The sequence below is a fragment of the Shewanella sp. 30m-14 genome, from assembly GCF_052977125.1.
Genome location: NZ_JBRILW010000023.1, coordinates 1 through 57,671 on the forward strand (window position 1 = coordinate 1; position 57,671 = coordinate 57,671).

The 57,671-nt window shown below is 45.5% G+C and carries 46 protein-coding genes; 20 read left to right on the plus strand and 26 right to left on the minus strand.

Translation table 11 applies throughout. The features are described 5' to 3' along the window. The 8 genes from ACVBIU_RS15835 to ACVBIU_RS15870 form a co-directional block, all read right to left on the minus strand. Window positions 1-713 (minus strand): hypothetical protein (locus tag ACVBIU_RS15835; RefSeq protein WP_447164241.1); only part of this gene is annotated, 713 nt, incomplete at its 3' end. A gap of 14 nt (window positions 714-727) precedes the next feature. Beyond that, window positions 728-2,053 (minus strand): HlyD family type I secretion periplasmic adaptor subunit, encoded by a 1,326-nt coding sequence (locus ACVBIU_RS15840; RefSeq protein WP_447161470.1) that lies wholly within the window; start codon window positions 2,051-2,053, stop codon window positions 728-730. Beyond that, entirely contained in the window at window positions 2,046-4,163 is a 2,118-nt protein-coding gene (locus ACVBIU_RS15845; protein ID WP_447161471.1) for a peptidase domain-containing ABC transporter, read from the minus strand. The genes ACVBIU_RS15840 and ACVBIU_RS15845 overlap by 8 nt, the downstream gene beginning before the upstream one ends. Window positions 4,164-4,165: 2 nt before the next feature. After that, the gene (locus tag ACVBIU_RS15850) at window positions 4,166-5,824 is read right to left on the minus strand and encodes an ABC transporter transmembrane domain-containing protein (protein WP_447161472.1); all 1,659 of its coding nucleotides are present in this window, start codon (window positions 5,822-5,824) and stop codon (window positions 4,166-4,168) included. A gap of 300 nt (window positions 5,825-6,124) precedes the next feature. Beyond that, a complete protein-coding gene (locus ACVBIU_RS15855) occupies window positions 6,125-7,522 on the minus strand; it encodes a tetrathionate reductase family octaheme c-type cytochrome (protein ID WP_447164242.1) in 1,398 nt (465 codons plus the stop codon). Between the two features lie 49 nt (window positions 7,523-7,571). Continuing rightward, window positions 7,572-9,284: a DUF3373 domain-containing protein gene (locus ACVBIU_RS15860; protein ID WP_447164243.1), complete on the minus strand. Its 1,713-nt coding sequence runs from the start codon at window positions 9,282-9,284 to the stop codon at window positions 7,572-7,574. A gap of 180 nt (window positions 9,285-9,464) precedes the next feature. After that, window positions 9,465-9,794: a c-type cytochrome gene (locus ACVBIU_RS15865; protein WP_447161475.1), complete on the minus strand. Its 330-nt coding sequence runs from the start codon at window positions 9,792-9,794 to the stop codon at window positions 9,465-9,467. A gap of 395 nt (window positions 9,795-10,189) precedes the next feature. After that, window positions 10,190-10,909 (minus strand): SDR family oxidoreductase, encoded by a 720-nt coding sequence (locus tag ACVBIU_RS15870; protein ID WP_447164244.1) that lies wholly within the window; start codon window positions 10,907-10,909, stop codon window positions 10,190-10,192. A gap of 146 nt (window positions 10,910-11,055) precedes the next feature. Here ACVBIU_RS15870 and ACVBIU_RS15875 point away from each other — a divergent pair, with 146 nt between their 5' ends. Both ACVBIU_RS15875 and ACVBIU_RS15880 read left to right on the plus strand, forming a co-directional pair. Further along, window positions 11,056-11,970 (plus strand): LysR family transcriptional regulator, encoded by a 915-nt coding sequence (locus tag ACVBIU_RS15875; RefSeq protein ID WP_447161477.1) that lies wholly within the window; start codon window positions 11,056-11,058, stop codon window positions 11,968-11,970. 208 nt (window positions 11,971-12,178) lie between these two features. After that, the gene (locus tag ACVBIU_RS15880; RefSeq protein WP_447164245.1) at window positions 12,179-13,372 is read left to right on the plus strand and encodes a conjugal transfer protein TraF; all 1,194 of its coding nucleotides are present in this window, start codon (window positions 12,179-12,181) and stop codon (window positions 13,370-13,372) included. 9 nt (window positions 13,373-13,381) lie between these two features. Here ACVBIU_RS15880 and ACVBIU_RS15885 read toward each other — a convergent pair whose 3' ends face one another. Both ACVBIU_RS15885 and metJ read right to left on the minus strand, forming a co-directional pair. Beyond that, window positions 13,382-14,113: a sulfite exporter TauE/SafE family protein gene (locus tag ACVBIU_RS15885; protein WP_447161479.1), complete on the minus strand. Its 732-nt coding sequence runs from the start codon at window positions 14,111-14,113 to the stop codon at window positions 13,382-13,384. Window positions 14,114-14,296: 183 nt separating this feature from the next. Beyond that, entirely contained in the window at window positions 14,297-14,611 is a 315-nt protein-coding gene (gene metJ / locus ACVBIU_RS15890) for a met regulon transcriptional regulator MetJ (protein ID WP_012153825.1), read from the minus strand. Between the two features lie 210 nt (window positions 14,612-14,821). On the opposite strand from metJ, the gene metB reads away from it, so the two are divergent. The 8 genes from metB to ACVBIU_RS15930 all read left to right on the plus strand — a co-directional run bounded on the left by metB (window position 14,822) and on the right by ACVBIU_RS15930 (window position 23,229). Further along, window positions 14,822-15,982 carry a cystathionine gamma-synthase gene (gene metB / locus ACVBIU_RS15895; RefSeq protein ID WP_447164246.1) on the plus strand — a complete coding sequence of 387 codons (1,161 nt, stop codon included), beginning with the start codon at window positions 14,822-14,824 and terminating at the stop codon, window positions 15,980-15,982. A gap of 15 nt (window positions 15,983-15,997) precedes the next feature. Continuing rightward, window positions 15,998-18,391: a bifunctional aspartate kinase/homoserine dehydrogenase II gene (locus ACVBIU_RS15900; RefSeq protein ID WP_447161481.1), complete on the plus strand. Its 2,394-nt coding sequence runs from the start codon at window positions 15,998-16,000 to the stop codon at window positions 18,389-18,391. 223 nt (window positions 18,392-18,614) lie between these two features. After that, window positions 18,615-19,505 (plus strand): methylenetetrahydrofolate reductase, encoded by an 891-nt coding sequence (gene metF / locus ACVBIU_RS15905; RefSeq protein WP_447161482.1) that lies wholly within the window; start codon window positions 18,615-18,617, stop codon window positions 19,503-19,505. A 318-nt stretch (window positions 19,506-19,823) separates the two neighbouring features. Then, on the plus strand, window positions 19,824-20,399 hold the full coding sequence (locus tag ACVBIU_RS15910) for a c-type cytochrome (protein WP_447164247.1): 576 nt from the start codon (window positions 19,824-19,826) through the stop codon (window positions 20,397-20,399). Window positions 20,400-20,408: 9 nt separating this feature from the next. Continuing rightward, window positions 20,409-21,461: a c-type cytochrome gene (locus ACVBIU_RS15915; protein WP_447164248.1), complete on the plus strand. Its 1,053-nt coding sequence runs from the start codon at window positions 20,409-20,411 to the stop codon at window positions 21,459-21,461. A 69-nt stretch (window positions 21,462-21,530) separates the two neighbouring features. Then, window positions 21,531-21,893, plus strand: coding sequence for a GFA family protein (locus ACVBIU_RS15920; RefSeq protein ID WP_447161485.1), 363 nt, complete (start codon window positions 21,531-21,533; stop codon window positions 21,891-21,893). Between the two features lie 19 nt (window positions 21,894-21,912). Then, entirely contained in the window at window positions 21,913-22,176 is a 264-nt protein-coding gene (locus ACVBIU_RS15925; RefSeq protein ID WP_447161486.1) for a cysteine-rich CWC family protein, read from the plus strand. Between the two features lie 69 nt (window positions 22,177-22,245). Further along, complete coding sequence (locus tag ACVBIU_RS15930; protein ID WP_447164249.1) at window positions 22,246-23,229, plus strand: DMT family transporter; 984 nt, start codon at window positions 22,246-22,248, stop codon at window positions 23,227-23,229. 172 nt (window positions 23,230-23,401) lie between these two features. Here ACVBIU_RS15930 and ACVBIU_RS15935 read toward each other — a convergent pair whose 3' ends face one another. From ACVBIU_RS15935 to uvrA, 4 genes are all read right to left on the minus strand, one after another. Further along, window positions 23,402-25,288: a DEAD/DEAH box helicase gene (locus ACVBIU_RS15935; RefSeq protein WP_447161488.1), complete on the minus strand. Its 1,887-nt coding sequence runs from the start codon at window positions 25,286-25,288 to the stop codon at window positions 23,402-23,404. Between the two features lie 226 nt (window positions 25,289-25,514). Then, on the minus strand, window positions 25,515-26,474 hold the full coding sequence (locus tag ACVBIU_RS15940; protein ID WP_447161489.1) for a M28 family peptidase: 960 nt from the start codon (window positions 26,472-26,474) through the stop codon (window positions 25,515-25,517). Between the two features lie 62 nt (window positions 26,475-26,536). Further along, window positions 26,537-26,851, minus strand: a complete 315-nt coding sequence (locus ACVBIU_RS15945) for a hypothetical protein (RefSeq protein ID WP_447161490.1) — start codon at window positions 26,849-26,851, stop codon at window positions 26,537-26,539. Between the two features lie 18 nt (window positions 26,852-26,869). Beyond that, on the minus strand, window positions 26,870-29,713 hold the full coding sequence (gene uvrA, locus ACVBIU_RS15950; RefSeq protein WP_447164250.1) for an excinuclease ABC subunit UvrA: 2,844 nt from the start codon (window positions 29,711-29,713) through the stop codon (window positions 26,870-26,872). 265 nt (window positions 29,714-29,978) lie between these two features. On the opposite strand from uvrA, the gene ACVBIU_RS15955 reads away from it, so the two are divergent. The 6 genes from ACVBIU_RS15955 to ACVBIU_RS15980 all read left to right on the plus strand — a co-directional run bounded on the left by ACVBIU_RS15955 (window position 29,979) and on the right by ACVBIU_RS15980 (window position 34,946). Beyond that, window positions 29,979-31,346, plus strand: coding sequence for an MFS transporter (locus tag ACVBIU_RS15955; RefSeq protein WP_447164251.1), 1,368 nt, complete (start codon window positions 29,979-29,981; stop codon window positions 31,344-31,346). A 32-nt stretch (window positions 31,347-31,378) separates the two neighbouring features. Next, window positions 31,379-32,053: a single-stranded DNA-binding protein gene (gene ssb, locus ACVBIU_RS15960; RefSeq protein ID WP_447161493.1), complete on the plus strand. Its 675-nt coding sequence runs from the start codon at window positions 31,379-31,381 to the stop codon at window positions 32,051-32,053. A 377-nt stretch (window positions 32,054-32,430) separates the two neighbouring features. Continuing rightward, complete coding sequence (locus ACVBIU_RS15965) at window positions 32,431-32,826, plus strand: curli production assembly/transport protein CsgE (protein ID WP_447161494.1); 396 nt, start codon at window positions 32,431-32,433, stop codon at window positions 32,824-32,826. 10 nt (window positions 32,827-32,836) lie between these two features. Then, window positions 32,837-33,223: a curli assembly protein CsgF gene (locus tag ACVBIU_RS15970; RefSeq protein ID WP_447161495.1), complete on the plus strand. Its 387-nt coding sequence runs from the start codon at window positions 32,837-32,839 to the stop codon at window positions 33,221-33,223. Window positions 33,224-33,226: 3 nt separating this feature from the next. Then, entirely contained in the window at window positions 33,227-33,988 is a 762-nt protein-coding gene (locus ACVBIU_RS15975) for a CsgG/HfaB family protein (RefSeq protein WP_447161496.1), read from the plus strand. A 292-nt stretch (window positions 33,989-34,280) separates the two neighbouring features. Then, window positions 34,281-34,946, plus strand: coding sequence for a response regulator transcription factor (locus ACVBIU_RS15980; protein WP_447161497.1), 666 nt, complete (start codon window positions 34,281-34,283; stop codon window positions 34,944-34,946). Window positions 34,947-35,053: 107 nt separating this feature from the next. Here ACVBIU_RS15980 and ACVBIU_RS15985 read toward each other — a convergent pair whose 3' ends face one another. Together ACVBIU_RS15985 and ACVBIU_RS15990 are read right to left on the minus strand one after the other, a co-directional pair. Continuing rightward, the gene (locus ACVBIU_RS15985; RefSeq protein ID WP_447164252.1) at window positions 35,054-36,565 is read right to left on the minus strand and encodes a curlin; all 1,512 of its coding nucleotides are present in this window, start codon (window positions 36,563-36,565) and stop codon (window positions 35,054-35,056) included. A gap of 14 nt (window positions 36,566-36,579) precedes the next feature. After that, window positions 36,580-37,005, minus strand: coding sequence for a curlin (locus ACVBIU_RS15990; RefSeq protein ID WP_447161499.1), 426 nt, complete (start codon window positions 37,003-37,005; stop codon window positions 36,580-36,582). 450 nt (window positions 37,006-37,455) lie between these two features. On the opposite strand from ACVBIU_RS15990, the gene ACVBIU_RS15995 reads away from it, so the two are divergent. Beyond that, complete coding sequence (locus ACVBIU_RS15995; protein ID WP_447164253.1) at window positions 37,456-39,969, plus strand: S8 family serine peptidase; 2,514 nt, start codon at window positions 37,456-37,458, stop codon at window positions 39,967-39,969. 102 nt (window positions 39,970-40,071) lie between these two features. Here ACVBIU_RS15995 and ACVBIU_RS16000 read toward each other — a convergent pair whose 3' ends face one another. Continuing rightward, complete coding sequence (locus ACVBIU_RS16000) at window positions 40,072-40,803, minus strand: substrate-binding periplasmic protein (RefSeq protein ID WP_447164254.1); 732 nt, start codon at window positions 40,801-40,803, stop codon at window positions 40,072-40,074. A gap of 547 nt (window positions 40,804-41,350) precedes the next feature. Here ACVBIU_RS16000 and ACVBIU_RS16005 point away from each other — a divergent pair. Further along, window positions 41,351-41,767 (plus strand): hypothetical protein, encoded by a 417-nt coding sequence (locus tag ACVBIU_RS16005; RefSeq protein WP_447161502.1) that lies wholly within the window; start codon window positions 41,351-41,353, stop codon window positions 41,765-41,767. 56 nt (window positions 41,768-41,823) lie between these two features. Here ACVBIU_RS16005 and ACVBIU_RS16010 read toward each other — a convergent pair whose 3' ends face one another. The 8 genes from ACVBIU_RS16010 to cutA form a co-directional block, all read right to left on the minus strand. Beyond that, window positions 41,824-42,864 (minus strand): aldose epimerase family protein, encoded by a 1,041-nt coding sequence (locus ACVBIU_RS16010; RefSeq protein ID WP_447161503.1) that lies wholly within the window; start codon window positions 42,862-42,864, stop codon window positions 41,824-41,826. A 24-nt stretch (window positions 42,865-42,888) separates the two neighbouring features. Beyond that, window positions 42,889-44,043 (minus strand): galactokinase, encoded by a 1,155-nt coding sequence (gene galK / locus ACVBIU_RS16015; protein ID WP_447164255.1) that lies wholly within the window; start codon window positions 44,041-44,043, stop codon window positions 42,889-42,891. A gap of 341 nt (window positions 44,044-44,384) precedes the next feature. Beyond that, window positions 44,385-45,806: a solute:sodium symporter family transporter gene (locus tag ACVBIU_RS16020; protein WP_447164256.1), complete on the minus strand. Its 1,422-nt coding sequence runs from the start codon at window positions 45,804-45,806 to the stop codon at window positions 44,385-44,387. Between the two features lie 52 nt (window positions 45,807-45,858). After that, window positions 45,859-49,092 (minus strand): glycoside hydrolase family 2 TIM barrel-domain containing protein, encoded by a 3,234-nt coding sequence (locus tag ACVBIU_RS16025; protein ID WP_447164257.1) that lies wholly within the window; start codon window positions 49,090-49,092, stop codon window positions 45,859-45,861. A 60-nt stretch (window positions 49,093-49,152) separates the two neighbouring features. After that, window positions 49,153-50,103: a TolB family protein gene (locus tag ACVBIU_RS16030; RefSeq protein WP_447164258.1), complete on the minus strand. Its 951-nt coding sequence runs from the start codon at window positions 50,101-50,103 to the stop codon at window positions 49,153-49,155. Window positions 50,104-50,171: 68 nt separating this feature from the next. Further along, window positions 50,172-51,875: a cation:proton antiporter domain-containing protein gene (locus tag ACVBIU_RS16035; protein WP_447164259.1), complete on the minus strand. Its 1,704-nt coding sequence runs from the start codon at window positions 51,873-51,875 to the stop codon at window positions 50,172-50,174. A 205-nt stretch (window positions 51,876-52,080) separates the two neighbouring features. Beyond that, window positions 52,081-53,904 (minus strand): protein-disulfide reductase DsbD, encoded by a 1,824-nt coding sequence (locus tag ACVBIU_RS16040; protein ID WP_447161509.1) that lies wholly within the window; start codon window positions 53,902-53,904, stop codon window positions 52,081-52,083. Further along, complete coding sequence (gene cutA, locus ACVBIU_RS16045; protein ID WP_447161510.1) at window positions 53,901-54,224, minus strand: divalent-cation tolerance protein CutA; 324 nt, start codon at window positions 54,222-54,224, stop codon at window positions 53,901-53,903. The genes ACVBIU_RS16040 and cutA overlap by 4 nt, the downstream gene beginning before the upstream one ends. A 361-nt stretch (window positions 54,225-54,585) precedes the next feature. On the opposite strand from cutA, the gene ACVBIU_RS16050 reads away from it, so the two are divergent. Next, window positions 54,586-55,221 carry an FxsA family protein gene (locus ACVBIU_RS16050; RefSeq protein ID WP_447164260.1) on the plus strand — a complete coding sequence of 212 codons (636 nt, stop codon included), beginning with the start codon at window positions 54,586-54,588 and terminating at the stop codon, window positions 55,219-55,221. A gap of 39 nt (window positions 55,222-55,260) precedes the next feature. Here the strand turns inward: ACVBIU_RS16050 and ACVBIU_RS16055 are convergent, their stop codons facing one another. Further along, a complete protein-coding gene (locus ACVBIU_RS16055) occupies window positions 55,261-57,069 on the minus strand; it encodes a protein kinase domain-containing protein (protein WP_447161512.1) in 1,809 nt (602 codons plus the stop codon). Between the two features lie 247 nt (window positions 57,070-57,316). Between ACVBIU_RS16055 and ACVBIU_RS16060 the strand changes: the two genes are divergently transcribed. Then, window positions 57,317-57,658 (plus strand): hypothetical protein, encoded by a 342-nt coding sequence (locus tag ACVBIU_RS16060; protein ID WP_447161513.1) that lies wholly within the window; start codon window positions 57,317-57,319, stop codon window positions 57,656-57,658. The last annotated feature ends 13 nt before the right edge of the window (window positions 57,659-57,671 follow it).

The window sequence follows — 57,671 nt, forward strand, 5'->3', positions numbered from 1 at the left end:
CCAGTGCCAGTGCCAGTGCCAGTGCCAGTGCCAGTGCCAGTGCCAGTGCCAGTGCCAGTGCCAGTGCCAGTGCCAGTGCCAGTCTCGGTAGTTGTTAAAGTGGGTTTATTTTGCAGGGGACTAACTTGCTGAGCATTAGTATCTGTTGTCACCGCTACCGTAAAGTGAGGCTGATTATGCTCATTTGCGCTAAAGGTCAGCGGTTGTGCAATCGTGCTTAACTCGGGGCTTTTATCAGAAGTGGCATGAAAATGCGCTCCGGCTCTGAAACCTGAGGTTTGGATAGCGCTATGCAAACGTGTTCCTGTTGTTTGTTGATCTTGGCTATCTTGTGATGCTGGAGGGGTAACTTGCTCGTCTTTACTGGGCTGGATAGCTGATGTTTGAGCTTGTACATTGTCATTATTTGAACGTGTCGATGCTAGAGGATCTTCGCTAGGTGTGGCTTCCTTGTTTGAGGGGCTAGTGTCTACACCTGCTATGGGGCTGGCAGCGCTCCAAGATTTATCGGCAACGAGATCTTTATTACCAATGCTTGTCGCTTTCTCGGTATCTCGAAGCTCTTTTGCTTTTAAGCGATCAACATCTTTGTCGAGTTGTTTGGCTTTTAACTTGGATTTTAGATCGCGTTTTTTTTGCTGCGCGTGTTCGCTATCGGTGGCGTGATTAGGTGTTTTAGAGGCTGATGTGTGCTTATTCTCGTCATGACTCATTATTTACATCCTCTTTATCGCTCACCAAAAGCTTCGGTTACGTTAGTAAATACAGGCTTCCATAGATATTGAAATACCGTTTTGTCTCCAGTGACGATGTCTGCTTCACCAGTCATGCCAGGGATTAGATCAAACTGACCCGGTTTATCGGAAAAATAGGGTTTATCGATGGCAATTTGCACCTTGTAAAATACGCCGCCTTTTTCATCGGCATCGGTGCTCGGAGATATCCGTTTGACTATGCCGTCAAGGGCGCCGTAGCGACTGTAGTCAAAGGCATCAATTTTGATCCGTACAGGTTGACCAACACGAACGAAGCCGATATCTCGCGGAGAGAGTTTAGCTTCCATTAAGCCGGTTTTGGTCATAGGTACAATTACGGCAACCGTTCCACCTGGTTGGATAACACTGCCAGATGACGTGGAGGGGATGGATTGAATAATGCCATCGACGGGGGCGGTCATGGTATTTTCAGAGACCAGAGATCCAGATGATTTTAAGCGGGCAATAATACCCAGCAGTTCAGCCTGAGCATCGGTACGTTTTTCCCCAACTTCTTTGAGCAAGGTTGCTTGTTTCTGTTTCAGCTGTTGCTCTAAATTGAGCAAGTTTTTGGCCAGCACTTGTTGCTTACTTTCCATGCTTTTTAGCTCACGGATATAGGCATCAAGCTTTTGCTGCGACTCTAAAATACGTAGCTTAGAAACAGCTTGCACTTCGGTGACCGATTGCATCATCTTAAGTGTCTGCTCTGCGGTTTTAATCTGATCGCTTAACGGTGGAATTTCTGCTTGTAAGCCGTCAATTTCAGCTTGGGATTTAGCAATGTCTGACTCAGAAAGCCTTGCTACAGCAGTGCGCTCCTCATTCATACGCTTAAGTGAGGCGGTATGTAGCTTGACCAGTTGTGGGTACTCAATGGCAAACTCAGTAAAGTCGGCGTCACGCTTATCGATAAAGGCATCGTAACGTTCAATTTTGAGTAGTAAATTAGCGCGTTTACTGGCGAGCTCCTCCTCTGCCGATTGACTGTCAATCGAGACAAAGGTGGCAAGTATATCGCCCTCTTTAACGACATCGCCTTCTTCGACTTCAACAGAAGCAATGGTGCCTCCTGTACGGCTTTGAATAACCTGTCTATGTCCTAGCGGTACCACTTGGCCTTTGGACTTAGAGATCTCTTCAACATGGGTAAAAATAGACCACAGCAGCATGATCAGGATAGAGCCTGTGATAAGCAAAATAATACGCTTGATCAGCTTTCGCTCCGCTGGCGCCTCAATCGCATCGGTAAACTCGTGCTCAGGCCAGACTCGATTTGCTAGTTGTCGATTATCCATTAGAGAGGTTCTCCTGAGATGACGCAGCTGGTGGTTGCTGAGGTGCTTGTTCTGGAATGGGGCCGGCGTAAACCACAGCACCTTTATCTAAAATTACGACTTTGTCGGCTTGCTGGATCAACTCTTGGTCATGACTGGTAAATAGCACCGTTGCCTGTCCTTTAAGTTCACTAAAGGTTTTGAGGAGTTGCGCCTTAGCTATAGGGTTACGGTTAGCAATGGGTTCGTCTAGTACGATAAATCTGGACTGCTTAAGTAAGGCGCGAGCCAGACTAATATAGCTACCTTCAACGGCAGAGAGAAGCGTGTGACCGCGATTAAATAGGTTGATGTTTAAGTCATTTCCAAGTGCATTGAGCAGTGAGTTTGCTCCTGCGTCTTTTAAGGCTTTAGTCAGCTCCGCATCTGTCGCTTCAGGTTTTGCTATGCGCAGGTTCTCGGCTAAGGTGCCAGGAAATAGGTCCGGTTCTGCAGGACAAAAAGCGGCCCACTGTCTAAAAGCTTCAGGATCATATTGCTTAAGATTCTTACTGTTGACTGTGACATAGCCAGCTTGGGCTTCAACAACACCGATCGCCGCCAATAGCATTGAGGTTTTACCGCAAGCATTTGGACCGATAATCGCAACGTTTTCTCCAGGCTCAATATCGACGGTAACACCGGCTAGGGATGGCTCTAAGTCTGCAGAATAGCGTAACGTTACATGTTGAAAGCTGATGCCGGGTGCTTGATGTGTATCGGGTGTATCGAGCCTAAGCTCGTTTTGTTCAGTGCTTGCTTGCATAAAACGATCAAACTGAGTAATTGCAGAGCCCATCATGGTGATTTTTTGGCTGGAGGAAAAAGCCAGTTGAGCCGGCCCCGTGATCCGCCAAATCAGCATGACGCAAGCGATGAGTGCTCCCGGACTGATGCTCTGGTTTAACACCAAGAAAATCCCTGTAAATACGGTGACTAACGCAGTAAGCAGGCTCATTGCATGAGCGACGGCGGCATTAAGGCCATTGCGTTTTGCGTATAAAAAGTTTTGTCGACAGTTCTCTTTGCATTGACGAGCAAATTTAGTATTCCAGCCGTCAGTTTCTCCACTGGTTTTTAATTGTAATAGGTTCTTTGCTAGCTCATTAATCGAGTTTTGATAATCACCACTAATCGTCGGTGAAGCCGATTGTGCATATCTATTAACAGCTTTCATTACGAGGTAAAAAAGCAATAGCATCACAATGGGGACGATGACTAACCAACCACTTAGTAGGGCGATGGTCACAAAGGCGATGAGGGTAAATGGCAGATCGACCAAGCCTGCGCCGCCGGGACCGGCTAACAAAGTTCGTACTTTTTCAGCGTTGCGCATTCTTGCCATATGATTGGAGATCCCCACTCGAGAGAGCACCATCAAAGGCATGCTGAGTAGTCGTCTAAAGGTCAGATCGGAAAGATCTCTGGCGAAACGGTTGCTGGTGGTGGCTAATACATTGGCGCGAGTTAATCGGCTGGCGACTAATATTCCCAATGCGAGCGCTGCGCCGAGTGCAATGCTGGGGAGTACATTGGGAGCTTGCCCACCAATGACTTTATCGTAAACCGCCATGGTAAACAGGGGAACAGCCAGGCCTGTCAGGCTTGAAAGCAAACTAAGCCAAAATACTGGACGATACCATTTAGCCCTTTTGCTCATGTGCGCGGCAAAGGCGCGAATATTTTGTTTACTGCTTGGCAGGTATTCGATAACAAACAGGTGTGCAGGTTTGGGGATGGCACTTTCTTGAATGCTTTGCCATTGATCTGTAGCGATATCGAAAGCTTCAAATAGCTCGTCACGGCGGCGAGCAATAAAGGCGGGCTCAGTTTCGGGTACCACAATAAATGGATGGATCGATTGAGCGATGGCTTGCTGGTGTAACTTGTACACTGAAAAGCCGATATGGTGCTTCTTGAGTAAGCCTGCTAACTGAGAGGTATCAATATCTTGGAACGTTTGGTCATTGATTAAGTTGGTCGCTTGAGCAAAAAGTCCAAGCTGTTGAAATAAACTGATGAGTATGGGTTTTAGCTCTGGCATGTCAGGCTGCTTTTCAGAATGAACACTTACGGGATCTGTCGTCATCATATTCATCCTTGTGCCGGTGATGTTGTTGGCAGTATTTCACACTCGCCATTTGCGCTGACATTGACCCGCAAATCACTTTGACTGTTAAGGGTGTCAAAGTGAGAGGCGCACAATATGGTCATCTTGCCTTGGTACTGTTTAAGTACTGTCAGCAAGCGCACCTGTGAGTCGGTATCTAATGAGATCAATGGCTCATCGAGTAATAAAATAGAAGGTGACTGCACTAACGCCCTTACCAATGCAATGAGCTTAATCGCCCCCTTATTAAGCATTTGACTGTCATTCACGCCGACTTCGGTTTGGTAACCTGCGGGGAGTTTCGCGATACTCACCGTCAAACCTAAAGCTTCGGCTATCTCCATCGCTCTTGATTCTCGCTCCGGTCTAAACATGGTCATATTTTCTAGTAGGCTGCCCGCAAAAAGAGTGGGCCAGGGGGATACATAGGTGACTGATTGGCGATATTCGTTGGCGTTATGCTCTAGCTGTGCAATGCCTGCGATATAAATTGTTCCTTGCTCTAAATGGTGAAATGCGCCAACAACACTCAATAATAAACTGGCGTGGGTTAGTGGATCTGATGTGATAGTCACTAAGCTACCCGAAGGAATATTCAGGTTAAAGTTCGCGAGTTTTGCGCCTACTTGGTGACTTGCTGCAGCTTCAAAGGTAATCGGCCCAAGGGGGAGTTTTTGATGATACTGAGTGTGACCGTTAAAGGATTCTAGAGGTAGCTTGGCTAAATCATCGACATGAGACATGGCTGTTTTAGCTGATACGAGTCGAGATCGTAAACTGATGATTGCGCTAAGAGGAGCGATTGCGCGTCCAGCTAAAATTGAACAAGCGGCTAGGCCACCAGTCGTTAAATCTCCATCTAGCACTTCCAAGCAACCAATCAGTACGATTAATAAGGTCGTACCTTGGGATGCGCCTTGAATAAGTTCTTGTAGCTTGGATGAAAGCCAGTCGACCTGTTGTTGCAGTGCAAGACGGCGGTAATTGATCTCATTGTACGTTGTCGATAGTCGCGTCTCCATTGCTAAGGCTTTTGCCGTGGTTAACCCCGACAATACCAATATCAGCATACGAGAGCGTTCATTATCTGTTAGCGCTAACGCTTCAGTGACTCGGGTTAATTTTTGGCCTATCACTAGCACCAAGGCCCCAATAAGCGCCCAAACGATAATGGGAATAAACACGAGTGGGCCACCTATATAGGCGACGAGTGCTAAAAAGATCAGGACAAATGGAAAATCCATCAAGGCAACTAAGGCTTGGCCTGAATAGAGTTCACGAATGGCAGCAATGCTTGCCAGTCCATTAGAAACCTTACCCGCTCCGAGATTTTCCACATGATGGTAATCAGAACGCATCAGGGCGCTAACAAGGTTAGTGGTCGTTTTGAGCTCAAAGTTAGCCGCGGATGACGCCAACATCCAGCTACGAGCATAGCGTAGTAGTAACTCCAGCAAGATAGCGACTGCAACGGCAGAGACCAGCACACTTGCGGTGCCGTAGCCTTGATTCGGTAAAATACGGTCGTAGATTTGCAGCATGGTAAAGGGGAGGGCAAGTGAGAGCAAATTGATGAAGATTGAGGAAAGAAACAGTTCGGCCCAAGCCCGATTACTGTTTATTAAGCTTAAGTTTTTTCTCATTTGCTGACCTCATCCTAGACGGAGTAAAACAGTGTTTAAATGATAGCCCATAAATGGGTGTTTACAGTAACTTAACTTAAATTTAACAGCATGGATATAGTCAAAAAGAAGCATTAGAAGAGTTTTCTTTATGGGTGCACAAGGGGGAGAGGCGGTTAACTAAAAGGCATAATGAAAAAGAGTCAGCCAGCGGATGTCGATAATGCTGGCTGACGAATCACCTTACTACTGGAGTCTCTGCAAGGTCAGTTGGCAGGATTATGGGTCGTTATTACTGATGATTATCCGTTGCTGTTAATGTTATTTTGCGTGTTTTTGGCCTGCTTTCACTTTCATCGGATCTCCGTCATAGCCTAAGGCTTGCCAATCGAGTCTGCCTTGTTTGCTATGACAATCCTTACACTTGAGGGCATCCTCCTTAGGTGAAACCATATGGTTGATTGGCCACCACATCTCTGTGGCAGCAAAATCATATTCACCACTGTACTTAAGTCCTTTTTCGGCCATAGTTTGATTTTGCGCCATGCCCAGTTGAGCAGCTTTATCCCAGTCAAAAGTTTTCCAGTAGCCATCTTTACCAAAGACTTTTGGGGTGATGAAGATATTTAACTTCTTGTCGTAGATCTGTTTACCCGTATGTACTTTAAAAGGTGCGATTTTGGCTTTAGGATCCTTGATGTTGCCTAAAGGATGAGTCAGCTTAGTGACAGCGTTAGGCTGTATTTTATCGCCAGCCATATAAGCATCGGCTTTACCGTTATACCAGGCGTATTGAGGTATAACATTCTTAGCCCATACGAAGTCACCTTTCTTTTTCATGTAGTTGTGCTTGCCATATTCATCTCGGGTTTGTTCCCGGTCAGAGCCCGCGGTTGACCAGTCCCAACTCATTTTTGTTGGTTCGTTTTTAGCAAATTCAGGAATATGACAGGTTTGGCAGGCAACCGCTTGACTGTGCTCATTAAGCTTGCTGTTTTCATGGGGCGTACTCTCGTGACAGTTTACGCAGCCGATTGGGTTATTACCTCCAGGTGAGACGCCCATGGCATTACCTGTTATTTGGTGATTGAGCGTGGCGTGACAGTCTTGGCACTGAAAGTCATTACCGTCAGTATCCATATGCACATCGGTACGTTTGTCTGGGTAAGACATAGAAGAATCAAGATCGCCGTGTTTGACGCCATCGCCCCCGCCACCATAGAAGTGGCAGGTTCCGCAGTTGTCTCGCACAGGTGTTCCTACATTTTGCGCCACCCGTTCAAGGTTGACTTTCTTTGAGACTTCACCCGCGCCAGCAGGGTCTTTGACGTAGGTGCCGGTGGTGTCGTGGCAGATAAGACAGTCGACCTTGGTCATATCGGTAAAGTCGAAGTTATTGTCTTTCCAGCCGTAACCCGCATGACAGCTTGTGCAGCGGGGCTCGTTACTGGAGATCGCAACACAGAAATTATTAATGGTATTTTTCTTGCCACGCTTTACGCTGCGCCCAGGAAGAGACTGCTCTAGTTCCCAGGTCCAGTGTGATGATTTCATAAAGTCTGCGGCATGATCTTCATGACATTCTATGCACTGAGTTGTAACGTCTGAACCCGTTGCAAATGGCCCTTGGATAAACTCACTATGGTCTTGGGCTGCCCAGGTGCTAGTGCAGTGTAGGAGCATAGTGAGCAGGCTGAGTGTGATAGCTATGGTTTTCATGACGAATCTCCATCCCCTCGGTAATTAGCCGAGGGGGAATCCATTTTTGTTAGAAGTTGACGGTGAGAGAGGCGTTAACATCAAAGGCGGTGTCGACGACGGGTAACATTGAGTAAGCCGTGCCTGCGATAACCTCATCGATATCTTGAGGTGCTCCTACAGGCGTGCCGCTACCCGTATATTCAAAGTCATAGTAGAGACCTGCAAGCTTGATAAACATACGTGGATTGATATCAAACATGTAATAGGCTTCGCCGACATGGCCACGAGTCGCTAGCTTACTGCCGATAGGGTCGTCTTGCGCTTGCGTGAATGGGGTCCAGTATTTAGACCCATAGTTATATTCGAGACCAAATTTTCCGTATGGGGCAGGGATCTGAATACCGACATAGGCACCGTAACCCTCTTTTGGACCACTGTCGTCAGCGGCACTTGGCATCATGATGATCTCAGTGCCATCGGCGTTAAGCTGAGCTTCAAAAACGGCATCACTTAACATGCCACCGAACATGCCTGCGTTGCCGTTACCATCAGCGCGTGTCCAACCACCAGAGATAAACCATTTCACGTCATTATCTTCTTCACGTGCAAAGCCGATCCCACCTAAGAACATATCGCCAATAACACCGCTGGGCTGTACTCGAGTTTCAAAGTTAAAGTTGCTGAACTTCTGCATATCTTGATACATAGTTGGCGCAAAAATGCCCGCTAGCTGAGTCGGGAAGGCCATGGTGCCTTTAAAGCCATCATTGACATCTTTGGCGCCAAAGAGGGTGAATTGAAGAAAGTTTTTGCCATCATTTATCGCATCAATATTAAAGCCACCTAAGTGAGTATCTTTGGTGACGATATCGCCAAACATTTCGCCATTACCCCACTGGGATTCAAAGCCTTGGCCATAACAGATACGCACAACTTGGCCATCGACTCCGGTCAACTCTCCGAGCTTGTATCCTAATGTGGCACCATCGAAGTTAAAGTTGACTAAGTGACCTGATGGCGTTCCGCCTCGTTGCTCATTTTCACGATATTGGGTTGGGGGGCCATAGGTTGAAGGCCGACGTCCAATGGAGAGATAGAATGGTGAACCGTTGATGTTCTTCCAGTCGAAATAAGCGCGCTCGACTCTTAGCCAGTCGCCACTGGTGTTACCGCTGCTGGTGCCATCCATGGTAAATGAGCGCCAAGAATCGAATACTTGCACTCCGGTAGAGTCGCCCCAGTTTTTATACATAGAGAGCCGGCCCGCAAAACTGACGTTGTCCCAGACTTTGGCTTTTAAATTGAGGCGTAACCTTGTGGTGTAAAAAATATCGTTATCGATATCTTGAGTGGTTTTTTGAGCTAAAACATAAGGCATGATCCCCTGAAGCTGACCACTTTGGAATGCCGCCGCTAAATTCGGATCTGCCGCCATCATTTTACCTAAAGGTGAGCTTGGATCATTTGGCATGCCAAATGCGCCGGACATCGCTTTGGCACCAAAGTCACTAAAATTGACCTTTATTGCAGGGTTCCAGGTCACGTTTTGATAGTGAAGTGAGTGAGCTTTGGTACGAAAGTCGCCAGTGATCAAAATTCTGTCGAGGGCGGAGTGGCGCTCATTGTTATCGACGCGATCATTGAGATCGTCAATCTCGCTGGTGATGTCCTCTAGCTGTTGCTTTAGATCTGAAATTTTTTGAGCGTCGTTTTCATTGGCATATACACTGCCAGATAAGGCGATAGCATTGGCAACGAGTAGTGATATAAGGGTACGCATAACATCTCTCCTTTCGAGGTTTGACTTATCTTGCTGTTGTCTTGTCTCGATTGATGTTGAGGGGCAACCTGGACTTGGCTGATTTTTGGCAGCACGAGGCCCTGAGGCTTTCCCCATTTTTAATTTATCTGTTGGTTACTCTGAGAATCTAAGAATGGTGGTAAGTCGGCTTACCGCGTCTTAGCCACAGGTTTGCGGTTGATCTGAGTCAGCCGCATGGTCATAAAGGAACTGTTGAATATCTTTTAAGTCCTTTTCAGATAGCGCATTAAAGGCTTCTTGATCACCTTTGTGCTTCATACGTTTAAAGAAGCGATCCCACTGGCTCATGGTTTTTGTCATTGGAGTGATCTCTCCCCCCACATCACCTTTGCTATGGCAGGCTTTACACTCTTTTTTATAAAGGTGCTTACCCTTTTTAGGGTTACCGCCGTCTGCAGCCTGGGCTTGAAGCCCCAAAGACAGCGCAAGGGCAAGGCCTATTCCGATTTTTGAGATTGTTTTCATCATCAATTCCTTACTTTTTTATAGGTTTGATGCCGTCCTTTGCGTGGTTAATTAAATGCTTTAAAAATGCTTCCGTGTTGTTACTAAATTTAGCAGGTGTTGTTGGGTTAAATATTGAGCTTGATCATGTTCATGATAAAAATCTAATTGATAAAAAGATCATTGAATAAAATCTAATGGAGGTTGGCGTGTGTGTGCTTGCTGTTGTTTTTAAAGGGTTTTATGGTTTTGAGTGTGATTTTGATTATCTGTTTTTGTCTTGCGGAGTGTTTTTGGTGCGAGGTCTGTGTCACGTTTTTGGGTTTTAGCTATCCCTAAAGTGATAACTAGGTTGACTTGCTGTTAATAAAAAGCCCTAGCAGAAAGACTGGAAGGGCATTAACTTGTGTGAGGGAAGATTAAGGCTGTTGACGCGTAGGTGCTAATACGATTTCACGCACACATACATTTTGTGGTTGCTCGAAGGCGAACACGGCTGCATCAGCAACCGCTGTTGGCTCAATCACTCCGCCCATGAACTCTTTCCACTCGTTGTAACCCGCTTTGATCTCTTCGCTGGTGGTGTGGCTTAATAATTCGGTTTCAACTGCCCCAGGCGCAATCGTCACCATACGCACATCATCTAAGGCGACTTCTTCACGGATATTTTCTGTGAGTGCATGTACAGCAAACTTAGTGGCACAGTATGCCGCATGGTTCGGGAATGTTTTGCGGCCTGCTATTGAGCTCACGTTGATGATGGTGCCTGTTTTGCGCGCTTTCATATCGGCAAGAACCGCGTGAATACCATTGAGTACACCCATCACGTTGATGTTAAGCATACGGCTCCATTCGGCAGGATCTTGAACATCCGCTGCGCCCAGTAGCATGACTCCAGCGTTATTGATTAAGCAACCTACAGGGCCAAACTTGGCTTCGGCTGCAGCAATAGCGCTTTTCATTGCATCTGCATCAGTTACGTCAACACTGACGCATAAGCTATTTTCAAGTGCCAGAGCTTGCATAGGTTCAATGCGGCGTGCCAGTAAAAGCAGTGGGTGACCCTTAGCGCTAAAGGCTCTAGCCATTGCCGCACCAATACCAGAAGATGCACCTGTAATAACGATTAATTGTTTCATATCAGCCTCAATAAGGGGGTAGGATCTCGATTGATGAGTATTTTATATAAACCAATATTGTTGATATATAATCTATAGAGAATATGATTGTTTACATATGACTTCTAATGCTCGTCAACATACCGAGATAAAATGGATTGCCGTTCATGTATCAAGACCTAAATTTAGCAGATGTTCGCGCCTTTACCGTGATTGCAGAGAAAGGCAGTTTTACCCTTGCGGCTGAAAAGCTAGGTTGCTCTCGTTCTCACCTTTCAAAGCAGTTAACGCAATTAGAACGCTACCTGGGAGTGACCCTAATTACTCGCACAACAAGGGCGCAGCGATTAACAGAGCAGGGCAGCTTTTTTTATGAGCGCTGCCAACATGCCTTAGATGTTATGGAGCAAGCCGTCGCCAAGACGGTTGATAACGCCCATAACTTGCAGGGAAAAATCAATATTAACTGCGTTGGTGGTTATATCGGTGAAGAGATCGTCAACCAACTGGTGAACGACTTTATGAGCCAACATCCGAACATTCAGATCCATCTTGATTTTAGTAGCCAGCGAGTAGACTTAGTGCTTGATGAGTTTGATTTGGTCTTCAGAATGGGAGAGCTTGAAGACTCAGGCTTGGTGGCGAGAAAGTTGATGGACATTGCCAATTGTACACTGGCATCGCCGGCTTATATTGCTAAGCGCGGTCGTCCTCTGCATCCAAAAGAGTTGAAGAGCCATGCCTGTATTACCGGGTCGGTATACCACTGGAATTATCACTCTCGTAGCGATAAAAACCAAAAGGCAGAGGTCACGATTGCTGGCACTTTCTTATGTAAAAATGGCCGCGTGATGAAAAGTAGTGCGTTGGCAGGAAATGGTATTGTCAGATTACCTGAAATTTACTGTAGCACGGAGTTAGATAGCGGTGAATTAGTGCATGTATTTGAAGATTGGACCATATCGGATACACCGCTTTATCTGCTTTATAACAAAGATCAGTTTCAACCAGCTCGATTAAGGCAGTTTATTGATTTCACTACACAGCACTTTATGGAATATGTGGCGTTGCCAAAAAATTGAATTGAATTAATTTTGATCCCCCTTTAATCGGTTTGTTACTGATGATTGGGGTGGCAAACATTTTGCTATATAAATGTTTATTTAAGGTTAAATTTGTCATCCATTTTAGTCGATTTTGTCTTAGAATATCTTAAGAACAAAAATAACCTTTTTTCGATTTGAGTCGTATTGCTGCTTAGAGCGTTAAGGACATTAAAAGGTGGAATGGATGAACCTAAAGAAAATAGCACTAGCTTGTGCCTTGTTACATTGCTTTTCAGCCTATGCAGGGCAAGAATATTATGAGGCTCGAAGCGATGCTATGGGGGGAGCGGGCGTTGCAGCTTCAAATAAAGAGGGGGCGGCTTTTGTTAATCCTGCCTTACTCGCGATTAATGCGCATAAAGACAATTCTGCAGTACTGCTGATGCCTGTTCTTGGAATCGATATGGCTGATAGCGATGACATGATAGATAAGTTTGATTCGCTGATTGACTCATACGATGGCTTAGCTGATGCGATTGATACTGGCAATAGTGGTGATATTAATCAATTTCGTGATGATTTAGTAGCTGATTTAGAGTCGTTAAAGGGCACTTCAGCCTATGCGAGTGCAGGGCTTGGTTTCAGCGTGGCCATTCCACATCAAAGAATGCCGATGGCAATCTTCTATAAGACTTATGTCAACGCCGTCGGCGTTGCTAATATCGCGCAGTCAGATATCAATACCCTCAATAATTTAGATCCTAATAATCCACCACAAATTTCTGATTTAGACTCTCAAGGGCAAGTAGTAGGCGGCGCAGTATCAGATTTAGGTATTGCATTGAGTTTTCCACTTTCTATCGTCAATATGCCGATTGCAGTGGGTATATCGCCAAAGTTTCAGCGCGTTGACACCTATAACTATATTGCCAATGCGAATAACTTTGATGCCAGTGATTTTGACGACGTTAAGTACCGTAATGATGAGACTAACTTTAACCTCGATATCGGTGTCGCCTTGCAACCATTTGAAGGGCTGACGCTAGGTCTGTCGGGGAGAAACTTGATTAGCCAGGATGTGGATACCATAGAAGTTGAAGGGCAAAAGTTTACCTACCGCGTAGAGCCCTTAGTAACCGCTGGAGTGGTTTATGACTGGGGTATTTTATCGGTAACCACAGATATCGATCTGATTGAAAATAAGAAGTTTAAAGAGCTCGATGGTACTCAATATTGGCGCTTAGGGGGGGAAGTTAGAGCCTTTGATTGGATGTCGCTACGAGTGGGTTATCGCCATGATATGAAAGACTCTACAGCTAATCTCTATTCATTGGGTTCAGGCTTTGCCTTCGGTGATTCGTTTTTCTTAGACTTCACCGGTATGTTTGGTGATGACAATGCGGTAGGAGGCGTGCTGCAAACCTCCTACCATTTCTAACGAGTAACGCTAACCCATTAACTCTATCGTTGATTTAATGGTTAGGATAAGCGCACTGCCGCCACATAAAGCCAGAGTTAACGCTCTGGTTTTTTGTTTGTCGACTCGCCCAACCAATCGCCCCGCCACGATATATCCCAAAATCACAGAAGGTAGCAGCATTAAAGAGATATAAAAGTGATGCAAGGTCAGCAAGCCTGCAAATGCCAAAATGATCAAAGCAATCATCGAGCTGAAGATAAAGAAGGCCGATAAGGCGGCGCGAAATTGGCCTGCATCTTTACCGGAAAGCAAGATGGCAAGAGGCGGCCCACCAATTGCGGCTATGTTGCCAAAAATACCGGATAAAATGCCTGCGATAAATAAGCTAAATCGATTCACTGGAATGCTAAATTTCATCAAGCTTAAACCAACCGCCAATGCCACAATCGCGGCTATCGCCAGACCTAAAATCGGTTGCGGCGCAATTAAAATCAACGTCGCGCCGAGTATGCCGCCAGGAATACGACCTAAGAGTGCATATTGCAGGCCATTAAACTCAAGCTGACCTCGCTCTCTAAATAGGGTCAGCAGTGCAATAGAGAATCCCATCATGATAACAGGTGCAGGTACTAGGCTCGGATCGACGATATACAGCAAGGGGCTTGCAACGACGGCTAGGCCAAAGCCGATAAGACTTTGGGTTAGTGCGCCACAAAAGATAATCAGTGAGGCAAGTAGTAATGTAATGGGTTCGATCATCTGTTTATCCAGCCAAGACGGCTTATATGGGAACGAATATAGGTTGGCCTATCAGTGACGATGGCGTGAATCGATTTACAGGCAAACTATCAGTCTGCTACACGTTTATAGTGGTATAGAAGCAGATAAGGACTGCTAAGCAGTCCTTATCTGGAGATCATGTTTGTCGATAATCAATGAAGATTATTCAAGTTCTTCCCACTCAATGCCCATTTCATCCATTAGACGTTTAACCTCTGCAGGCATGCTGTCGGGTTTATCTTTAGTTAGATCGGCATCGTTTGGCAGTGGCTGGCCTGTGTATGCATGCAGGAATGCTTCGCACAACAGTTCACTGTTTGTGGCGTGACGCAAGTTATTCACCTGGCGGCGTGTGCGTTCATCGGTAAGTACTTTAAGTACTTTCAAAGGAATGGACACAGTAATTTTTTTCACTTGTTCATTCTTTTTGCCGTGTTCAGCATATGGGCTGATATAATCGCCATTCCACTCAGTCATTGACTCACCTGTAATTTCAAAATTCGGGGCAGATTTTAACCCTTTAAATTGTGCAGTCAAATTATTGCCTCTTATTTATGATAAATGCAAATAGATTTCTATATGCATGGACGTCTAAACGTCTAAAGTGGTTGACGAGGAGGATGTGCTTAGGTACATTTAGACGTCCAGACATCTCTAATAAGAAAATCAGTAACTAAGGAGTAGTACATGACCGAGCGTAAACTTGCCACCGCGGCAGTGCGTCAAGGCATTGAGTCCGATAGCCAACATGGCGCTGTTGTACCGCCAATATACCTGTCAACTAACTACTCTTTTGATGGTCATAAAAATCCAAGAGACTTCGATTATAGCCGCTCGGGTAACCCAACTCGCTCCATTCTTGGCGATGCGATTTCCGAACTTGAAAAAGGTGCGACGGGAGTGGTGACTTGCACTGGTATGGCGGCAATCACCTTGGCGACAAATCTACTCGGGCCAGATGATTTACTTGTCGTGCCACATGACTGTTATGGCGGCAGTTACCGTTTATTTACTAACCTTGCCAAGAAAGGTCAGTTTAAGTTGCTAGTAGTGGATCAGACTGACTCACAGGCACTTAATCAGGCGATAGCGCAAAAACCTAAGATGGTATGGTTAGAAACACCGTCGAACCCCTTACTTCGCGTGGTCGATATTGAAGCTATCAGTTCGGCTAGCCATGAAGTCGGCGCGTTAGTCGTCGTCGATAACACTTTTCTGTCACCTATTTTGCAACAGCCGTTATTACTTGGCGCCGATATCGTGATCCATTCTACGACAAAATATATTAATGGTCATAGTGATGTGGTGGGCGGTGCTGTTGTGGCTAAAGATCCTGAAGTCGGAGAGTTGCTGCATTGGTGGTCAAATACATTAGGGCTAACGGGTTCAGCATTTGATAGTTATCTCACTTTGCGCGGAATTCGCACACTTGCAGTACGAATTCGCGAACATCAGGCGAATGCGCAACGAATTCTTGATACCCTAGTCAATCATAAAGCTGTATCCAAAATTTATTACCCAGGGCTTAAAGATCACCCGGGGCATGAGATTGCGGCCAAGCAGCAAAAAGGTTTTGGCGCCATGTTGAGCTTTGAGCTCCAAGGTGGGGAGCCCCAGTTGGTGGAGTTCTTAAAAAATCTAAATTATTTTTCAGTTGCAGAAAGTCTTGGCGGCGTTGAAAGTTTAGTGGCCGTTCCTGCGACCATGACACATAGGGCGATGGAGCCAGAGGCTCGCGCTGAAGCTGGCGTAAAAGATACGCTTATCCGTCTTTCTGTTGGTATCGAAGATGCTGACGATCTTGTTGCCGATATTGAAGCTGCGCTTAATGCTGCAGCCGCTTGTTAATTAAAGGGGTATACGATGGCACGCTGTCACTTACATAAATTTGGTGGCTCAAGTCTAGCGGATGCAGACTGTTACCGTCGCGTTGCTCATATTTTGCTGACGCATGGCCACAGCGACGATTTAGTTGTGGTGTCAGCTGCCGGTAAAAGTACTAATTTCCTGTATAAGTTGCTCGAATTAAGTAGCACTAAACAGTTGTGGCAAGAAGAGCTGCAGACACTCATTAGCTTTCAGCAAAATTTGATTGAGCAATTGCTCTCAAATGAGCAGGCACGTTCTTTAAGAGAGCGTTTATCTACCGATAAATCTCAGCTGATCAGTCTATTGTCGATAGAGTCAATTAATGACTATCAGAGCAGCCAGGTAGTCAGCTTTGGTGAGCGTTGGTCAGCGCGCCTATTAGCTGCATTGCTGCGCGAGTCAGGGGTTGCGGCGTCGGATGTCGATGCTCGCACCTTACTGATTGCTGATGAGGGCGCAGTGCCGCAAATTCGCTTGCAAGAGTCTCGCGAGCGTGTGCATCTGATGACCGAAGCACACCCAAATGAGCGGCTAATTATTACGGGGTTTATCTGCGCTAATGAGCGTGGTGATACCTTACTGTTAGGGCGTAATGGCTCTGATTTTAGTGCCACCTTGATTGCTAGCTTAGCGGATATTGAGCGGGTCACGATTTGGACCGACGTTGAAGGGGTATTTAACGCCGATCCGAATAAGATCAACGATGCAAAGTTGCTGAGTAGTCTTTCACTTGCTGAGGCAAACCGTTTAGCCCATTTAGGCTCACCGGTACTGCATAATCGTACTTTGCAGCCACTATTTGATACCCAAGTGAGTCTGGCTGTGCGTTCAAGTTACGCCTCCCACACAGACTTTACCTTGATTGCACCTAAGAGTTCTTCGGCAAGTGCGCCAGTGGTGACAAACTTAAGTAGCGTTGCCTTGTTTAATCTTGAGCTGAAGAGCGATTTTAAACAGTTTATCGCCTTGCTTGAAGAAACAGGCTTGAGCCCACTTGCTCATTGGGAGCTTGGGCAAAACCGAATTGAGTTGACCGTAACGCTTGAAAACCAGAAGCAAGTGTTAGCTTTGCTTGATGTTAATCGTGAAGCATTAGCTGTGAGTAATATTAAGATCACCGAAGACTTAGGCCTAGTTGCGTTAGTCAGCGCCGATGCAAACCTTTACCGTCGTGGATTTGCCAGATTATTGAGCCGTAACGCCAGACCACTATTTAACGATGGCATGAGTCTCGTGACATTAGTGCCGCAAGGGCAAGTTAACCTGCTAACGCAAAAAGTTCATCGTCGCTGCGCCGGTCCACGTAAGCGCATTGGTGTGCTATTGCTAGGGGTGGGCAATATTGGTGAAGCTTGGGTCGATCTGTTTAGCAATGCCCAGGCGGCGCTTAATAAAGAGTTAGAAGCCAGTGTTGAGCTTGTTGGTTTAGTGAGCTCACGCAAGGCACTAATTAGCGATGAAGGTATTGAGCTTGATACTTGGAAACAGGTTTTTGAAGAGCATGCGACGCCTTGGCAATATAGTCACTTATTTGATGAGGTACATGAGCTGGAGTGTGATGAAGTTATTGCGCTCGATATTAGTGCCAGCGCTGATTTAACTCTGCAATATCCAGAGTTTTTTGCCCGCGGAATACATGTTGTAAGTGCTAATAAACTTGCAGGATCAGGTCCATTACCTTTTTACCGAGAGCTTAAGCAGCAACTGGATAATCGTCGCCTGTTTTGGCGTTATAACGCCAGTTGTGGTGCAGGTTTACCTGTGCAACATGCCTTAAACGATCTGCATAATAGTGGTGACAGCATAGAGGCGGTTGGTGGGATCTTCTCTGGCACACTTTGTTGGTTATTTGAAAACTTTGATGCGAAGAAACCTTTCTCGGAATTGGTTATTGAGGCGAGGGGCTTAGGGATCACTGAACCAGACCCTAGGGATGATTTATCTGGCCGTGATATGCAACGTAAACTACTGATCTTAGCCCGTGAAATAGGCTTTGAGATTGAGCTAGAAGATATCGAACTTAAGTCTTTGGTACCTGCTAACTTGGCTGAATTGCCGCTAGAGCAGTTTTTGTCGCGAATTTGCGAGTTAGATGAAGATATGCAGCAACAGTTTGAGGCTGCAGCAGAGCAAGATAAAGTTCTGAGATATGTGGCTTCTTTAGATAAGGTGGATGGCAAGCTAAAGGCTGAGGTGAGCTTACAATGGGTTGATAATAGTCACCCTTACGCTAACCTAACACCAGGCGATAACGTGTTCGTGATCCGTAGCGAGTTCTACCAAGATAACCCATTGATAATTCGTGGGCCGGGTGCGGGTCGCTTAGTCACAGCTGCTGCCGTGCAGTCGGACCTAGCGCATATTTGCAGAGATTTGCTGCAAGAATAATGTTCACATTTTTGCTGTTACAAAGGACTCGTTTGAGTCCTTTTTTATTTTCAGCTCTAAACCATCTTGTTCAAAAGGCGGATTTTTTACTGTCTCAAGAAAAAAACTCACTTGCCTGCTTTTTGCGCTTGACTTCACTCTCAGTTTCTCTAGTATATGGACATATAGACGTCCAAACGTCTGTTTCGGATTGCAATCTAATGCTGAAGTTGAGGAAGTAGAAATGGGTTTTCATCACGCACAACATGCAACATCATTAAACCAGAGCCTATCTGAGCTAAATGGTGACATTAACGTTTCTTTTGAATTTTTCCCGCCTTCAACTCCAGAGATGGAAAAGTTACTTTGGAACTCTATTCGTCGTTTAGAGCCATTAAACCCTAAGTTTGTTTCTGTAACTTACGGTGCCAACTCTGGCGTTCGTGATAGAACCCACGGCGTGATAGAACGTATTCAAAAAGAAACCGACTTAGTGGCTGCACCGCATTTAACGTTAGTTGACGCGAGTGACGAAGAGTTAAAAGAACTGGCTAAGCATTACTGGAACAGCGGTATTCGTGACATTGTAGCCCTTCGCGGTGACTTGCCAGAGGGAAGCGCAAAGCCAACGCGTTTTGCTAACGATCTTGTTCGCTTACTGCGCTCAGTTGCTGACTTTGATATTTCAGTTGCTGCGTACCCTGAGGTGCACCCTGATGCGAGCAATGCTCAAGCCGACTTGATCCACTTGAAAAAGAAAATTGATGCCGGAGCTAACCGTGCCATTACTCAGTTTTTCTTCGATGTAGAGTCATATTTGCGTTTTCGTGACCGCTGCGCGGCGGCAGGCATCGACGCTGAAATCGTCCCAGGCATATTACCTGTCACTAATTTCAATCAAACTAAACGCTTTGCGGCGATGACTAACGTTTCAATTCCAAGCTGGTTACACCGTCAGTTTGAAGGCCTAGAAGATGATGCAACCACTCGTCAGATGGTTGGTGCTAACGTGGCGATTGATATGGTTAAAGTCTTATCTCGTGAAGGCGTTAAAGACTTCCACTTCTATACATTAAACCGTGCCGAACTCACCTACGCAATTTGCCACACGTTAGGGGTTCGTCCGGGTCAATAAACAGATAATTAATTAGAGCAATAAACTGAACCAATAGCCTAGGCTGTTGGTTTTTTTATGCTGTTTATGGATGGTATTAGAGCGTTAAGTTTTACAGCAAGCTTTCTCTGAGCTTTGTTATTCATGCATATGAAAGCTGTCTGCTCGCTATCACTTACTGGTGATAAGAGGCGGTGGCGCAGCATATTGCCGCACTCTAGAGCCTCGCTGTCATATTATTATGATATTTTTCAATCTACAGTGAGTAATCTTAGCTAAAGCTGCTACTGTTATTTATATAAAAAACAGTGAGGTATGATAATGAAAAGTGGATTAATAATGGCATCTTTACTGATGCTGAGCTCATCAACTTACGCTGCTATGCCGCCTTCGGCAGCGTTATGTGGTAGCTGCCACGGCCCGCAAGGTCAAGGCGTTGAGCCACTAGGGCCGAGGCTAGCCGGCCTTTCAGCAGACTATATTGTGAACCAAATAGTACTGTTTCAATCTGGTAAAAGACAAAATACGACCATGGCACCGATGGCGATGACAGTTCAAGGCCCAGCGATTAAAGAGGTTGCCGATTACTTTGCAGCGCAAGATGCTCCTGTAGTAACTCCGCACATTAGAGGGGAGATAGTGAGTTATACGGACCCTACCGAGAGGCTCGTTTACCAAGGGGATTGGAGTCGTACTATTCCAGCTTGCGTGACTTGTCATGGGCCATCAGGTCTAGGCATTGCTGAGTTTCCACGTTTAGCTGGTCAACAGGCTTCTTACCTTAAAAGTCAGCTGTTAGCCTGGCAAAATGGTACGCGCAGTGGCGATCAGGATAACGTGATGGGCACCGTTGCTGATAAGCTCACAGCTGCCGAAATTGACGCATTAGCACAATATTTTGCCACATTGAAATAGGAGCAAACCATGAAAATAGCTCAATTAAGTTTGCTTTTACTCGCCTTTAATTTTGCTGCTCAAGCTGAAACGTTACCCGATAAGCAAGCAGAGCTTGATGCCTCAGCCAAAAAAGAGGGCCAGCAATACCTGGTTCCACGTCCTTTGACGAGTATTCCACAAGGCGCATTTGGCGACAAAGTTCGCCGAGGTTATCAGCTTTTTGTTAACTCACAACAGATGCGCGGCCAATCTGTAGGTAATGAGCTTAACTGCTCAAACTGTCATATGGATGCGGGTCGTAAAGCGAACGCCGCTCCCATATGGGCAGCTTACTTTGCCTATCCTGCCTATCGTAAGAAAAACGACAAAGTGAATACCTATCAAGATCGTCTCCAAGGCTGCTTTACTTATTCTATGAATGGCAAGCCGCCAGCTTCGGGCAGCGAAGACTTAGTTGCCTTGTCTGCGTATTCTTATTGGTTGGGGATGGGGGGGCTAATGGATATGGCGGGTCTTTCTGCTAAGGTACCAGAGTTAAGTGATGCTGAGCTATTAAAGGGAGGTAAGCGCGATGATTTTCTATTCCCTGCGGCGGTCAAAAATGCGATGACACTTGAGCAGCGCGCCAATTTGCCAGGCAGAGCCTATCCTAAAATTCCGGCACCAGAGCAAGCTTACTCGCCCGAGCGTGGAAAAGCGGTTTACCAGGCTCACTGTCAGTCTTGCCACAATGTAGATGGTCAAGGCTATGAGACTGCAGGAGTGTATTCTCTACCGCCAATATGGGGGCCGCAGAGCTTTAATTGGGGCGCTGGCATGCATAGAGTAAATACTGCGGCTTACTTCATCTACGAAAATATGCCGTTTGGTAAGAGTATTCAGCTCACCAATCAACAAGCCTGGGATGTCGCGGCCTATATTAACTCTCATGAGCGGCCACAAGATCCACGTTTTAAAGGCGATATTGGCAAGCTGAAACAAGAGTACCATATGCACCAAGGTTACTATGGTCAGAGTGTTGATGGGCAAGCGGTACTAGGTAGCAAATCTTTTATCAATAACCCTAAAAAAGGCGAATAATACTCACCTTCAGCATTGCAGGGCTCGAGATTTGAGCCCGCTTTGACTTTGTATTATAGGGAGAGCACGATGCAATATAAAGTCAGTTGCCATTGCGGCGAAGTAGAACTAGAACTGAATTTACCGGATGGCCTTGTAGACTTGCGCCGTTGTGATTGTTCTATGTGCCGCAGAAGGGGAGCGGTGGTTACGTCAGCATCACTCGACGGTATAACGATTATTAAGGGGGCTGAGAAATTATCGCTCTACCAGTTTAATACGTTAACGGCGAAGCATTATTTTTGTCGGATCTGTGGGATCTATACTCATCACCAACGCCGCTCAAACCCTAAGCAATTTGGTGTGAACGTGGCTTGTATTGAGGGGATTAACCCCTATAATCTTGGCGATATCCCGCTAATGGATGGAATTAACCATCCTGCAGACCGTTAACACTAGTGAGTTCACCTCAATGAGTCATCAAGCCCCACTCGATAGCGATAATCGCTGCCCTCTATGTCAGGGATTTAATCATTGTGCTGCGCAAACTGGTACAGGTATAGAGCAATGTTGGTGCAGTAAACAAGAGTTTCCAGATAAGCGTTTATTAACGCATATTTTAGCCGCGGATGAGCTGGCAAGTTTAACTGGAACTGATTGTATTTGTGAGTCTTGTCTGCTGAAGCTTAAAGCGCTGCAAGACAAAGACAGTCATCTCTATAAGAGAATCGATTAGCCCACTAGACCGATAGGGAGCAATGAGGCACTATTTGCGATCTTCTATTCCTGCAACGAGCCATATCCCATGGATCCGCTTACTCAGCGCTCAGAGTTTAAACTCGGTTTTATCTTTATTTCAGTCGCCGTACTTTTTTGGGGCATTTTGCCGATAGCACTTAAGTTATCTGGTCAATTTATTGATGCCGTTACCTTAACGTGGTTCCGCTTTTTGGTTGCCCTAGTGGTCAGTTTTGCCATTCAATACTTCAGTGGCAGCATCAAACAATTTAAGGGGCTCGATAAGCGGTCTTGGCTCAAGCTGGTTCTGGCTGGTGTGTTGTTAATTTTTAACTACGTCTCTTTTGTTTACTCGCTTAAGTATCTGGCGCCGGGTTCTGCTCAACTTAACTTTCAAACTGCGCCTTTCTTTCTCGCATTTGGTGGTGTGTTATTTTTTAAAGAGCGCCTAAATGCGATACAACTTAGCTGCTTTGCCACACTGGCTTTAGGCATGTTGATGTTTTTTCATCCCTATTTAGGCTTTTCAAACTCTGACTTGTCAGGATCTGGGTCGTCAGAAGTATGGAAAGGGGTATTGATTGTTCAGTTTTCAGTGCTGTCTTGGGCTAGCTATGCGCTAATTCAAAAGTCGATGATTAAACGCTTATCGCCGAATAACATTCTCTTGTTTATCTACTTCTTTGGTATTTTTGCCATGGCTCCTTTTAGTGACTTAAGCCAGTTTGCTCGCATGAACTCTAGCGAATGGGCGATAGCCATCTTCTGTGCCATCAACACTTTGGTAGCCTATGGCTGTTTTGGGCAATCGATGAAGTACTGGCCTACAGGGCAGGTGAGCGCCATGTTGGCACTAACTCCAGTACTCAGCTTAGGCTTAACGGCGGTGGTAGTGAGTTTAGGTTGGTGGAGCGATTTGATAAAAGGGGCATTTATCGACCCGTTATCGTTTACTGGGATAGTCATGATTGTCGTATCGGTGACTGCGGTGCAGCTGTCTCCCATCTGGCAAAAACACAGGGCGTTAAGGCAAGTTCAAGCAAGAGCTTAAGTTATTGAGATGATTAAGCTACTTTAAGGTGTGTGGCTTTTTTTGCTCTTTATAACGGGCTTGGGTTATTTGTGCTACCTAGAGACGTTAGGGTTTAAAACAAAAAAGGAGCCTAATGGCTCCTTTTCTTTATGTCTAGTTTGGCTGCAACAGAGGTTGCAGCTCGTTAGACTTATTCAGCGTCTTTTGGACCTTTACGGTGCGGCTTTCTGTCACCAGAAGGACGACGGTCACCAGAAGGTCTGTCGCCTGAAGGACGACGGTCGCTTGATGAAGTACGTGGGCGACGTGGTGGACGGCTATCGCCACCTGAAGTGTTTTCAAACTTCTCACCAGCAGCTTCACGGATGTTTAGTGGACGACCACAAACACGCACTTTCTTAAGGTGCTGTAACACTTCTTTTGGCATGCCATCTGGCAAGTCAATTGCAGTCACTTGGTCGAACAATTGGATTTGACCAATGTAACGGCTGTCGATGTTCGCTTCGTTAGCAACAGCGCCAACAATGTTACCTACACCAACACCATTGTCACGACCCACATCGATGATGTAACGACACATCTTAACATCTGGGTTGTCCTTCAATGAATCCGCTGCACCTAGGTTTGAAGGTGTTGGGCGAGACTCACGACGTGGACGGTCACTGCGATCACGTGGACCACGGTCATTGCGATCACGAGAACCACGGTCATCACGGTCACGTGAATTACGGTCATCACGGCTATCACGTTGACGCTCGTTCATTGTATGGAGTTGCAATGGACGATCTTTTTGCACTTGCTTAAGTAGTGCTGCAGCAAGTATGTCTGTATCGACTTCTAATTGCTGACAAAGTGTTGCCACTGCGCCTTTCATGAACTCTAAATCTTGAGAGATAATTTCAGCTACTTGCTCACCTAGGCGAGAAAGACGACGCTCAGTTACTGTCTCAGGGCTTGGTACGTCCATTGGAGCGATACGGCTGTTAGTTGCACGCTCGATAGTGCGTAGCATACGCATTTCACGGTGTGTAACAAAAAGAATCGCCATACCTGTACGACCAGCACGGCCAGTACGGCCAATACGGTGAACATAAGCTTCAGTATCATATGGGATGTCGTAGTTAACTACGTGTCCAATACGCTCAACGTCAAGACCACGTGCAGCAACGTCAGTAGCAATAATGATGTCTAGTTGGCCACGTTTAAGTTGGTCAATAGCTCGCTCACGTGCTTGCTGATTCATGTCACCGTGTAATGGTGAAGATGCATAACCGCGTGCTTCTAACTTTTCAGCTAGTTCAACACAGCTATTACGAGTACGTACGAAGATAATAATACCTTCAGTTTTTTCAACTTCTAAAACACGTACTAGTGCTTCAAGTTTGTTGTGTTGAGAAACCTGAACAAAACGTTGCTCGATGGTTTCAACTGTAGAAGTTGTTGCCGCGATTTTAACGTGAACAGGGTTATCTAAATATTTGTTAGCAACACGCTTAATTTGCTCAGGCATAGTTGCCGAGAATAGCGCTAGTTGGCGAGTCTTAGGCGTGTGCTCAAGGATCCATTCGATATCATCGATGAAGCCCATTTTTAACATTTCGTCAGCTTCGTCAAGTACCATTGCTTTTAATGTATCAAGCTTTAGTGTGCCACGACGCATATGGTCCATAACACGGCCTGGAGTACCAACGATGATTTGAGGGCCACGACGCAATGCATTTAACTGCTGTTGCATGCTTTGTCCACCGTAAATTGGCAGAACGTGTAGGCCTTTCATGTATTTTGCGTAGCTAGCGAATGCTTCAGCAACCTGAACGGCAAGTTCACGTGTTGGTGCTAGCACTAGAATTTGTGGTGCATTAGTATTTGGATCAATGCTGTTTAGCAAAGGAAGTGCGAAAGCACCTGTTTTACCAGTACCAGTTTGCGCTTGACCTAAAATATCTTTACTCGCCATAAGAGGCTCGATACTTGCGGCTTGGATCGGTGTTGGTTTTTCATAACCAAGATCGTCAAGAGCACGCACTAAAGACTCGTTTAGACCGAGTTCGCGGAAAGTTTTTTCATTGGATGACATGGGTTGTAGCCTTGTGGAATAGCAGAGCACTTGGAATGTGCCGATGTTTAAGACAGAAAATCAACCCCGTGTCGACTTCCCGCACTGAAAACGTATCAGTAAGCCGACTAGTATAGCAGGCTACAATTGGTAATACCAATTAATCCTTAGTTCTTTATCTAATTCCATAGCAAATAGTAGGCCAATTAAGTACTTGCGTTAACCAATAAATCATTCTTTGTTCACATTAGTGAGCATTTCTTAGCAGTAAGCTATCAATTTTTAGCAGTTGGTAGGCTGATTCACTAACAGATGCAATAAAGTTAACATCTAAATTATCGGCAGTATCGGTGGTTTGATGGTAATCGCGGTGTGCCGGTACACCAAAATATAGCCAAGGTATTCCAGCTTTATGCAGTGGGTAATGATCAGAGGCTCTTAAGAAGTCGAAGGCAATAGCCGAACCGTCGAAGGCTCTCGGGTGCTGGGTTCTAATGCACATCTGGTTATATTGTGTAATAGCGCTACGCATCTTAGAGAATGATTCGAAGCGGCGAGAGCCTTCAATATAGATGGCATCATGCCTGTTTGGACGACCTATCATATCCAAATTAATTGCTAGCTCAATCTGATTAATTTGTGGTGTGGTATCGGGCAATTTTAGCGCTTCGACCAAGGCATAGCCACCATAAAGCCCTGGCTCTTCTGCATCTGTTGCGACAAATAGCAAGTTCACCTCACTGCCTTGGCTCTTTGCTTGTTGTGCAAGCTGTAGTAAGCCTGCAACACCTGATGCATTGTCATCGGCGCCAGGGTGATAGCGATTAGCATCGCCACCTAAGTGATCGTAATGAGCAATAATAATCCGCCATTGCTTACTGCCATTATTGGCCGCAACGAAGCCTATCATGTTGATACCTAATTTATCGCTGAAGGAGCGGCGGTAGTGAAATGGATGTTGATACTGACCTTGCCAGGGGCTAAGGCCAATCTGTTGGTAGCGGTTTTGAATAAAGGCTCTGCTTAATGCCGCGCCTTGTGTTCCGGTTTTACGCCCAGACATCGCTGAGCTGGTCAGAGTGTTGATATCGGCGGAAATCGTTGCGGTATCGGCCCAATCGATTATTGGTGCTTTATTGCAACTTGGCTGGTTAGCACAAGAGATAAGCGTGATTGAAATCGCTATTAATAACAGTAAACGCAACATCCATTTGCCCTTAAGTATTAAACCAATATATTGAGATTAGCTTTTAAGGGCGCAACTAGCGACTAGATTTTTAGTTGCTGGACGACATTATTATTGGTTTGAGGTAGGTCGATAGCTTTAATTTTGTAAACAGGTACTTGGGAGAACAAGCGATGTTTTGCGCCAACGTTAACCAGAGACTCCTCTTTTAGGTTACCTACGGGCACACGAGCAACGCTGCCGTCTGGCAGTGCTATAGTACTGGATTCTTGATCGCTACTTATCACTCGTGCCTTATGTAAAGTGCAGTTACCAAATAGGGGATCAATAACCGCGATAAGCAGTAGGCCAAGTGTAAACACTAGGCCTAAGCTTAAAAAAACAAGTCTAAAATGCATTTAGCGAGTCTGTAGTTCTTATGACTTTTGAAGCAATGGCTTCAAAAAGCGCGCGGTATGGGACTCTGTATGTTCAGCAACCTCTTCAGGTGTACCGGCAACTAAGATGGTACCACCGCCAGAGCCGCCTTCGGGGCCAAGATCGATAATCCAGTCTGCAGTTTTAATCACATCGAGATTATGCTCAATCACCACGATAGTGTTGCCATGAGATTTGAGTCTATGCAAAACATCCAATAAAAGTTGGATGTCGGCAAAGTGCAGTCCTGTAGTGGGTTCATCAAGAATGTACAAGGTTTTACCGGTATCACGTTTAGATAACTCTTTGGCGAGTTTAACGCGCTGAGCCTCACCACCTGACAGGGTGGTGGCGCTTTGGCCAAGACGAATATAAGACAAGCCCACATCCATCAAGGTTTGTAATTTACGGGCTACGGCTGGGATCGCATCGAAGAACGGACGCGCCTCTTCAACTGTCATCTGCAGCACTTCGTGAATGTTTTTACCTTTAAAGCGCACATCTAAGGTTTCGCGGTTATAACGCTGCCCCTTACAGTTGTCACATGGCACATACACATCGGGTAAGAAGTGCATTTCAACTTTAATTAAGCCGTCACCCTGGCAAGCTTCACAGCGACCACCTTTGACGTTGAAAGAGAATCGACCCGGTTGGTAACCGCGAGTACGTGATTCCTGTGTTGCAGCAAACAGTTCACGAATAGGGGTGAAAATACCCGTGTAAGTGGCAGGATTTGAGCGCGGTGTGCGGCCGATAGGGCTTTGGTCGATATCGACGACTTTATCGCAGTGATCCATGCCGACAATGCTTTTATAGGGAGCGGGCTCATCGACCGTTGCACCATTAAGTTGCATGTGCGCAATCTTATAAAAAGTATCATTAATCAGAGTCGACTTACCCGAACCTGACACGCCAGTGATACAGGTAAACAAGCCGACTGGAATTTGCAGATCGACATCTTTAAGGTTGTTACCCGATGCACCAAATAGCTCAATCAATTTTTCAGGATCGTATTGAGTGCGTTCGGTCTTTATGTGAATCGTCTTTTCACCAGAAAGGTACTGACCAGTGATAGATTCTTTACAGTTGAGCAGATCTTGCAGCGTACCTTCGCCAATCACCTGGCCGCCATGCACACCAGCACCTGGGCCGATATCAATAACATGGTCAGCCATACGAATCGCATCTTCATCATGCTCAACCACGATAACGGTATTACCTAAATCACGCAGGTGAATAAGGGTTTGCAATAGACGCTCGTTATCACGCTGATGTAAGCCAATCGAAGGTTCATCGAGTACGTACATTACGCCCACAAGGCCTGCACCAATTTGGCTAGCCAGACGAATACGCTGCGCTTCACCACCTGAAAGTGTATCGGCAGAGCGTGAAAGGCTTAAGTAATTCAAGCCCACATTGACCAAGAAGCCTAAGCGGTCACGGACTTCTTTTAAGATTTTATCGGCAATCTGTGCGCGCTGACCGGTAAGTTCTAGGTTTTCAAAATAGTTCATGGCTTCGCCAATAGACCATTGAGTTAACACCGGTAAATTCAAGTCTTCAATAAACACGTTACGCGCTTCTTCACGCAGGCGTGAACCACCACAACTTTGGCACGATTGAGTATTAATGAACTTGGTTAGTTCATCGCGAACCGCGTTTGACTCAGTCTCACGGTAGCGCCTGTCCATATTGTTTAAAATCCCTTCGAAAGGATGATTTCTAACAACAACATCGCCGCGATCGTTAATGTACCTAAAAGCAATGCTCTGATTACCTGAACCATAAAGCACGATTTTACGCACATCATCGCTGAGCTGCTCAAACGGCTTTTCGATATCAAACTTATAATGGTCGGCTAATGAGGTGAGCATTTGGAAGTAATAGAAATTACGTCTATCCCAGCCTCTAATCGCTCCGCCAGCAAGTGACAGTTCAGTGTTGGTGATCACGCGTTCAGGATCGAAGAACTGTTGTACCCCAAGGCCATCACATGTTTGGCAGGCGCCTGCGGGATTATTAAACGAGAAGATCCTTGGCTCAAGCTCGGCCATTGAGTAACCACATACTGGGCAGGCGAAGTTAGCCGAGAAAACTTGCTCTTCAGGCTTAGCTTTACCTTCAACAGGATCCATGCAGGCAATTTTTGCTATGCCACCAGATAACTCAAGTGCCGTTTCAAACGACTCGGCTAAACGTTGCTTAATATCACCGCGGACTTTAAAGCGGTCAACGACCACTTCGATGGTGTGCTTAACATGAAGATCAAGCTCTGGTGGATCGCTTAAGTCACAGACTTCGCCGTCGATGCGAGCGCGAATATAACCTTGTGCTGATAGGCTCTCTAATAGCTTTACGTGTTCACCCTTGCGGTTATTAATTACCGGCGCAAGCAGCATTTGACGGCTGTCTTCAGGTAACTCAAGCACTTTATCAACCATCTGGCTAACGGTTTGAGCCGCTAGAGGCTTGCCATGAGTTGGGCAGCGCGGTTCACCTACGCGGGCAAACAACAGTCTTAAATAATCGTAGATTTCGGTAATGGTACCCACCGTTGAGCGTGGGTTATGAGACGTTGATTTTTGTTCGATGGAAATGGCAGGGCTTAAGCCTTCAATATGATCAACATCAGGCTTTTCCATCAAGCTCAAGAATTGACGGGCATAGGCTGATAATGACTCGACATAACGTCGTTGGCCTTCTGCATAAAGCGTGTCAAAAGCAAGAGAAGATTTGCCCGAACCTGACAACCCCGTGATGACAATTAGTTTGTCGCGAGGAATAGTTAGGTTGATGTTTTTAAGATTGTGGGTACGAGCACCACGTACTTCAATATTTTCCATCTAGCGTTCAGATCTCAAAGCCGAAAAAAGTGGTTAAGTATCTCACAAAATTGCCACAGGAAATAGACAGAACTGGCTATCAATTGTAGGAGTGAACCAAGATCTCTCTAAGAAACCGAGATAAAGGCATTAGGTATCAAAGCTTTCTGAAGTCTGTGTTTAAAAGATGGTTTGACTTTGCATCTTTGCTTTTTACTTTTGGGCTATTGAAAAACTTCGTGATAAACTGCGCGACCAATTTAAAGTCACTGATCAGGGCGGGGCCATGGCCAACAACGGACTTTCCAAAACAGAGAAAAAAGTCGCGTTTTCTTTAGCCAGTGTGTTTGGATTGCGAATGATGGGCTTGTTTATGATCATGCCTGTATTTGCACTTTATGGACAACACTTAGAAGGTTTTTCGCCTTTATGGGTGGGTATTGCCATTGGCGCATACGGTTTAACACAAGCGATTTTGCAAATCCCGATGGGGATCTTATCTGATAAATTTGGTCGTAAACCGATTATTTTAATCGGACTACTGATCTTTGCTCTTGGCAGTCTAGTGGCAGCCAATGCCGACACTATCTATGGCGTAGTGGCCGGGCGAGCCTTGCAAGGCATGGGGGCGATTGCCGCCGCTGTTTTAGCCTTGGCTGCAGATTTAACCCGAGATGAGCAACGCACCAAGGTGATGGCGATTATCGGCATGTGTATCGGCTTCTCGTTTGCCTTGTCTTTATTAGTTGGGCCCATTGTGGCGCAGCATTTAGGCTTGTCAGGCTTATTCTTTATGACGGCTGGGCTTGCGCTGTTAGGTATGCTTATCGTGCAGCTTTTAGTGCCTAACCCGATTTCGCAGGCCCCAAAAGGGGATACGGTTGCCGCGCCTGAAAAGCTGAAGCGTATGCTATTTGATCCGCAGTTATTTAGACTCGATGCCGGTATTTTTATTTTGCACCTGGTATTAACCGCTGTGTTTGTGGCGCTGCCGCTAGACTTGGTTGATGCGGGCTTAGCCAAAGAAGAGCACTGGATGCTCTATTTTCCAGCCTTTATGGGGGCATTTTTCTTGATGGTGCCGCTGATTATTATTGGGGTTAAGCGCAATAATACTAAAGGCATGTTCCAAGTCGCCCTCATTATCATGATGGTTGCACTGGGCTCTATGGCGATGTTTGCCAATAATTTAGTGGCATTAAGCATTGCTGTGGTGTTGTTCTTTACTGGTTTTAACTACCTTGAGGCATCGCTACCTAGTTTAATTGCCAAGTTTTGTCCTGTTGGTGATAAAGGCTCTGCAATGGGGGTTTATTCGACGAGTCAATTCTTAGGTGCGTTTTGTGGTGGTTTATTAGGCGGCGGCGCCTATCAGCTGGTCGGTGCATCTGGAGTATTTTCGGTCGCATTAGGCTTAATGTGCCTGTGGTTTTTGTTGACCTTCGGAATGAAAAATCCAGTGCTACTCAAGAGTTACACATTAGAAGCCAATGTGAGCGATAAACAGAGTGCAGTGGTGATGGCTACTGAGCTGTCGGCATTGGCCGGTGTGTCAGAAGCTATCGTTGTACTCGAAGAGAAAGTGGCTTATTTAAAAGTAGATGACCATTTCGATTTGAGAGAAGCCAGAGCTGTGTTAGGCTCTGTCAATTAGTAAAAATTTAATGAATGTCGCAGGAGATTTCAATGGCTAGTCGTGGTGTCAATAAAGTAATTTTGGTGGGCAATTTAGGACAAGATCCTGAAGTACGTTATATGCCGAATGGCAATGCCGTAGCCAATATTACCGTGGCGACAAGTGAGTCTTGGAAAGACCAACAAGGTCAACAGCAGGAGCGTACTGAATGGCACCGTGTTGTGATGTTCGGCAAGTTAGCTGAAATCACTGGTGAATATTTACGTAAAGGCTCTCAAGTTTATCTTGAAGGCAAGCTACAAACACGTAAGTGGAAAGACCAAAGCGGACAAGATCGTTACAGCACTGAAGTTGTTGTCGATCAAAGTGGTAGCATGCAGATGCTAGGTAGTCGCAACCAAAGCGGTGGCGCTCCGGCACAAGGTGGTAACTCTGGTTATGGCCAGCAGCAATCACAGCAGCAAGGTGGATACGCACCTGCGCCGCAACAACAAGCTCCACAGCAGGGCGGTTATGCACCTAAGCCACAACAAGCACCTGCTCAGCAGAGTGGTTACCAGCAGGCTGCGCCGCAACAACAAGCTCCACAGCAAGGTGGTTATGCACCTAAGCCACAGTCTACTCCGGCTCCTCAGCAAGCGCCACAACAGCGCCCAGCACCGCAGCCACAGCAGAACTTCACTCCAGATTTGGATGATGGCTGGGACGACGATATCCCGTTCTAGATCCCAGTTATTATAGTTATGTAAGATTAACTAGTATAAGTACCCTAAACCCAGTCATTTGATTGGGTTTTTCTTTTTCTGACACTTTTATATAGATAAATATCCCTGAGCCCAGCAGAAATGCTGGGCTTTTTTTTGAACATTTATCATTGATTTAATACCTCGCTTTTCTGCAAACGTACCTAAAAGTACTACGCCTTTTTTCTACCTTTGATATTCCAGTGGCAAACAGTCTCGTTTTGGGCATCAAAATAGATGGAATAGCTGCTAGTGTAGAAAACTCAAAATTATAGCAGCGGGATGGCGACGACTAAGTACGACTAAGTGTTGTTATCAGGTTTTCAAATGAGAAATTCTACCCAAGGGTTGCACTGGTTATGCGGAAAACAATTTCAATTCTTATACTGATTTTCTGCTGTACTTTCCCTGTCGCTGCTGAAGATAACGATATTGAAATTAGTGGCTTAGTTATCGATAGAACGCTCACCCGTTTTGGGAAAGATTTTAGCTTCTATTATTCAAGCTATTGGCGAGACCTGCCTTTTACTCAAGGTTTTAACGTCACTTTATATGAAACGGTCTTCCCACAAGCGGGTACCTTACTCACTCTAGAGGTGAATGGGATAACCATCTACAAAACCCATTTTGGACGTAGAGCGAGTCCAATAAAAGAAAGAGCAGAGCAGGCTATTTTACTCACAATCGATCATTTAGCTCGGGTTAGGGCAAATGCGATTACAGGAGAGTTGGCAGACGGTTCTGACGGATACTAGGATAACGATAATGAATAACAGGATGTTAATTCTCATAGGGCTGCTATTAGCGAGCCCTAGCCAAGCAACAGAGCTGGTTTATACACCAATTAATCCCAGTTTTGGTGGCTCTGCGCTGAACGGTTCTTATCTACTCAACAAGGCCAATGCGCAAAATGACCATACGGCCGGTACGAGCGAAAAAGATTTTGTCACCCGCTTTAAGGAGTCCCTTGAACGTAACATCATGAACACCATCACGCGTGGTGTGGCCAGTGGTGAAATCACAGATGGCACCTATGACACGGGCGATTTTAGAATTGAAGTTGCATCAATTGGTGGTGGCGTTATGTTGACGATAACTAACTTGCTTACGGGTGAAGTGACCGTTATTGAAATGCCGACATATGGAGGGTAACTGATGAAATCGTTAACCACGTTGATTGTTGCACTCGGTTTGGTCGGCTGTAGTCTTATTCCAAAGCCTGAACTGAATATTACCGAAGCTAAACTTAATCCAACTAGCGAAACCATGCAGGCTTTAATGGCAAAGCCTGGGCCAAAGTATCCAATCCCGGTTGCGGTCTATTCTTTTAGGGATCAAACGGGTCAGTATAAGCCTCAGCAAAATGTCAGCTCATTCTCGACAGCTGTCACCCAAGGTGCCACGTCTATGCTGGTGCAAACATTGCTTGATTCAAAGTGGTTCACTCCGGTTGAAAGAGAGGGGCTACAAAACCTATTAACCGAGAGAAAAATTACTAAAAAACAACCTGTAAAGACGAAAAAAGACGAGGTGCCTCAGCTAACCAATGCTCGACTTTTATTAGAGGGCGGCATTATTAGTTATGAAACTAATATCAGTACTGGTGGTGCTGGAGTCGAGTATTACGGGATTGGCGCATCAGAAATGTATCGTGAAGATCAAGTGACCATTTATCTACGTGCTGTTGATGTACATACGGGTAAAGTCATGATGTCAGTGTCGACAACAAAACGAGTCTTTTCTCAGGAAATGCGTGCAGGATTGATCCGCTTTACCAGCCTTAACCGCTTAGCTGAAGCGGAAGTCGGCTTTACAACCAATGAGCCGGTACAATTTTGTGTGCTACAAGCGATTGAATTAGCGGTATCGGAGCTTGTTGATAAAGGCGTTAAGATGGGCTACTGGACGGCCGCATAAGTATTTTATATTTTGTTAATAAATGCACTGCTAAGTGAGCAAGAAAACATTTTTCTTGCTCACCTTGCCTATCAATATTTCATATTTAATATCCAATATTCAGTTTAATCTTCCGTGTATGATTTTATTTACAGGCTAAATGCTTGTGCGTACCTGTTTTTGTGGCTATTTATTTCGTTGTGCGGTATTAATGTTGCAATCTTGTTGCTGACATAGGGGTTGGTCATGTTAGGGGTCTACTTTACTGACTGTCTATAGTGCAGGGAACTGGCAAATTCACGGAGAGAATTCAATGAGTAAAATCGATGAGTTAGTATTTATTCATCAGGTCGCATCGCCCTGTCACTTGGCTATTTTAGCCGAATCGATTGGTTTAAAAACCAGAGTAATCAAAAAGCCGTCAGATCTTGTGGTGGCTAAAGAATGTAATCGCTTCTATCTTGTTGCTCAAAAAGGTACAGCCCTTGATAGTAAAGGGATCCCTTTAGTTGCTGCTAGGCTCGTATCTCAGTATCCCATCGCTTTATACCAAGTTGAGCGCGACTCATTAGATCCTAAAGCTGCAATGCTGTTGGGAATTAAGGGCTTGTTGTATGCGGATCAGGGAATGGATCTACTATTAACTGGCTTGCGCAAAATGGTCGCCAATGAGCTGTGGTACGACAGAAAATTACTCAGTGAAATGTTTAATCACTTAGTTAAGCGTTTAGATAGTGGCTCTGAATCTTTGCAAGACACGGTGGTAATGCTACAAATGCTAACTGGGCGTGAAAGAACCATTATTCAGCTCGTATCAAGTGGAGCACGTAATAAAGAGATTGCTCATCAGCTTTGCATTAGTGAGCATACGGTTAAGGCACATATTTCATCGATTTTTAGAAAGACTCAGTCACGCAATAGGGTTGAGCTATTACGTTGGGCGCAAACCTACCAAAGCCAATTCGAACTCTGCTCTTAATGCTTAGATAGTGGAATGTTACTTCTGGCTTAAATTAACACTGAAGTAATATATAAAAAGAAAGGGAGCCTAAGCTCCCTTTTTTGATCTCACTTTGAAGTTATATTTTAGTTTTGCATTACCGTTGCTGTATTAAAGTCACCAGTTTGCGTAACTGAAATTGCGTTACCAGAACCTGACTGAGAACCCATTACGAGGTTATCGTTACCAGTTTGGGCAATAGTCAGCGTGTTTTCTACGCCTTCAACCATAAAGCCACCGTCATCTTCAGCGCCAACCCAGTTGCCATTGCCTGTTTGATAGATAGTCGCGATATTTTCATCGCCTACAATAATGAGGTCAATCAGGTTAAGATCACCTTCTTGCGTCATTTCTACTTCAGTGTTATCAAAACCGACGACTGTAACAAGGGCTTCATTTTGGTTGCCATCTTGCTCGATATCAACATCATTACCGAAGCCTAGTACGTCGGCATAACCGAAGTTCTCATTGCCTTCTTGAGCGATTTCGATGCTGTTATCGTCGAGTTCAGTGAAGGCTACTGCAGTATTGGCGTCACCGTCAGATATGATTGAGATATCATTGTCGTCACCATACTGAGCGAATGTCGCAAAGTTACCATTGCCTTCTTGATCTAGATTCACACTGTTTTCGTCACCAAATACTTGAAACTCAGCGCCATTATTATCACCATCTTGCTCAATACGAATCGTATTATCACCACCTTGAATTTCGGCAACTAATGTATCGCCAATGGTGTTCGAGCTACCATCTTGCTCAATCTCGATGTCATTGTCGTCACCAGCGGTAAAGGCTAAGTAAGCCGTGTTACTGGTACCAACTTGTTCAATTTCAATTTCATTATCAGAACCGGCCAGCGCATATACAAAACCTGTATTGCTATCGCCTGCTTGAGAGACAACAAAATTATTGTTATCGCCCTCAACGCCTTTAACTGCACCTAGGTTATCATTGCCTTCTTGGTAAACCTCAACGTCGTTGTTGTCACCAACATTGGCGCTAATATCCAGTGATACCATACCTGCAACGTTGTTGTCGCCGTACTGAGTGATATCACCGTCGTTGCCGTTACCTTCAACACGGAACGTGGCAAAGTTACCGTTACCATCTTGCTCAACATAGCTCGTGTTTTCAGCCCCCACGAGTTCAACAACAGCTTCGTTTTGCTCACCAGTCTGCATGACATCAACCATGTTGCTATTACCCGTCACATCAATATCAATTTGGCTAAAAAAGCCTGATTGATTGACATTCACTTCGTTGCCGTCACCTTCAATGTTTGCATCTGTAATGTGCCAATCTTCAGTTTGATTAATATCAATCACATTGCCTTCACCCGTTGACTCAACGTAGGCCTCAATCCACTCGCCATCTTGTGTGACAGTCGCTGCTTGGTCATCACCGGTCTGTTTAACGCTAGCAATATGTAGATCACCGGTTTGGCGAATGGTAGCGTCCTGACCAACAACGTCACCCGATGCGACAGTGGTTTGAATAATTGTGGCACTGTTTGCTGAATCGGCTAATGCATTGCTGCTTAGGCCTAAACTTGCTGTAATCGCTAGCGCAATCATAGTTTTAGTTGTTTGCGATCTCATTAGAGGCTCCCTGCTTAATATTGAGTAATTGTGATTGCGGCACCGTCTGCAATCTGTTCAATTGAAAAACTGGCACTTCCCAGCTGATTTATTTGTACTAAATTGTCATTGCCAATCTGGGTGATATAGGCTTGGTTATCCGTCCCAGCTTGTAAAAGATCAACTTCATTATCTTGTCCAAATTGAATGACTTCTGCTTGATTACTACTGCCAACTTGGATTAAGTCAGTGATATTTCCCTCGCCAGACTGGCTCAGACTGGCTTGGTTAAGTACGCCGACTTGCACAAGGTTAATAATGTTGTCTCGCCCTGAACTTTCGAGAAGTGTTTGCAGTGTTATGGGGAGTTCATTGGCAACTAACTCTGATTCATTGCCAAGGCTAGAGGCTGAATAGAGTGAGAGGGCAAGGATGACTCCAACTGTTTTAAAAACCGACACTTAACGCTCCTTCATTAAGATTACAAGGTGAAGCACACTTCACTTTGTGCTTGCTGGTGAGGTCTCTTTACTAGAAGTTGCTCGCCAGATAAGTTCCTCAAGTTACCCTGTTGTTTTTTTGCTGCAATAAGAAAAAGGTCTACTTATTTGAGTAGATGAAAATTCTACCAATCTGACGATAGATTATCTTTTTACTGTTGAATGCTAAGAGGTTTTGGTTTTTTTAACTGTTTTTGGGGCACTTTTTATAATGCAATGGGATTAGTAGTTTAGTCCTAATTGGTCGGCAAGCTCTTTCAAATACTGAGGCGCTGTGGCAACAATTTGATGGGTTAAAAATGCCGGATGTTCACTTTTGTTTTCAACAAGCCAAGCGTTGTTATGGGCTGGATAATGGAGTGTTTGGGGTACCGGTTCGGGAAATTTAAAGGATTAATAGGGAACCTGTTTATGTTTAAGAAACTGACACCGTTAGCCTCTGCTATCGCTGGAATTATCGCGGTTTCGTCTGCTCCAGTGCAGGCGAAAGTAGTAACTCAACACGAATATATTAAAGACTCGCTAATCGTTGTTTATAAAGACAATGCCACTCAGAGCGAGCGCGCGTCGGCTCAACGTCTGGTTAGGGCTTCTATGCGTGATGTTAATGCCGATGGTGTTGATGACCGTTTTGCTAACTTGCTTGAGGGTAAGCTGGCTAGATTATCACTTCGTCCAGGTTCAGATGTTGGGCAGGCGATCAAGATGATCAGTCGTCATCCTGCAGTAAAATATGCAGAACCTAACTATGTGATTAAGGCGATTGGTACGCCTGATGATCCAGACTTTGTGTCTTTATGGGGCATGAATAACACGGGCCAAGATGGCGGTGTAGCTGATGCCGATATTGATGCAGTAGAAGCTTGGGATGTCACCACTGGTGATAGCGCTATTGTGGTTGGTGTAATTGATACCGGTGTTGATTATAACCACCCAGATCTACAGGCAAATATGTGGACCAACCCGAATGAAATTGCTGGTAACGGCATCGATGATGATGGTAACGGTGTAATCGATGATATTCATGGTTTTAACGCTGTGAATAACAGTGGCGATCCTATGGACGGCAACGGCCATGGTACTCACGTAGCAGGGACGATTGGTGCGTCGGGTAACAATGGTGTTGGCGTTGTAGGTGTTAACTGGGACGTGAGTATTGTGGGTTGTCAGTTCTTAGATTCGAGTGGCTCAGGCTCTACGGCTAATGCGATTGCTTGTATCGACTATATGACAGATTTAAAGTTAAATCATGGCGTAGAAATTAAGGCGACGAATAACTCTTGGGGCGGCGGTGGCTTTAGCCAAGCGTTGAAAGACTCTATCGATGCCGGTGGTGATGCTGGGATTTTGTTCTTTGCTGCAGCGGGTAACAGTGCGGTCGATAATGATGCGAATCCGCACTATCCATCAAGTTATGATTCTGATGCGGTTATGTCGATTGCCAGCACAGATCGAAATGATGACATGTCTAGCTTTTCTCAGTGGGGCTTAACCAGCGTTGATATGGGGGCGCCGGGTTCAGCTATTCTTTCAACTACACCGGGCAACACGTACTCGACATACTCTGGTACATCAATGGCGACACCTCATATGACAGGTGCTGCAGCGCTAGTATGGTCTATTAATCCAGACTTAACACCGTTAGAGATGAAGCAGTTGCTGATGGATTCTGGTGATGCCAATACTGCACTTGCAGGTAAGACCGTTGCGGGGACGCGATTGAACGTAGCCAACGCGCTTGATCTTGCCGATCCCGATCCTGCTTATCGCTTTACGGTAACGCCAACTTCACAAACTGTAGAAGCCGGTAGCTCAACTCGTTATGACTTTAGTGTCGGCAGTGTCGCGGGGTGGGACGGTACAGTGGCATTAACTGTCGATGTTACGCCAACTCTTGCTGGTGTAACGTTATCGAGTAGCAGCGTAATGGCAGGTGATAGCTTTACTGTTGATGTTGCAACTGATGCTGCAGCTGCTTGGGGAGATTACACCATAACGGTTTCGGGTGATGACGGCAGCATTGTTAAGAGCAAAGCGGTTTCACTCACAGTGCTACCTGAAGGTATTCAGGACTTTACTTACTCAAATACTGATTCTGCAGCGATCCCTGATAATGATCCGGCAGGTATTGTTAGCACTATCGTGATTGCCGATGATGTTCAGGTATTTGGTGTTAACGCTAATGTGGATATCTCTCATACTTGGAGCGGCGATCTCGCCGTCACCTTAACTTCGCCAGCTGGCACTGAAGTTGTGCTACATAACCGTGAAGGTGGCAGTGCAGACGATATCGTTAAGAGCTGGGACTTGAGTGCCTTTAATGGTGAAATGGCAACCGGTACTTGGACATTGTCAGTTGATGACAATGTTGGTTCGGATACGGGAACACTCAATAGCTGGGGGATGATTATCTCTGGTGTGGGTGAGGCGGCTCCAGCTGCACCTGTCGCTGGCTTTAGCTATGCTGTAGATGGTCTCAATGTTGCCTTTACTAACTCAAGTAGTGATGTGAACGATGATATTGTTGGTTATAGCTGGGATCTGGGTGATGGTGGTGTATCGACAGAGATGAGCCCAGCTCATAGTTACGCGGCTGCTGGAACTTACACTGTATCTATGACGGTTACAGATGCTGAAGGTAATAGTGATACCGTGACGATGAATGTAGAGGTCTTTGAGCATAGCATTACAGCGGGTGTCGCACGCGCTAAGCTATCACGTCGTGGCAGTGCACTGGTCGACTTAACTTGGGATGGTGCATCAGGTGATAACGTGGTGATTTATCGTGATGGCAATGCGATAGCAACTACAAGCAATGATGGCCGTTACCGTGACCGTTTCTCTGGTGCTGCAGCATCGGTAGAATACAAGGTATGTGAAGCATCAAGCAGTCTTTGTTCTGATGTGATAACAGCAGCTTTCTAAGTTTACTTAGTGAGTAATACTGTTATTTAGTTATATGAAGCGACCTTATGGTCGCTTTTTTTATGTCTGTATTTTGAGGGCTACAGCTTTAAGCACATAGGTTTAAAAGTTAACGTGGTATTTATCGAGAATGGCTTGATAGGCACCAGAGCGTTTTAAGTTTTTAACGCCTTCTGCAAATTTTTCAGCATATTGCAGGCCTTGCACATTGTGGCTAAAGCCTACATAGAGTGGAGTAGCTTCTCCTTCGCTGCCCGCAAAGCGAATAAGGTCGCTATAACCGTTTTTTTTGGCTGAGTAATCGATAACATAGTGATTGCCTAATATGACATCTACGCGGTTTTTGATCACTAAGTGAAGGTTCGTTTTTAGCGGGGTTTCCCCTGAAGTTCGAAAATGAGTTGGGTGTTGTTTAAGGTATTGGTTCAATGCGTTGCCATAGTCATACCCTAAGATAGAGGCTAGGTGTTTATCATCTAGGCTAGGGAGATCAGTAAATTGCCAGTCGTCATTGCTGTGGGTAAAGAAGTCATTGGTATATTGCCCAATAACAAGGTGATTATTATAAAGTTCAAAAGCGGCCACATGCTCACTCGTGACAGCCAGCACAGCATCAATCTTATGCTGACTTGCAAGCTTCAATGCGCGCTGAAAGGGGATGAGCTCAAACTTGACGTTGATATTCACCGAGGCAAAGGCTTGTTGGGTTAACTCGACCACATAACCTGAATCATCAGTGCAGATATAGGGGCACCATATATCTGATGCAACGATGATCTCGTCTGCGTGGGAGGAGAAGCTTACGGCTAATACGATTAGTAATCTACACTTCAAAACAATCCTATTGTTAGTCACTCTATAAGGCGAGACTAGTCTATCAAAAGTATGCCGATAAAGGGGGATATTTAGCTTATTTAGTGGTCTAAGCTTGTCATTGGGGGCGGGAAAAATAGTATTTCTCTTTTAGGCGGCGCTCCTTTATGAGCGGGTTGACATGCTCTTGTCATATTGTACTTACACTATAGTGGTAGCTGTTTTATGTCATAAAAGTCGCTTGTTGTTATTTGTCGATGATTGTTGTTTAAACGGTTGATGTTGTGAGGGTTCTTAACCTAGTTCATAATTTTTTGAATTTATTGATAACGAAAAACTTGAATAACCGCTGCTTTGAACTAAATTCGATAAGAGCTGAATAATTTATGTGATTTATTTCATCTTTGAGAGTGATATTTTGTATTTACAACTATTGATATTCGGCAAAAATCTGTAAAAATACCGCTTCTGTCCCTGATGACGAAATACAGGGAAAACGGAGGTAAATGTTAGCGCAATTTGCCTCTTATTGATTTTTGTATGTGTTGATTTAAGGGCATTAACATATATGTATAAGACGACAAAAAAACCAGTATGGTACGGCGAACTAAGAACAGCTCGTGGCAATACCATTCTAATTCATGATAAACAGTTTCCTGATGCTTCTGCTGGACGTGTTTACTTCTATAACGCGACTCGAGAGTCAATTATTGAGTATGCAGAAGATATCGTTAAGCCTAACTTACATGAGCTTGATGAGCAGGCGATAGCTGAAGTTGATAAAACTTATGGCGCCGCTTGGTTTGCAGCAAGAGAAGAGTTTATGGCTAAACATCAAGGCTGGGTAGAGGCTAATAATCCTAAGGCTGCTGCTGCACCTAAAAAGGCAAAGGCTGCACCAGTCGATGATGATGAGCCTGAACTAGAGTCGGCAGGCGGTGACGATGACTATGATGATGACTGGTCAGACGATTACGATGATTAATTAATGAAAAAACAGCGCTAGCGCTGTTTTTTTTTGCTTAATGTAATTAGAAGTGACTAATTAGCAGCAACATCATTTTCAAATTGATAGCGGCTAATATGATGATAAATCTCACCAGCAGCTATGACAGCATCACCTGCAATATCCGCTTGGTTTGGTGCATCGGGGATCTGCTGAGGCTCCAAGCACACACCTTGGTACTGTTTTAGTGTCTTTTGATTTTTACCTGTAATGCCTTGTAAATGGTTAGCACCGTAAACCTGCACGCCTGGCTGATTGGTATATAGGGTCAAGCTTCGACCGCTGTAGGCTGAGCTCAGCCTACCAAACCGCTGTAATGTCGACTCACTTTGCGGTAATAAAAAGCAATGATCTAAACCTGATGTTGCAGTTAACTCCTCACGACCAATCAGCGACTGCAGTTGAGTCGGTACAGATAAGTCTAAACCGCTGCCACGGGTTTCGCAGATCCCACTAGGCACTCCTACATTATTCATTTCGAGATACTCAGTGGCATCGATTTGCAGTTGGTGCGCTAGACTTGAGTCGCTGGCATCTAAGTTGAAATAACTGTGTTGAGTCAAGCTGATGGGGCAGGGTTTATCTGAGTTGGCTAAGATTTCGATATAAAGATTGTTGCCAACAAGGCGATAATCTAACTGCACATTGCAGTTTCCCGGAAACCCCATATCTCCATCAGGGCTTCTTAGACTGAGACGCACACCGTCTGGTAAAGGGCCTAGCTGCCAGTTTTTTTTATGAAATCCCTCGCTGCCGCCGTGTAAGCAGTTAGTCTCTTGATTGACATCGAGTTGATACAGGTTGTGACCAATACTAAATTGGCCGTTAGCGATGCGGTTTGCATACCGCCCTGCAACGGCACCCAGATAGGCATTTTGTGCTAGATAATCTTCGGCGCTATCACAGCCTAAAACTAAATTGGCACGCTCGCCATCTCGATCTGGTGCCCATAAAGAGCGAATTATCCCACCTAGGCTTAACACCTCAATGGCGATAGTACCGTTGTCGATGAGCAGTCGCTCAATTTGTCCACCACGTGGATCAGTCCAAGGCTCGAGGGGGCGAATACGTACCATAATTAGGTCCTGTTAATGGTTAAGCTAGTCGTCGATACGCTTGGCGCCATCGCAAGCGTTGCACAGATAAATATCGGCTTCTAAACCTGTTTTTTCAGCATATTTCTGTTCAACAATTTCTACAACAGCGTCGGTGAGCGCGTGATCGACCAAGGCGACAACACAGCCGCCAAAGCCTCCGCCAGTCATGCGAACGCCGCCACGCTCACCAATAACATTAGCGATGATCTCAACGAGGTAATCGATTTCTGTTGTGGTGATTTCAAAATCATCCCGCATTGATGCATGGGACTCTGCCATTAAACGGCTGACCTTCGCTATGTCAGCAGACTCTAGTGCCCATGCTGCATTTTGGGTGCGTCGATTTTCAGTGATAACGTGCTTTGCGCGTTTATAACAAGCTTCAGTTAATTCAGATTTACCCGCTTCAAGGCTGGCTAAATCCAGATCTCGTAGTGATTCAAGACCAAAGTGGGCAGCAGCTTGCTCACACTGCTCACGTCGAAGGTTATACTCCGAATCGACGAGGCCGCGTTGAACATTAGAGTTGATAATAATCAAGCTTAAACTGTCAGGAATACTGACCGCCTCACTGTCTAAATCGAGGCAGTCGATAAGCAGTGCATGGTCCTGCTCACCTAGCGCGCTGATCATCTGATCCATGATACCGCAGGCGCAGCCAACAAATTGGTTTTCGCCGCGTTGTGCTAACTGAGCGATGGCAAGAGGTGAGAGCTTGATTTGACTACAGTCGTTAACCGCGGTGCCAAAAGCAACCTCAAGGGCTGCAGAAGACGACAGGCCTGCGCCCATTGGCACATTACTGACAACGGCTAGATCGAGCCCTTTGGGGGCAAGACCCGAGGTGGCCATAGCGGCAGTGAAACCTTTTAAGTAGTTCGACCAATGGTTTTTAACTGGCACTCCTTCTTCACCAAATACCCACTCTTCAATTTCACCGGGAAAGGCGTCAGATACGGCGCGAAAGCGAAGGTCATCACGGCGCTTGACTACTATGGCGGTATGGAAGTTGATGGCGGCGGGTAGCACAAATCCATCGTTATAGTCGGTATGTTCACCAATGAGGTTAACGCGTCCAGGGGCACAATAAAGCTCATCAGCTTGGGTGCCAAAAGTTTGCACAAACAGTTTGTTTGCTCGCTGAGCGGGATTGGACATAATCAAAATTTCCGAATGTTAATATTTACGTTCAGTACAAAACATTGCAATAAACTGTTTAGTTTGCTGAGTTTGATTCTGGTGACCAATTTAATAACAGCGGCATACATTAAAATTTAATCTTAATGAGTTACATTTTATTGAGCGGCAATGAGGCCTGTTTTTTTAGTGACGTCAGGTTTTTATACTGGTGTCATATTGCCTTGCTCAATATCTATCTCTAGTTTTATATCATGACTTTGTAGATTGTGTAACTGAGTTTTTTTATAGCACAAAAACTCAGCAGGCAAAGACCCCTAATGCCCTACGGTTACGCAGGGCCATTACGTTTCCGCTAACCTTTAGTCGGTTACCAATTGGCTATTTAGGCTTTGCGGCCCAAAAACAAACTTGCTCAGTGCTAGGGTCACCAATATGGTGGCGGCAAGAGTGATCGCCATCATGTGGATGAAGTGCAGCGGGCTCCATACAAACGTAAACACGGCATATACCAACACACCAAATACCAGACCTATCTTAATCGCTTTTGCATTGACATCTTTAAAGGCAAGCGCGCAGATAAAGGCTGCCAATACCGGCATAGAATAGAGGCCGTTTAATTGCTGTAGTAGTGAGATGATGCTGGCTGACTGGGCAAATACTGGAACCAAGCATAATGAAATAAGGGTGAAGACTAATGCCACACGGGTACCAATCTTACGCACATCAGCATTCGGGTTGATGTAGTTTTGATGAATATCACAGGTATAAAGTGCAGCTGCTGAGTTTAAGCATGAGTTAAATGAGCTTAATACTGCCCCCGCCATCACCGCAGCAAATGCGCCAGACATCCAACTTGGTAAGATGTCACCGACTAATTTTCCGTAGGCCACATCACCCACATCACCATACAGCTTATAGGCAACAAGTCCGGGCAATACCACGATAATAGGAATGATAAGCTTCATGACGACTGCGGCATAAAGGCCTTTTTGCGCTTCTTCAACTGACTTTGCAGCCAAGGCTCTTTGGGTGATAACCATATTGGTTCCCCAGTAGAAGATCTGAATAAAGATCATGCCTGTTAGTAAAGTGGGCCAGGGAATATCTGATTGGGCGTCACCAATCAAGGTAAGGCGTTCAATCGGGATCCCTGAGAGATCCCAGTTGACGGCATTAAGCGCTAGATAAGAGACCACGACCCCCATGAATAATAAGCCAACACCATTGAGGCTATCTGAAATCGCGATGGCTCTTAGGCCACCAAAAATGGCATAGATAGCGCCGACTACAGCAAAGATCACGGCCAACACTGTCACTGAAATAGATAAGCCAAACATCGACTTCATAAATAGTGAGCCGGTATACAGTACTACAGGGAGTAAGATGAAGGCGTAGCCAAGCATAAACAGCACCGACACCATGGCACGGATCCCTTTGTCTTGATATTTGCGCTCAAGCAGCTCAGTGGTTGTGGTGCAGTTGTATTTGTAATAGATAGGGATTAACCACTTAGCTAGGATTATCAGACCCACTGCTGCAGCAATCTCCCACCAAGCAACGAGTAAGGTTTGCGCACCATTCATTCCTACAATCTGCTCGGCGCTGATGTTGGTCATCATCAATGAGCCTGCCACGACTACCCAACTTAAGCCGCCGCCAGCAAGAAAGTAGTCTTTGCTATCACTGGTGTCGCGAGTGATGTTTCGGCACTTTAGGTAGGTTATTAAGCCTACCAAGGCGGTTAAGCCAAAAAATATAACGAGTTGAATAGTCTGTTCCATGTTAATCCTTCACTGCTATTTTAGTTTTAATATCCGTGTGTAACTCATTGCTTTAGGGTTGAGTTCTAGCTTGTTTGGTTATCGTGCTTTGAGCATGAGTTGGCGCGAGGCTAAAGCCAAAAGACATAGCCTCTGGCGCGATACGATAGGGGGTATGCACGGGGCGCCCCCATGATGTATCTCCCCCCACTCCCATCTGCTTGTAATCGATATTCCAGGTGACAAAGTTGCGTGTGGGGATCTCTGCACCATGGTTGGCAGTGACTGGCACGAGTCCTGATGCTGACCCTTCGGCATCGCCGTCTCTAAAGTCGATATCGGCTTGAGAAAATGGCCATAGGCTGGTTTGCAGTAATTCTTTTTCCATAGTGGTTTGGGCAAGCAAGCCTGTACCTTTACTGTTTGTCACTGCCACATAACGTACGTCGGTGCGTTGTCCTGTTTCTTGTGGTCTAGAGTAACGATGGAAGGTTTTCTCTATGGGTAGAACATACCAAGCAACAGGGTTCCCCGTTTTTCTATCGGCGTAAGTCTCTTCAGGGCCGCGGCCAAAGTAGTGCATAAAGCGCATCTCAAATGGCAGTTGTGCTGAGAAGCCAAATCGAGGCAGGTCGGCAAGCTCTATATCACCGGGGGTAAACTGACTATTGACTAACAGTTTACCTTGCTGGCTCACGCGATAACGGGTTTTTAAAGTAAAACCCAGTGTAGGGTGCTGGTGGCTAACATCCAGAGCCGGTGCGTTGCCACTGATATAGTTGATGGAGGCTAGAGTTAACTCTGCAGCCGCATCTTGCCACATATCGGCCCATTTAGGCATTTGGTTACCCAAGTCGTTATCTGTTGGGGCGCGCCAGAAGTTAGGCATGAGAGGGCTATCGAGTAGTACTGTATCATTGGCTTTAACTTTGCTCAGCCAACCATTGCTTTTAGCGATGAAATACTGGCTGTCACCGTTTCCTAATACCCAGCTGTCGTCCGACTCTTCAATAGCATCAATCGTTTTTACGCTCACAGCTTTAGGCGTGTGCAGCTCAAACTGCTCAAAGGCTATAAGGTGATCGGTGGGCAACATAGGTTGCGGTGTATCGACTTTTACCTCTAGTAAAAGCTGATACTCGAACTCTGGTTTTTGCTGCATGAGCTCAATCGCGGTCTTAGATAAGCTAAAACGAATCGCTTTACTGGTGTCGGCTTTGATGTGTGGAAGTGCTAATAAGCCGTCAGCCACAGATTGACCATCTTGCTGCACTGTCCAGACTAAGTTTAACCCTTGCGTGTCGATAAAGTCATAGCGATTTTTCAGGGTGAATTCGACGTTTTGCTGCTTAATACTCAATCCTGTCAGCTTAAATGGCTGATAGACTTTTTTCACTTCAGATAGGTGGGGGTGTGGATTTCTGTCTGGATCCACTAAGCCATTATTAAGAAAGTTACCGTCGGTAGGCATGTCCGGGTGGTAGTCTTTGCCGTAAGCCCAATAGCGCTGGCCATTGTCATTGGTAAAGGCCAGAGACTGGTCGACCCAATCCCAAATAAAGCCACCTTGCAGCTGAGGATATTGGTCTATCACGTCCCAGTAATCTTGTAGGTTACCGACAGAGTTGCCCATCGCGTGAGCATATTCAATCATGATAAGTGGTCTATCTGTATGCGCCTTCGCGTACTTTTCAATACGCTCAATCGATGGGTACATAGGGGCAACAATATCGGTATAAGCATGTTGCCCAGCGGGTTCATATTGCACTGGGCGGCTCGGATCGCGCTGTTTTATCCAGTCATAGAGGGCGGCAAAAAGCTTGCCTTCTCCGGCTTCATTACCGAGTGACCAGATGATGATAGAAGGATGGTTTTTATCACGCTCAACCATGCGTTCGACGCGAGCCTTGTGGGCGGGAAGCCAGCTCATCTCGTTACCAAGTTGAGTCTCCTTATCTATCGCTAATGGATGAGACTCAATATTGGCCTCATCTATCACATATAGACCATATTTATCGGTGAGACTTAACCAGTAGGGATCGTTTGGATAGTGGCTTGAGCGCACCGCATTGATGTTGTTTTGCTTCATCAAGCGGATATCGGTTTCCATGCTTGCCCGGCTCACTACATGGCCGGTATCGGGGTCAGTTTCGTGCCTATCGACGCCGCGAATAGTAATGGCCTTGTTGTTGACTAATAGCTGACCCGCTTTTATCTCGACACGGCGAAAGCCTATCTGTTGACTGCTAGCTTGCAGCAGTTTTCCTTGGCTGTCGTTAAGGCTAACAATCAGCTGATACAGGTTTGGGGTTTCTGCGCTCCAAAGTTTGGGAGACTTGAGGGAGAAGTCGAACTGTTGGCGCTGCTGTTTATTAAGTTTAGTGATATCTTGTTCACCGCTGCTGACTTCAACGCCTTGAGGGGAAAGTAGTCGATAGCTGAGGCTGACATCTTTGGCTTTTGCATGGTTTTCAAGTGTTAGCTTAAGGTTAACCTCGGCGTTATCTAAAGCGTTTGAAAGTTGATACTGCGCGTCAATATCGCTTATACGCTGCTTTTCGGTGGCATAAAGGTATACATCGCGCTCAATACCACTGACTCTGAGCATATCCTGGCTTTCTAAGTAGCTCGCATCACTCCAGCGGATAATTTGTAAGGCCAGTAAGTTTTTTCCTTGGGTCAAATAAGGAGTGATATCAAATTCGGCTGGCGTTTTGGCGCCTTGGCTATAACCCACTTCTGTGCCGTTAACAAACGCAGTCAGTGCCGACCGTGCTGCGCCAATGTGCAAGAATACTTGCTTATCTTGCCAGCCGTTAGGCAGGCTTATTTCACGACGATAGCTTCCCGTCGGGTTATGGTCTTCTGGCGCATCGGGCCAAGTCGTAGTAAATGGATAGCGCTCATCTAAATAGATGGCATGGCCAAATCCTTGGGTCTCCCAGTTACCGGGCACTTGAATGCTCTGCCAGCCCTCAAGATTAGTATCAGCTTGAGCAAAATCCTTGGGAACACTAAAAGGATTTTTAGCGTAATGGAACTGCCACCGACCATTAAGATCGAAAAAGTTACTGCTGTCTTTAGGCTGATCTTTTAGCGCGTTGGCTAAGCTCGAATAACCAAAAAAACTGGCATGCGCTGCTTGTTTGTTTTGCTCAAAAATCTGATGGTTTTGCCAGCGCTCAGGGGGCGCGCTGGCATAGCTCACAGGGCAAACTAAAAGCGCAAGCAGAGCGGTCAATAGCGAGCGGGCTGCAGCGTTATTACGGGGCGATGGTAAGGGCTTTATAAAGGGATGATTTTTCATTATTTATTATTCTATTGTCGTTATTGTATTTGTATTTGGGTCTTTCTTGTTATGTGCAGGCTATTTTCGCTGCCAAACTATCGCTAAATGCTGATTGTCGGGGCTAATGGCTATCCTTGAGGCGCTTAGGTAATCAGCATTGGGTTGCGGGATTGGGCTAATCAATTGCCAGCTTTTATTGCTCGATTTATCCCAAGCAACTAACTGGCCATTATCGATGTTAAACAGCCAGTTATTCTGACTCCAGGCATAGTCTTCACTGGCAGTATTCGAGAGTGGGATCAATTGGGTGTGGCTGTTATCTTTTGGTGAGAAGCGCTTAATGACTCGGTCGCCATCTAGCTGTTTATGTAGATAACTAAAGGCTTCATCATTAGGAATGGCATGGATACTTCTGCCAACATTTGCGACCACAAAATGACGTTCATCGGCGGTTTCGCCATTGGGTTCAAAGTAGAGACTGTAGGCGTATCGAGCCCAAATTAGCTTGCCAAGATCTTGCTTAATTGCGTAGTAACCAGCTGGAATTAAGCTATTAATAGCACGTTGGCGTGGGGTACTGCCTGTTTGTTGCCATACACTTTGATGGGGCACGCCTTGCTCGACCACATAATTAACTTGGTTGTTTTCCGCAGCTGTTTTAAAGGCTTGGGGAGAGAACTCGCTTTGCTCCGGGGTAAATGTGAGCTGCGTTATACGATTGTCGGCTATTTGGAACTGATAAATATCATTGTGGCGAGCAGAGGCTTGCGGGCCCTCACTTGGTGCGGCTTGCCTGTCTGAGGTGAAGAATAGCTGTGAGCTATCTGGTGTAAAGCTTGGCTGATTATCGTAACCGTCTCGCGCAGTGACTGGGCGACCTTCTGATACTGTCCACCCTTGTTGATTATCTTGGTAATTAAGTTTGTAGATCCAGATATCAAACCCAGCGGCAAAGGCGCTGCTGGGGACAAGAAGTAGGGCTGTTAAAAACCCATAACCCGCCAGAGTAGTATTATTATTTTTTGGCATTGTATGTTAATGGTCATCTTATACTCGATAACAAATAACATACGCTATAATGCGGATAATGTATACAATCAGCTCTTTTGCGACATTTCCACTGACTCAGCCTGGTTTTCATGCTTGATAATATCTCCCGCATCAGGGGTATCAGCTTCATTTTTACGATTGATGGCATCTGGATTATCTGGTGCTGCGCCGCCAGGAGTGAGTAGCTCTTTGACCAGGTGTTCAACTAAACCCGCACCTGCCGCCTCATAGAGGTTATATACGCTATGTACGCCAGACTCGCTAAGTGATTGAGCATCTTCTTTATACTTAACGATGGCGCTTAGTTTACCTTGGTAATCATGTAGTTTTAATTGCTCCACCGCAAACAGGTTACCCACGTGATGAGGCATGGTTAGCAAGACTAATTCGAGATTAGGCGCTCTGTCTAATTTTTCCCAGAAGTCAGTATCAGAGGCATCACCTTGCACCACGTTTCGGCCTTCATTTATGTGGAAGTCTACCAGTTCTTGTTTGTGCTCAACCCCTAATATTTCGCCATCGTAACGGGCTCGAAGCTCATCATAAGCACCTGAACCAATCCGCCCCATACCTAAAATTAAAAAGCGTGGATTGCCGACAGGAATAGGTCTATCTTCCGGGTGTAGAGGGTGTTTTTCTAACGGCTTGAGCCTGCTTTGAAACTTCTGATATAAACGGCTAGAAGCGGTATTGAGCGGCGCGGCAAACAGGAAGCTAAAGCTGAGTGCAACGGCGAGAATAACCATCCATTGTGGCGGTAGCCATCCCTTTGAGGTCGCAACCGCTGCGACAATTAAACCAAATTCGCTGTAGTTACCTAAGGTAAATGAGCTCATTAGTGCGGTACGAGAACGCAGTTTAAAGTGGGTTAGCAAGTACATAAATAGGACGACTTTAATCGGCACGACAAGGACTAAAATTGCGGCCAAACCGATGTCGGAAAAGGTGGGTAAACCATTTAGGCCTACCGTTAAGAAGAACGCGACTAAGAATAACTCTTTAAAGTAAAACAGTGATTTAGCCAGCTCTGATGATTTAGGGTGCCCCGCCAGTAAAATACCAATGACCAGCGCACCCAGATCTGGCTTTAACCCGACGAGCTCAAATAGGCCAGCGCCCATGACGAGTGCCATCACCAAGCCAAATAGGACTAGTAGTTCACCGTGTCCAACACGATCGAATGCTTTATATATGAGGGGTTTTGCCAGCGGCAGTAACAGTAAACCTAGCGCCCAATATGAGGGGATATCCCCTTTAGATATGGTTAAGAAAGCAACCGCGAAGATATCTTGCATAATCAAGATACCAATAGCCACTCGGCCATAAAGCGACTGCATATCACCTTTATCTTCCAATATTTTTACCGCAAAAATGGTACTGGAAAAACTTAATGCAAAGGCAAGTAACGCAAATTGTTCTATCTCTAATCCTGTGAGCTGCTCAAGCCCTAATAGGCCGAGCAGTTTCAGTAGTGGGATAAAGAATAGCATAGAGCCGATTAGATGCAGGCTGGAGCCGGCCCAAACCTCCGCTTTAAATAAGCTGCGTAGATCTAACTTAAGACCAATGGCAAACAGTAGAAGGGTGACACCTAGATTGGCAAGTTGCTCCAACATAGGCAAGCTGGACTCTTCAATACCAAACAGAAACAGCACAAATCCCGCAACAAGATAGCCAATTAAGGGGGGCAGTCCCACGCGGCTAACTAACATGCCGCAGGCTAAGGTGATAATGAGTATAGCGGGTTCCATGATGCTCCTTTCTTTATAATATGTACCCAAGCCATTGGATACAATGATGCACCATTGTATAAGAAATTTATGAAGTTGAGCTGAAAATTGTGAATAAATTTAATGGTTATTTGCGGTGTTGTGAGCTAGGGAAGCTTAAAAAGAAGCCCCGATTATTAAAGATAAACGGGGCTTCTAAAGATAAGGTTTAATTTGCGCTAACGGCTTAGTTAACTAAGTGATCTAAATGCTCTGCAAATGCTTTCGGTCGCATAAAGCCTGTAACTCGCAGGTCGTCACGAATTACGCCGTTTTCGTCAAACATTAACAAAGTCGGTAAACCGAGTATGTCGTAGTACTCCAGCAGCTCAATATCAACCGCATCGTTTTTGGTGACATCAGCTTGTAGCAATACCATTTGATCCATGCGTTCAATGACGAGTGGATCTTTAAAAGTGATCGCTTCAAACTCTTTACAGGCCACGCACCAGTCAGCATAGAAATCGACCATTACCGTCTTGCCTTGTGCTGTTGCAGCAGCAACTTCAGTATGCAGGTCTAGGAGTGACTTTATGCGGGTAAAACCGTGATTTTCAGCTGTGCTATTAGTGGCAACATTGGTGTTGCTGCTAAAACCCAGCTTGGTCATTACCGCTTGCATGCCATATGAGAAGCTAGCGAGTAGCGCTAACATCAGTAGTACTGAGCGAGTGGTTTGCTTCCAGTTAAACTCGGTAAGTTTGTTCTGGTGCATAAGATAACCGACTAAAGTAATTCCCCAGATTGACCAAAGTAGATCTGAGATAAAGCCTGGCCAAATTCGACCTAGCATTACAATCGATACCGCGATGAGTAGGAAACCAAAGAAAGTCTTGATGATGTCCATCCAGCGACCAGCTCTTGGTAGAAGTTTTCCGCCAGAGGTACCAATAATCAGCAATGGCAGACCCATACCCATACTCAACACGTACAGGGCTAAGAAGCCTTGTAGTAGATCGCCCGTTTGCGCCACATAAATAAGCGCACCAGACAGTGGCGCCGTGGTACAAGGTGATGCCACAAGGCCAGAAATAATGCCCATGACGAACACGCCTATGACATTGCCACCTTTTTGGTTGTTAGAGAATGAGTTCATCTTTTCCTGCCACTTAGCAGGCAGTTTCAGATCATATAGACCAAACATAGATAAACTTAAAACAAAGAAGAGTATTGCTAACACAATTAGCACTGCAGGGTGCTGCAATGCTGCTTGATACTTCATGCCCGCAGAGGCAACGATAAGGCCTACTAGCGAGTAGGTGATTGCCATACCTTGAACATAAACCATAGAGAGGCTGAAGGCTTTTGCGGTAGAAAGCTTCTTACCTTGGCCAACGATAATGCCCGACAAAATGGGGTACATAGGAAAAACGCAAGGCGTAAGCGCAAGGCCGATACCTAAACCAAAGAAGATCACTAAGGTCCACATAAGGCTATCTCCTGACAGCATAGCGCTTAAGGTATCTTGTTGAGTAATTGGGGCTTTTACGCTTTCATTGGCTGATGGCGCGGCACCAAGTGCTTTATCTGTATCACTAAGCAAGCCGTCATTAGCGGCGACTTCAGTTAGCTCAGCCGTTTTTTTAGTTGGCGGAAAACAGAGTTTACCTTCGGCGCAGCCCATAAAAGTGACATTGAGTTTACTGCCAGCTGTGGCTTCTTTAATCGCGACAGGCATCTCGACGTAAGAGTAGTAAACCTCTTGCTCGCCAAAGTATTCATCGGTGTGGGGTTTGCCCTGAGGTAGCACGACTTCGCCTAAAACGGCACCGTCAGCGGTTTCAAATTTAAGTTTGTCACGGTACATATAGTAACCGTCGGCAATGACCCAGCTAATTTTTACTTTGTCGCCTTGCTGTTTAAAGTCGAACACGAATGCTTGATCGACAGGCATGAGCTCAGGCTCACCCTTTAAAAAGTCAAACTTATTGCTACTGAAAATACCGTCGGCGTGTGCCAATGGCGTGAGCAGTAGTAGTGAGGCTAAAAACAGGTTGATAATTCTTTTCATGGCTGTGTAGTTTCTTTTATCCAATCAAAATAGGCTGGCAGTCCTTGGGTTACAGGAACTGCAATTAGCTCGGGTACATCATAGGGATGCAGCTTAGAGAGTGTGTGCTCTATCGCACTGTAATGCTGCGCTAAGCATTTAATTTGCAAACTGAACTCTTGCTCTTCACACAAGTCTCCTTGCCACTCATATACGGAGGTGATCCCTTGAGAGATCTGTACACAGGCAGCAAGCTTATTTTTAACCAGCTCACGGGCAAGGGTTTTTGCTTGCTCCTCGCTGGGGCAGCTGGTGATCACTAACAAAAATTCGTTTTGCATTAAACTATTTCTATTGTCCAACAGATTAAAATTGTATTAAGCCAACTATTGTATAATGCCAATCAAGGTTCATTGGCTATCAATATGGCGAATGGCTTTAAAAAGCGAATCGATACTTTACGTGTTTTACCTTAGGCTTGCATTAAGGCATCGCTAAAATAGTGATGCCAGTAGTTTTTGCTTACAATTACTCGCCTAATTGCGGCACCAGTTAGGATTTATACTCTCTATATAGCAGTTTAACGGTCGTTAATTACAGACTAACAATAGGTGATCACGGTCTCCCAACAGCTAGCTACTTGAAAATAGACCGAGTAACCCCAATTTAGTTTTCATCACCAGCAAAAAATGTGAGGTCAGTGTGTTTTTTATTTTGTTATTAATTTTTGTTTTAGTTCCTGTGATGGAGCTATCAGTACTGATCCGCGTGGGTGAGGTGTTAGGTAGTTGGACAACGGTTGCATTAGTTATTTTTACAGCCGTCGTTGGGGTGTCTTTGGTGCGCACTCAAGGTATTAGCACCTTGATGCAAGTGCAGCAAAAGCTGGCCCGTGGCGAGGCGCCAGGTCAAGAGATTGTTGAAGGCATGATGTTAGCGGTAGCAGGTTTACTCTTGCTGATCCCAGGTTTTGTAACTGACTTTCTTGGACTAGTACTGCTCACACCATTTATGCGAATTCCTGTCGCTAGGTTCTTCTATAAACGTATGCAGCTCAAAGTGCAGGCGAATGGTGGCTTCCAGTCAGGTTTTGGCCCCGGATTTGGTGCTGGAATGGGGCCTCAAGGGCAAAACCCATTTGAACATCCATTTGAAAATAAGGGCGGCCAGTCGCCTTTTGATCAAGGTAATACCTTCGACGGTGACTTTGAACGTAAAACCGACCCAAGTGATAAGCGACCTGAAAGCCATCAAGTAAAAGGAACGACCTTTGAAGGTGAAACGGTTACCAGTGACAGTGATAAAGAATCTGACGATAAACCACAGCCAAAACCTTAATAAGTAAGGCATAGATTGTTATTGATCGCTAGTGAGTTACTAGTGGTCTAACTGCTTAGGATTACGGGGGTAAAAGCGGTCACCGCGGCGTTCTATTAGGTTAAATTTACGGGTGTTTTTATAGGGCAGCTTCATAAAGCCTGACACCCCTTTGCCCTGAATTTTATCCACATGGGCTAAGATCCTATCCAAGCTGGCACGAAACGCTGCCTGTTTTCTCGGATTAAGTAATCGCAAGTAGCTGTGGATCTTCATATGATTAGGCAGCACCTCAAAAATAATACAGCCGGTATGGTGGATCTGATTTATCCAGCCAAGTTCGGTCATAATCTCTTTCGGTAGCTCTAGGTTTTCCTCCGGATCGCGACCATCTTCAAAGTAAGAATGTAGCCGTGATTTGTCTTCAAGCGATGGCACATTACCCACCTCAAAGGGGAGCTGTTGATCGCAACCCGTCACAAATGGTTGCGTGCTGTCTTGGCGTTCAATGTGCAAGGTGTCGCGGGCATTAAAGAAGCAGGCTTTAAATACGCCAATGCGACGAATGCCACGAGCGAGTGTCACCATATTGTTGACGGCAACCGTAATGGCATGTTTTTGCTCGGCCTTATAAATAGCCAAATTGGAGTCGATAAATACGCCGGTTTCACGCCAGTGGATGGCTAAGCCACCTACAATGGCATATTGGCTTAAGCGGCCAACTGCCGCAATAAAGCCTTTTTCGGTATCGCCCATTCCAGCCATAAAATTACGGTAGTATTTCTCTAACTGTAGGTCATCCATTTTGGCTATTGGATCGTCGCCATTATGCTCCTTCAAGAATGACTTACGCGAGCTGTAGCTAACGGTCTCAACTTCTTTGTCTCTGGGGAGGATCCAGACAGGGATCTCGGCAACGAGCGGCGTGGTGTCAATTTCTGGTAAGTGCATACGGTGACTGTGAGCCATGCTTTTTAAAAAGTAGTCACCGGCTTTTTTTCGTTGCTGTGGGTCATCGCTGAGCATGCCATCTAAGGTGCGCGCTAGCTCTACTGGCAAGCCGATACTGGTAGCGGGGATGACTTTACTACCAAAGCGACTGGCCTGGCCCGACGCTAAAGCGTAAAGGGTGGCTGCAACGCCTTGTTCATCAAACCTCGGGCTAGAGAGGGCGCCGTTAAGTTGCTCTTCGCCAATAAAATACACGTCTCCCATACGGGCATTGGTATGTTGTTGATCGCTGGACATTAAGTCCATCACATTGCCGTTAACGGGATTACCTTGAGTGTCACGCTGTGCAAATACAGCAGAGCCCCAGTCAATCAGCGATAGATGTTGAGTATGAATGTCATAGACGAGGTTTGACGGTTTGATATCGCCATGAATGAGCGGTCTACCATGGTGTAGATATTGTAAGATAGCCGCGAGTTGGCGGGCTATATTCATCACCATGGCAACCGGTAATGCGCCTACTCTTACACAAAGTTGTTCAAGGTCCTCACCTGGAGCACGGGCCATGACCAAAATCCCTTGCTTACCTACGTGTTCAAACTTTATCGCTGGTGGCACGTTAGGATGGATGACCTGAGAAAGCATAAAGGCTTCTTCTTCAAGCCTATCTTGAATATGCTGAGGCAGAGTTAACCGAGAGAACTTAAACACATGAGCCTCGCCCTGCTTATTAACGCCTGCAAACACAAAACCATAGGCGCCTTTACCCACGAGTTCTAAATCTTTATATCCCAACTTACTTAACTGCTGTTTACACAGGCGGATCCAGGCTCTGTGTTTACGGGCGTCATTGGCACCAAGCAGATAAACAGATTGCTCTTCTGAGATGTAAAAGTGTTGCAGTTCTGGTGTTTGCAATGGCGTCCCCTTCTTCAGTGAGTTCCATTAAATCAATAAGCTGTAATAAAGTCCAAGCTCATTGAATTATCGCACTTATGTCGAGCTTGTAAAAAGGTTATCTGAATCACACCTAACCAATATTTTCGGGTTAGATATTGATGCATATCAAATCTACGGGAATAAGAGAAAGGTAATCTTGAAGTCAGTACTAGTATAAATGGTATAAGCCAAAGAAAAGGCTTAGATATCAACTAAAGGTGGCTTTATGTCAGGACTAGATAAATCCCAGCTAATTGAATTGCTTGAATACCCACGTCGACGTATTTTACAGTCGATGGAGCTAAATTATTGCCCTCATGCAGGCTTTTTTAACCCGACGGATATGGAGTGCATTAATTGTCACCAAGGTATGGAATGTACCTGGATGAACCACAATGACGAAACCGTTGCGGTCGAGAAGAAATCAGCTGAAGAGCTGAAGCAGCAACTTCTGGTTGCGGTAGATTTTATTGATTCGAGTTTAACACCGCATCACTTGTCTCGTCGTAATTGCGAGTGTGAAAACTGTGTCTGGTTGAGGAAAGTTCAGCAAGTGCTTAATGCATAGCCGTGAATGCATA

Coding starts and splice junctions, on each gene's coding strand:
- ACVBIU_RS15840 (WP_447161470.1), bottom strand. CDS start 2,053: ATGGATAATCGACAACTAGCAAATCGAGTCTGGCCTGAGCACGAGTTT.
- ACVBIU_RS15845 (WP_447161471.1), bottom strand. CDS start 4,163: ATGATGACGACAGATCCCGTAAGTGTTCATTCTGAAAAGCAGCCTGAC.
- ACVBIU_RS15850 (WP_447161472.1), bottom strand. CDS start 5,824: ATGAGAAAAAACTTAAGCTTAATAAACAGTAATCGGGCTTGGGCCGAA.
- ACVBIU_RS15855 (WP_447164242.1), bottom strand. CDS start 7,522: ATGAAAACCATAGCTATCACACTCAGCCTGCTCACTATGCTCCTACAC.
- ACVBIU_RS15860 (WP_447164243.1), bottom strand. CDS start 9,284: ATGCGTACCCTTATATCACTACTCGTTGCCAATGCTATCGCCTTATCT.
- ACVBIU_RS15865 (WP_447161475.1), bottom strand. CDS start 9,794: ATGATGAAAACAATCTCAAAAATCGGAATAGGCCTTGCCCTTGCGCTG.
- ACVBIU_RS15870 (WP_447164244.1), bottom strand. CDS start 10,909: ATGAAACAATTAATCGTTATTACAGGTGCATCTTCTGGTATTGGTGCG.
- ACVBIU_RS15875 (WP_447161477.1), top strand. CDS start 11,056: ATGTATCAAGACCTAAATTTAGCAGATGTTCGCGCCTTTACCGTGATT.
- ACVBIU_RS15880 (WP_447164245.1), top strand. CDS start 12,179: ATGAACCTAAAGAAAATAGCACTAGCTTGTGCCTTGTTACATTGCTTT.
- ACVBIU_RS15885 (WP_447161479.1), bottom strand. CDS start 14,113: ATGATCGAACCCATTACATTACTACTTGCCTCACTGATTATCTTTTGT.
- metJ (WP_012153825.1), bottom strand. CDS start 14,611: ATGACTGAGTGGAATGGCGATTATATCAGCCCATATGCTGAACACGGC.
- metB (WP_447164246.1), top strand. CDS start 14,822: ATGACCGAGCGTAAACTTGCCACCGCGGCAGTGCGTCAAGGCATTGAG.
- ACVBIU_RS15900 (WP_447161481.1), top strand. CDS start 15,998: ATGGCACGCTGTCACTTACATAAATTTGGTGGCTCAAGTCTAGCGGAT.
- metF (WP_447161482.1), top strand. CDS start 18,615: ATGGGTTTTCATCACGCACAACATGCAACATCATTAAACCAGAGCCTA.
- ACVBIU_RS15910 (WP_447164247.1), top strand. CDS start 19,824: ATGGCATCTTTACTGATGCTGAGCTCATCAACTTACGCTGCTATGCCG.
- ACVBIU_RS15915 (WP_447164248.1), top strand. CDS start 20,409: ATGAAAATAGCTCAATTAAGTTTGCTTTTACTCGCCTTTAATTTTGCT.
- ACVBIU_RS15920 (WP_447161485.1), top strand. CDS start 21,531: ATGCAATATAAAGTCAGTTGCCATTGCGGCGAAGTAGAACTAGAACTG.
- ACVBIU_RS15925 (WP_447161486.1), top strand. CDS start 21,913: ATGAGTCATCAAGCCCCACTCGATAGCGATAATCGCTGCCCTCTATGT.
- ACVBIU_RS15930 (WP_447164249.1), top strand. CDS start 22,246: ATGGATCCGCTTACTCAGCGCTCAGAGTTTAAACTCGGTTTTATCTTT.
- ACVBIU_RS15935 (WP_447161488.1), bottom strand. CDS start 25,288: ATGTCATCCAATGAAAAAACTTTCCGCGAACTCGGTCTAAACGAGTCT.
- ACVBIU_RS15940 (WP_447161489.1), bottom strand. CDS start 26,474: ATGTTGCGTTTACTGTTATTAATAGCGATTTCAATCACGCTTATCTCT.
- ACVBIU_RS15945 (WP_447161490.1), bottom strand. CDS start 26,851: ATGCATTTTAGACTTGTTTTTTTAAGCTTAGGCCTAGTGTTTACACTT.
- uvrA (WP_447164250.1), bottom strand. CDS start 29,713: ATGGAAAATATTGAAGTACGTGGTGCTCGTACCCACAATCTTAAAAAC.
- ACVBIU_RS15955 (WP_447164251.1), top strand. CDS start 29,979: ATGGCCAACAACGGACTTTCCAAAACAGAGAAAAAAGTCGCGTTTTCT.
- ssb (WP_447161493.1), top strand. CDS start 31,379: ATGGCTAGTCGTGGTGTCAATAAAGTAATTTTGGTGGGCAATTTAGGA.
- ACVBIU_RS15965 (WP_447161494.1), top strand. CDS start 32,431: ATGCGGAAAACAATTTCAATTCTTATACTGATTTTCTGCTGTACTTTC.
- ACVBIU_RS15970 (WP_447161495.1), top strand. CDS start 32,837: ATGAATAACAGGATGTTAATTCTCATAGGGCTGCTATTAGCGAGCCCT.
- ACVBIU_RS15975 (WP_447161496.1), top strand. CDS start 33,227: ATGAAATCGTTAACCACGTTGATTGTTGCACTCGGTTTGGTCGGCTGT.
- ACVBIU_RS15980 (WP_447161497.1), top strand. CDS start 34,281: ATGAGTAAAATCGATGAGTTAGTATTTATTCATCAGGTCGCATCGCCC.
- ACVBIU_RS15985 (WP_447164252.1), bottom strand. CDS start 36,565: ATGAGATCGCAAACAACTAAAACTATGATTGCGCTAGCGATTACAGCA.
- ACVBIU_RS15995 (WP_447164253.1), top strand. CDS start 37,456: ATGTTTAAGAAACTGACACCGTTAGCCTCTGCTATCGCTGGAATTATC.
- ACVBIU_RS16005 (WP_447161502.1), top strand. CDS start 41,351: ATGTATAAGACGACAAAAAAACCAGTATGGTACGGCGAACTAAGAACA.
- ACVBIU_RS16010 (WP_447161503.1), bottom strand. CDS start 42,864: ATGGTACGTATTCGCCCCCTCGAGCCTTGGACTGATCCACGTGGTGGA.
- galK (WP_447164255.1), bottom strand. CDS start 44,043: ATGTCCAATCCCGCTCAGCGAGCAAACAAACTGTTTGTGCAAACTTTT.
- ACVBIU_RS16020 (WP_447164256.1), bottom strand. CDS start 45,806: ATGGAACAGACTATTCAACTCGTTATATTTTTTGGCTTAACCGCCTTG.
- ACVBIU_RS16025 (WP_447164257.1), bottom strand. CDS start 49,092: ATGAAAAATCATCCCTTTATAAAGCCCTTACCATCGCCCCGTAATAAC.
- ACVBIU_RS16030 (WP_447164258.1), bottom strand. CDS start 50,103: ATGCCAAAAAATAATAATACTACTCTGGCGGGTTATGGGTTTTTAACA.
- ACVBIU_RS16035 (WP_447164259.1), bottom strand. CDS start 51,875: ATGGAACCCGCTATACTCATTATCACCTTAGCCTGCGGCATGTTAGTT.
- ACVBIU_RS16040 (WP_447161509.1), bottom strand. CDS start 53,904: ATGAAAAGAATTATCAACCTGTTTTTAGCCTCACTACTACTGCTCACG.
- cutA (WP_447161510.1), bottom strand. CDS start 54,224: ATGCAAAACGAATTTTTGTTAGTGATCACCAGCTGCCCCAGCGAGGAG.
- ACVBIU_RS16060 (WP_447161513.1), top strand. CDS start 57,317: ATGTCAGGACTAGATAAATCCCAGCTAATTGAATTGCTTGAATACCCA.